Annotated in this window: 51 protein-coding genes and 1 tRNA gene (1 of these 52 running past the window's edge); 14 read left to right on the forward strand and 38 right to left on the reverse strand. The window is 46.6% G+C overall.

Going from position 1 to position 57,671, the window contains the following annotated elements; translation table 11 throughout:
- The coding region (locus tag C7120_RS12305) for a GNAT family N-acetyltransferase (RefSeq protein ID WP_146154269.1) at nucleotides 1-298 on the forward strand (298 nt) is incomplete at its 5' end.
- A 426-nt stretch (nucleotides 299-724) separates the two neighbouring features.
- Here C7120_RS12305 and C7120_RS12310 read toward each other — a convergent pair.
- From C7120_RS12310 to C7120_RS12345, 7 genes are all read right to left on the reverse strand, one after another.
- Nucleotides 725-1,144 (reverse strand): hypothetical protein, encoded by a 420-nt coding sequence (locus C7120_RS12310; RefSeq protein ID WP_146154270.1) that lies wholly within the window; start codon nucleotides 1,142-1,144, stop codon nucleotides 725-727.
- Between the two features lie 459 nt (nucleotides 1,145-1,603).
- Nucleotides 1,604-1,918 (reverse strand): hypothetical protein, encoded by a 315-nt coding sequence (locus C7120_RS14065; protein WP_233247109.1) that lies wholly within the window; start codon nucleotides 1,916-1,918, stop codon nucleotides 1,604-1,606.
- Nucleotides 1,919-2,086: 168 nt separating this feature from the next.
- Nucleotides 2,087-2,482, reverse strand: a complete 396-nt coding sequence (locus C7120_RS12320; protein WP_304590100.1) for an HU family DNA-binding protein — start codon at nucleotides 2,480-2,482, stop codon at nucleotides 2,087-2,089.
- Nucleotides 2,483-2,826: 344 nt separating this feature from the next.
- Nucleotides 2,827-3,096, reverse strand: coding sequence for a helix-hairpin-helix domain-containing protein (locus C7120_RS12330; RefSeq protein ID WP_107620284.1), 270 nt, complete (start codon nucleotides 3,094-3,096; stop codon nucleotides 2,827-2,829).
- A gap of 13 nt (nucleotides 3,097-3,109) precedes the next feature.
- A complete protein-coding gene (locus C7120_RS12335; RefSeq protein ID WP_013613459.1) occupies nucleotides 3,110-3,529 on the reverse strand; it encodes a VOC family protein in 420 nt (139 codons plus the stop codon).
- A gap of 89 nt (nucleotides 3,530-3,618) precedes the next feature.
- Nucleotides 3,619-3,912: a helix-turn-helix domain-containing protein gene (locus C7120_RS12340; RefSeq protein WP_107620283.1), complete on the reverse strand. Its 294-nt coding sequence runs from the start codon at nucleotides 3,910-3,912 to the stop codon at nucleotides 3,619-3,621.
- A complete protein-coding gene (locus tag C7120_RS12345; protein ID WP_107621356.1) occupies nucleotides 3,909-4,199 on the reverse strand; it encodes a helix-turn-helix domain-containing protein in 291 nt (96 codons plus the stop codon). Before C7120_RS12345 ends, C7120_RS12340 begins: the two co-directional genes overlap by 4 nt.
- Nucleotides 4,200-4,676: 477 nt before the next feature.
- Between C7120_RS12345 and C7120_RS12350 the strand changes: the two genes are divergently transcribed.
- From C7120_RS12350 to C7120_RS12380, 6 genes are all read left to right on the forward strand, one after another.
- Nucleotides 4,677-6,116 (forward strand): VapE domain-containing protein, encoded by a 1,440-nt coding sequence (locus C7120_RS12350; protein WP_107620282.1) that lies wholly within the window; start codon nucleotides 4,677-4,679, stop codon nucleotides 6,114-6,116.
- A 194-nt stretch (nucleotides 6,117-6,310) separates the two neighbouring features.
- Complete coding sequence (locus C7120_RS12355) at nucleotides 6,311-7,276, forward strand: toprim domain-containing protein (protein ID WP_107620281.1); 966 nt, start codon at nucleotides 6,311-6,313, stop codon at nucleotides 7,274-7,276.
- Nucleotides 7,277-7,280: 4 nt separating this feature from the next.
- On the forward strand, nucleotides 7,281-7,742 hold the full coding sequence (locus C7120_RS12360) for a DUF3408 domain-containing protein (RefSeq protein WP_107620280.1): 462 nt from the start codon (nucleotides 7,281-7,283) through the stop codon (nucleotides 7,740-7,742).
- Between the two features lie 351 nt (nucleotides 7,743-8,093).
- Nucleotides 8,094-8,525, forward strand: a complete 432-nt coding sequence (locus C7120_RS12365; RefSeq protein ID WP_004384745.1) for a hypothetical protein — start codon at nucleotides 8,094-8,096, stop codon at nucleotides 8,523-8,525.
- Complete coding sequence (locus tag C7120_RS12370) at nucleotides 8,509-9,588, forward strand: relaxase/mobilization nuclease domain-containing protein (RefSeq protein WP_107620279.1); 1,080 nt, start codon at nucleotides 8,509-8,511, stop codon at nucleotides 9,586-9,588. Before C7120_RS12365 ends, C7120_RS12370 begins: the two co-directional genes overlap by 17 nt.
- 482 nt (nucleotides 9,589-10,070) lie before the next feature.
- On the forward strand, nucleotides 10,071-10,580 hold the full coding sequence (locus C7120_RS12380) for a Dps family protein (RefSeq protein ID WP_107621964.1): 510 nt from the start codon (nucleotides 10,071-10,073) through the stop codon (nucleotides 10,578-10,580).
- 70 nt (nucleotides 10,581-10,650) lie between these two features.
- Here the strand turns inward: C7120_RS12380 and C7120_RS12385 are convergent, their stop codons facing one another.
- Genes C7120_RS12385 through C7120_RS12400 form a run of 4 tightly spaced genes read right to left on the reverse strand, consistent with a single transcriptional unit; the run spans nucleotide 10,651 to nucleotide 16,310 of the window.
- Nucleotides 10,651-11,937: an alpha-L-fucosidase gene (locus C7120_RS12385; RefSeq protein WP_233247128.1), complete on the reverse strand. Its 1,287-nt coding sequence runs from the start codon at nucleotides 11,935-11,937 to the stop codon at nucleotides 10,651-10,653.
- Nucleotides 11,938-11,981: 44 nt separating this feature from the next.
- Nucleotides 11,982-12,833 (reverse strand): CPBP family intramembrane glutamic endopeptidase, encoded by an 852-nt coding sequence (locus C7120_RS12390; RefSeq protein WP_107621966.1) that lies wholly within the window; start codon nucleotides 12,831-12,833, stop codon nucleotides 11,982-11,984.
- Nucleotides 12,826-13,749, reverse strand: coding sequence for a bifunctional riboflavin kinase/FAD synthetase (locus tag C7120_RS12395; RefSeq protein ID WP_107621967.1), 924 nt, complete (start codon nucleotides 13,747-13,749; stop codon nucleotides 12,826-12,828). Before C7120_RS12395 ends, C7120_RS12390 begins: the two co-directional genes overlap by 8 nt.
- Nucleotides 13,746-16,310 carry a calcium-translocating P-type ATPase, PMCA-type gene (locus C7120_RS12400; protein WP_107621968.1) on the reverse strand — a complete coding sequence of 855 codons (2,565 nt, stop codon included), beginning with the start codon at nucleotides 16,308-16,310 and terminating at the stop codon, nucleotides 13,746-13,748. Before C7120_RS12400 ends, C7120_RS12395 begins: the two co-directional genes overlap by 4 nt.
- 132 nt (nucleotides 16,311-16,442) lie before the next feature.
- Here C7120_RS12400 and C7120_RS12405 point away from each other — a divergent pair, with 132 nt between their 5' ends.
- Nucleotides 16,443-17,519: a putative glycoside hydrolase gene (locus C7120_RS12405; protein WP_107621969.1), complete on the forward strand. Its 1,077-nt coding sequence runs from the start codon at nucleotides 16,443-16,445 to the stop codon at nucleotides 17,517-17,519.
- A 94-nt stretch (nucleotides 17,520-17,613) separates the two neighbouring features.
- A tRNA-Ile gene (locus tag C7120_RS12410) sits at nucleotides 17,614-17,687 on the forward strand.
- Between the two features lie 205 nt (nucleotides 17,688-17,892).
- Here the strand turns inward: C7120_RS12410 and C7120_RS12415 are convergent.
- From C7120_RS12415 to C7120_RS12465, 11 genes are all read right to left on the reverse strand, one after another.
- On the reverse strand, nucleotides 17,893-18,828 hold the full coding sequence (locus C7120_RS12415) for a hypothetical protein (RefSeq protein WP_107621970.1): 936 nt from the start codon (nucleotides 18,826-18,828) through the stop codon (nucleotides 17,893-17,895).
- Between the two features lie 13 nt (nucleotides 18,829-18,841).
- Nucleotides 18,842-20,749 carry a site-specific DNA-methyltransferase gene (locus C7120_RS12420; RefSeq protein WP_107621971.1) on the reverse strand — a complete coding sequence of 636 codons (1,908 nt, stop codon included), beginning with the start codon at nucleotides 20,747-20,749 and terminating at the stop codon, nucleotides 18,842-18,844.
- A 5-nt stretch (nucleotides 20,750-20,754) separates the two neighbouring features.
- A complete protein-coding gene (locus tag C7120_RS12425; RefSeq protein WP_107621972.1) occupies nucleotides 20,755-23,451 on the reverse strand; it encodes a DEAD/DEAH box helicase family protein in 2,697 nt (898 codons plus the stop codon).
- Between the two features lie 20 nt (nucleotides 23,452-23,471).
- Nucleotides 23,472-23,684 (reverse strand): helix-turn-helix transcriptional regulator, encoded by a 213-nt coding sequence (locus C7120_RS12430; RefSeq protein ID WP_107622201.1) that lies wholly within the window; start codon nucleotides 23,682-23,684, stop codon nucleotides 23,472-23,474.
- 120 nt (nucleotides 23,685-23,804) lie between these two features.
- Nucleotides 23,805-25,214, reverse strand: a complete 1,410-nt coding sequence (locus tag C7120_RS12435) for a recombinase (RefSeq protein ID WP_107621973.1) — start codon at nucleotides 25,212-25,214, stop codon at nucleotides 23,805-23,807.
- A 265-nt stretch (nucleotides 25,215-25,479) separates the two neighbouring features.
- Nucleotides 25,480-26,199, reverse strand: coding sequence for a DUF6371 domain-containing protein (locus tag C7120_RS12440; RefSeq protein WP_107621974.1), 720 nt, complete (start codon nucleotides 26,197-26,199; stop codon nucleotides 25,480-25,482).
- Between the two features lie 28 nt (nucleotides 26,200-26,227).
- Nucleotides 26,228-27,202, reverse strand: coding sequence for an AAA family ATPase (locus tag C7120_RS12445; protein WP_107621975.1), 975 nt, complete (start codon nucleotides 27,200-27,202; stop codon nucleotides 26,228-26,230).
- A 9-nt stretch (nucleotides 27,203-27,211) separates the two neighbouring features.
- Nucleotides 27,212-27,508 carry an AlpA family transcriptional regulator gene (locus tag C7120_RS12450; RefSeq protein ID WP_107581990.1) on the reverse strand — a complete coding sequence of 99 codons (297 nt, stop codon included), beginning with the start codon at nucleotides 27,506-27,508 and terminating at the stop codon, nucleotides 27,212-27,214.
- 278 nt (nucleotides 27,509-27,786) lie between these two features.
- Entirely contained in the window at nucleotides 27,787-28,683 is an 897-nt protein-coding gene (locus C7120_RS12455; RefSeq protein ID WP_107621976.1) for a hypothetical protein, read from the reverse strand.
- On the reverse strand, nucleotides 28,683-30,281 hold the full coding sequence (locus C7120_RS12460; RefSeq protein WP_107621977.1) for an RNA-binding domain-containing protein: 1,599 nt from the start codon (nucleotides 30,279-30,281) through the stop codon (nucleotides 28,683-28,685). The genes C7120_RS12455 and C7120_RS12460 overlap by 1 nt, the downstream gene beginning before the upstream one ends.
- A gap of 95 nt (nucleotides 30,282-30,376) precedes the next feature.
- Nucleotides 30,377-31,852: a site-specific integrase gene (locus C7120_RS12465; protein ID WP_107581987.1), complete on the reverse strand. Its 1,476-nt coding sequence runs from the start codon at nucleotides 31,850-31,852 to the stop codon at nucleotides 30,377-30,379.
- Nucleotides 31,853-32,503: 651 nt separating this feature from the next.
- On the opposite strand from C7120_RS12465, the gene C7120_RS12470 reads away from it, so the two are divergent.
- A complete protein-coding gene (locus tag C7120_RS12470) occupies nucleotides 32,504-32,956 on the forward strand; it encodes a peroxiredoxin (protein ID WP_107621978.1) in 453 nt (150 codons plus the stop codon).
- Nucleotides 32,957-33,718 (forward strand): YaaA family protein, encoded by a 762-nt coding sequence (locus tag C7120_RS12475; protein WP_107621979.1) that lies wholly within the window; start codon nucleotides 32,957-32,959, stop codon nucleotides 33,716-33,718.
- A 202-nt stretch (nucleotides 33,719-33,920) separates the two neighbouring features.
- Here the strand turns inward: C7120_RS12475 and C7120_RS12480 are convergent, their stop codons facing one another.
- From C7120_RS12480 to C7120_RS12535, 14 genes are all read right to left on the reverse strand, one after another.
- Nucleotides 33,921-34,688 carry a DUF1573 domain-containing protein gene (locus C7120_RS12480; protein WP_107621980.1) on the reverse strand — a complete coding sequence of 256 codons (768 nt, stop codon included), beginning with the start codon at nucleotides 34,686-34,688 and terminating at the stop codon, nucleotides 33,921-33,923.
- An 82-nt stretch (nucleotides 34,689-34,770) separates the two neighbouring features.
- Complete coding sequence (locus C7120_RS12485) at nucleotides 34,771-36,219, reverse strand: BT_3987 domain-containing protein (RefSeq protein ID WP_107621981.1); 1,449 nt, start codon at nucleotides 36,217-36,219, stop codon at nucleotides 34,771-34,773.
- Between the two features lie 33 nt (nucleotides 36,220-36,252).
- The gene (locus C7120_RS12490; protein ID WP_107621982.1) at nucleotides 36,253-37,464 is read right to left on the reverse strand and encodes a DUF1735 and LamG domain-containing protein; all 1,212 of its coding nucleotides are present in this window, start codon (nucleotides 37,462-37,464) and stop codon (nucleotides 36,253-36,255) included.
- A 33-nt stretch (nucleotides 37,465-37,497) separates the two neighbouring features.
- Nucleotides 37,498-38,568, reverse strand: a complete 1,071-nt coding sequence (locus C7120_RS12495) for a glycoside hydrolase family 18 (RefSeq protein WP_107621983.1) — start codon at nucleotides 38,566-38,568, stop codon at nucleotides 37,498-37,500.
- Between the two features lie 22 nt (nucleotides 38,569-38,590).
- Nucleotides 38,591-40,183, reverse strand: a complete 1,593-nt coding sequence (locus tag C7120_RS12500) for a SusD/RagB family nutrient-binding outer membrane lipoprotein (protein ID WP_107621984.1) — start codon at nucleotides 40,181-40,183, stop codon at nucleotides 38,591-38,593.
- A gap of 14 nt (nucleotides 40,184-40,197) precedes the next feature.
- The gene (locus C7120_RS14240) at nucleotides 40,198-42,126 is read right to left on the reverse strand and encodes a TonB-dependent receptor domain-containing protein (RefSeq protein WP_233247110.1); all 1,929 of its coding nucleotides are present in this window, start codon (nucleotides 42,124-42,126) and stop codon (nucleotides 40,198-40,200) included.
- Nucleotides 42,053-43,300, reverse strand: a complete 1,248-nt coding sequence (locus C7120_RS14245; protein WP_233247111.1) for a carboxypeptidase-like regulatory domain-containing protein — start codon at nucleotides 43,298-43,300, stop codon at nucleotides 42,053-42,055. The genes C7120_RS14240 and C7120_RS14245 overlap by 74 nt, the downstream gene beginning before the upstream one ends.
- A 549-nt stretch (nucleotides 43,301-43,849) precedes the next feature.
- On the reverse strand, nucleotides 43,850-44,866 hold the full coding sequence (locus C7120_RS12510) for a BT_3987 domain-containing protein (protein ID WP_233247112.1): 1,017 nt from the start codon (nucleotides 44,864-44,866) through the stop codon (nucleotides 43,850-43,852).
- A gap of 43 nt (nucleotides 44,867-44,909) precedes the next feature.
- Nucleotides 44,910-46,115 (reverse strand): DUF1735 and LamG domain-containing protein, encoded by a 1,206-nt coding sequence (locus C7120_RS12515; protein ID WP_107621986.1) that lies wholly within the window; start codon nucleotides 46,113-46,115, stop codon nucleotides 44,910-44,912.
- A 21-nt stretch (nucleotides 46,116-46,136) separates the two neighbouring features.
- A complete protein-coding gene (locus C7120_RS12520) occupies nucleotides 46,137-47,141 on the reverse strand; it encodes a glycoside hydrolase family 18 (RefSeq protein ID WP_107621987.1) in 1,005 nt (334 codons plus the stop codon).
- A gap of 31 nt (nucleotides 47,142-47,172) precedes the next feature.
- A complete protein-coding gene (locus C7120_RS12525; RefSeq protein WP_107621988.1) occupies nucleotides 47,173-48,765 on the reverse strand; it encodes a SusD/RagB family nutrient-binding outer membrane lipoprotein in 1,593 nt (530 codons plus the stop codon).
- A 13-nt stretch (nucleotides 48,766-48,778) separates the two neighbouring features.
- Nucleotides 48,779-49,033, reverse strand: a complete 255-nt coding sequence (locus C7120_RS14250) for a hypothetical protein (RefSeq protein ID WP_233247113.1) — start codon at nucleotides 49,031-49,033, stop codon at nucleotides 48,779-48,781.
- Entirely contained in the window at nucleotides 49,011-52,166 is a 3,156-nt protein-coding gene (locus C7120_RS12530) for a SusC/RagA family TonB-linked outer membrane protein (protein ID WP_233247114.1), read from the reverse strand. Before C7120_RS12530 ends, C7120_RS14250 begins: the two co-directional genes overlap by 23 nt.
- A gap of 112 nt (nucleotides 52,167-52,278) precedes the next feature.
- Complete coding sequence (locus tag C7120_RS12535; protein ID WP_107621989.1) at nucleotides 52,279-53,247, reverse strand: FecR family protein; 969 nt, start codon at nucleotides 53,245-53,247, stop codon at nucleotides 52,279-52,281.
- Nucleotides 53,248-53,505: 258 nt separating this feature from the next.
- Between C7120_RS12535 and C7120_RS12540 the strand changes: the two genes are divergently transcribed.
- The 3 genes from C7120_RS12540 (at nucleotide 53,506) to C7120_RS12550 (ending at nucleotide 56,242) form a co-directional block, all read left to right on the forward strand.
- Nucleotides 53,506-54,630 (forward strand): PCMD domain-containing protein, encoded by a 1,125-nt coding sequence (locus C7120_RS12540; protein ID WP_107621990.1) that lies wholly within the window; start codon nucleotides 53,506-53,508, stop codon nucleotides 54,628-54,630.
- A gap of 4 nt (nucleotides 54,631-54,634) precedes the next feature.
- Nucleotides 54,635-55,423 (forward strand): porin family protein, encoded by a 789-nt coding sequence (locus tag C7120_RS12545; RefSeq protein ID WP_107622203.1) that lies wholly within the window; start codon nucleotides 54,635-54,637, stop codon nucleotides 55,421-55,423.
- Nucleotides 55,424-55,624: 201 nt separating this feature from the next.
- A complete protein-coding gene (locus tag C7120_RS12550; RefSeq protein WP_107621991.1) occupies nucleotides 55,625-56,242 on the forward strand; it encodes an RNA polymerase sigma-70 factor in 618 nt (205 codons plus the stop codon).
- A gap of 130 nt (nucleotides 56,243-56,372) precedes the next feature.
- Here the strand turns inward: C7120_RS12550 and C7120_RS12555 are convergent, their stop codons facing one another.
- Nucleotides 56,373-56,990, reverse strand: a complete 618-nt coding sequence (locus tag C7120_RS12555; protein ID WP_107621992.1) for a porin family protein — start codon at nucleotides 56,988-56,990, stop codon at nucleotides 56,373-56,375.
- Between the two features lie 329 nt (nucleotides 56,991-57,319).
- Nucleotides 57,320-57,671, reverse strand: partial view of a glycoside hydrolase family 3 N-terminal domain-containing protein gene (locus C7120_RS12560; protein ID WP_107621993.1) — the end only. It continues 1,979 nt past the right edge of the window; 352 of the gene's 2,331 nt are visible here — the last part of the coding sequence; the start codon falls outside the window, past its right edge; the stop codon is at nucleotides 57,320-57,322.

Genomic DNA, 57,671 nt, shown 5'->3' on the forward strand with positions numbered 1-57,671 from the left:
TTCGATATTCAACCAAGGGGAATTTATCGGAATGATACAAGAAGTACGAATTGGTAAGGATAACATACACATAGGTAGATTTGTAATAGATCCCCGAAAAACAGGATTGGGCTTTGGGACTGAGGCCCTAAAAAGATTTGTAGATTTCATTCTTGAGGATGATAATATTAAAAGTATTTCCCTAACGGTCTTTGATTTCAACCAAAAAGCAAAGAGAATTTATGAGAAACTTGGGTTTGAAATCAATGAAGTAATTGAGACTCCAAGGCTGAAATACATTATGAAGAGATACAGGTAATTCCGAGTTTATCTAACTCAATACAACAGAGCAGTTTTAAAAAACTGCAAATCAATTTATCCGATAAAGAATGGCACTTGAAAGAGAGGCATCTCTGTCCAAGTGCCACATATCAGAGAGCCTTTACCTTATCCCATAGTCTTGAAGGATTCTGATACCAATACCTAAGTCGCTTCTGTTACCGGAAATCATGCTCCCACACCAATCCATTTGATTGAAGGCTCTTATTGGTAGGAGTTCTTTCTACTTATTTATTTCATTGTATAATTCTTTTGTTCTAGATTCATCAACTAGTAATTCAGAAAGATTTTAGTGTCGCTAGTGATTTCTGGTTTGTTTAGAAGAATATTGCCAAGTGTTCTAAGTCTACTAAGTTGCCCGAATGACATATTCTTGATTTCAAGATTGAGTTTGTCTTTATTGTTTTTACAAACTCTTCTGCTGACTTGTTGTCAAATTTTTCAAACATCCTTGAAATTCTTGGTGCTGCCGCATCAGAATAAACGAAGTTCTGCTGAAACTATAACTTGCACCTTTATATCCTACATATGTCAGAGTTAAAGCTGCTACTAATCTTTCAACATATTCGTCTGGGATAACAGAACCAAACGATTCAAGTTCTCTTACAGACAAGGCTTCTTGTGCCCAGTTATCTAAGTTCTTTTCTAGATTTTGTATATGGGGGGCATAGATTAACTTTCTGGTTGCCGTAGACAAGTATCTTAAGCCGTCAATTAAGCTAAATAAATCAACCCCCTTCTTATTCTTCATTGCATCACCTTCAAGGTACATTTTATCAAAACGTTGTCCTATTTGTTGTCGTATTTCTTTGGCGTTACTTTCCACAAAATAGGAAAACTTAATTCAATGTTAAACGAAAACGCGTTGAGATTGTATCCCAATGTAGTATGTAAACAATTTGTTACACATTTCTTTCTTATAAACTTCTGGTAAATCAATGAAAGCTTGTTCAACAGCTAATTCATGCTTGTCATAAGTATCCGTATCCATTTTAACGATATAATCGTTTACGTTGATTATTGGAATCGGAAACTCTTGTGATAACACATATTGTTGCAATCTGCAATCATGTTTAGACCTTAAAAAGGTTTGGATCGAACTGTCTGGATGTCCGTCAAATATATTACGGGTTTCTCTTGCTTGATGTATGACTTTTTTTGCTTCCCAACTAAGAACACCTATTTATACGCACCTTCTATTAAATCATAATCAGTAATGTTATTTTGGAAGTCTTCGTAAGTCTTTGCAGATTTATTCATTTCCTTATTAAACAAGTCCAAACTTCTATGTATTATTTTTTCTTCTTAGATCATCACTTACTGCATTCCAATAGCATCCAATAGCACTTCTTAATCCACCAGCCTTCAAAACTAGTCTTGCTTCTTCAATATATTTATTCCCTATAAGTTCTTCTCTTACATTAGTTAGTTCTCTTTGTAAGTATTCAACTTTTTCAGCAGGAAGAATTATTTCTGTCGTTGTTTTTTTTACTATATTTACCATGTTCTTCTTTTTTTGTATAATAATCACTCTTTTCTTTATAGCCTTAGCTAATATCAAATTTCCTAATTCCCTTAGAAGTACGAAGTACATTCTCAAAATTCTCTTATAAGACAATTTTTGCCTTTTGCTAAGTATTGATTATCAGCGAGTTGCAAAATTGTATTTTTAAACCTTGAAAACGGTGTTCCCGACACATATGGAAAATATCCTTTTCGTATGCCGGAAACACGTTTTTCGTTAAGGCATTACGATGCTGCCATCATGCTATTTTGCGTTTACGATATCTTCCTGCGGGGCGAAGTCGAGACTTCGGATGTCGAAAGAATCACGCATGGCCGTACTCTTGGTAAACTGCACGTTCACCTGCTTTATGAGTTTCGCGCCCTTTGCCTTGGCTTCGACGGCCGTTGCTGCGCCCTCCGCCTTGATAGTGAGACGGAACGAACCGATGTCGCCCAGTCGCACGGTGTTGCCATTCTCCAAGGCCTCGATAACTTCGTATTGTAAGGCGTCCAACACAGCCTTCACGTCAGCACTCGACACGGTGGAGCGTTTCTCTATCCGCTTTACGATTTGCGCCAACGTTACCGGCGTGGTCGGTGCAGCCTGCGGATAAAACTCCACTTCTTCTTTCTTCAGCGGATTCTTCTTCGCTTGAATTACCTACTTTATCATATCGCTTAGAATTAAAGGGTTAGTAATGCCACAAAGATACTAAATTTTACGATGAAGCCAGCAGAATATCTGAACATTCTGCTAAGAGAATGCCGATTATTCCCTAATTTCACTTATAATCCTTGTCCTGCACACGTTAATTTCTATCTGTGCTTACTTGCGCTTTCAAAAAAAGTGTATTATTATTTTCTGGTGTTAATCGTGCCCCTATACCGTTGTTGCCAACATTCGGGCTTGATAGGCTTCGTGCTTTAACAATTCAAGACAAATTTAAAACACAGATCCTTTGATACGATCAAGACCATGTCAATCTTAGGAGTACGATCGGCTCAGTCTTTCCAGAACCACCAGTTCAGCTTTTCCTTTTCCCTATGCTCTGGCGGTGTCTGCGCGAAGTAAACGGCACATCTGAAAGCATACAGTACGCAACGGTCCTGCACCACTCCAGCATAGTCGTTGGACAAAGCAAAGAGTATTTCGGGGGCTTTGCCTTTCAAGTCTGCAACGGAGGTTATCCCGATATTCCACAAATCGGTTGCAAGCGATTTCCCTATTCCGGGAATCACCGTCAGTTCCTTAATTGTCTGCTCTTTGGTCATTGCACTTGACAAACTACAAGACAAGATTTCCGTCTCTGTCAATCTGCCAAAAAGGGTTGTAGGCTACCTCGAACACATAGCCGTCCAAATCCTTGAAATAGCCGCTGTATCCTCCCCAATACACTTTCTGTGCAGGTTTCACAATGGTTGCTCCGAGCCGTTGTGCTTCCTGCATCACGGCATTGACTTCCTCTTCCGATATGGCGTTATAACTGATTGTCATGCCCGAAAAGGCAGTCTGTTGATGGTATAACGTCGTATCTTTTTCCAATTCTTGCAGTGGGTATATCCCCAAGACTATCCCACCCAAAGGGAACAAGGCGTAAGTTTCCTGGCTCTGTTCCGACTTCTTCCAGCCCAATCCCTCATAGAAAGCCAATGCCTTTTGAAAGTCCTTTACTCCCAATGTAATCAAAGTGAATTTCTGTCTCATAAGTTGTATATTATTGAATTTGCCACAAAGTTACTCATTCTTAACGAGAAAGACGAATAAGTCAGCAGGAAACGTCCCTTGCGAAGGCTTTATCTTCGATAGTTCTTTTGCAATAGTTGGTTTATGTCGGAGAGTCGGTAGAGTATCTTCCCTGCAAACTGCGTGTAGGGAATGATTCTCCTGTCGCGGTAGTCCTGTAAAGTGCGGGGACTGATATACAGACGCTCGCACACTTCCTTGCCCGTGAGGAAAAGTTCGCCAGCAAAGAGTGGCTTGTGCGTCTGCGCCACTTCCACAATCCGTTTGCCTACACCTCTCAAGGCCGAGACGACCAGCTGCATCTCGTCCGTCTCCATGTTCAAGTCTCTTGCTGTTTCCATCATATCATTTTGTTTTTAGGTTTGTTCGACTTCATAAGAAGCAGTGCTTCCACATCCTCGCACTTGTAATAGCACTTGTGTCCGATTTGCGTAAACGGCAGCACGCCCGTATCACGATAATGCTGCAAGGTGCGTTTGCTGATATTCAGCAGCTGGCACACATCACCGTTGTGCAGCCAGTCCGTTTGCTTGCTTTTCTCTCCGAATGCCTTGTGGCAGCATTCCGCAAGGCTCAAGATTTCATCTCGAAGCTTTGCCCAATTGGTTTCCGTAATGACGTAATAGTTCATAATCATATTTTGTTATTGTTTGTTGTTTCAGTTCTTTCCTGTTTCTGCTGGCAAAGGTAATGGCGTACGTACGCCTCTCAAAGCCGTGGGGAACAGCAGGGAAGTATCGGGAACAATCGGGAAAAGAGCAATCCGTTTCATCGGTTCACATTTGCGTTTTCCTGCCCCGTCTTTTTTCTTTCATTGCAAAGACAATCCAAGCGAGTGCAGAGGAAAGTTCACTTATCCTTTGTCGAGCGCAGTTTGTCTTATGCAAAATTAATATTGGATATTTCTTATTCCATCACATTTCATTCAAGTGGCAGCTTGTGGCGCTATAACAAGGACAAAAGAGACAGATTGATGTTCTTGCCACTGCACAACTGAGGCTAATAAGGTAATCAAAGCAAAAGAGTACATCTGAGAGCAAACAACGACATCCGTATTTCAGCTAACCGATCTTTCCTATCATCTGTTTTTTGCTTAATGAGACGATAAATGCTCTTCTTGCCTGCCTATTCCCCTAAGAATTTTGCAGCAGACGAGCGCAACATTATGCAAGAAGGCTCTGAATGCTTGGAAGTTACACATTCTCACCCTAACTTCACTCTTGGAAACCAATTCAAGGGAATAATGAAAAAGAACACAGATGCAGGCAATACAGACAGCAGGAGAAATCCTCATCGAAGGGGTAGTTCATCCAAGAACGTAGAGATAGAAAACTACCTCTCCACACACTACGATTTTAGATACAATACAGTATTGGGTAGAACCGAATACCGAAGTAGGAACAGCGGCATATTTACAAAAGTCGGTCGTTATGAAATCAATACGCTTCGCAGGGAACTTGATTGCGATAAAAACATAGCGACTTCTGCCGAGAACCTTTATTCCATCATTGAAAGCAGCTTTTCTCCCCGTATCAATCCTGTGCAGGAGTATTTAAAAGGGTTACCATTGATAGATATAGGTGATGGTTGTAGCAATGGTGGTAGTTACAGTGGTAGTAGTGTTCTTACTTTCTTTTCACCAAAAGCAATTCCCGATTTGGCAAGCTGTGTTGTTGTCCGTAATTCTAACAAATGGTTGCCGTATCTTACCAAATGGCTTGTGGCGGTGGTCGGCAACGCAATCGACGACCGCGAGTGCCGTAACCATACCTGCCTCGTGTTGACAGGCGAGCAGGGAAAGTTCAAGACCACGTTCCTTGACCTGCTCTGTCCGCCGGCACTATATGGTTATAGTTACACAGGAAAGATATATCCGCAGGAGAAAGATACACTTACCTATATCGGGCAGAACCTTATCGTAAATATAGATGACCAGCTCAAAGCCCTCAATAAGCGGGACGAGAATGAGCTGAAAAACCTTATCACCTGTCCGATGGTCAAGTACCGTATGCCGTATGACAAATATGTTGAGGAGCATCCCCACTTGGCAAGCTTTGTGGCATCAGTGAACGGCAACGACTTTCTTACCGACCCGACAGGCAGCAGACGGTTTCTTCCTTTTGAAGTTCTTTCCATAGACATAGAGAAAGCCAAGCGTATTTCAATGGATAATGTCTATGCTGAAGCCAAAGCCCTGTTAAAGTCAGGTTTCCGCTATTGGTTTGACGATGATGAGATAGCCGAGCTATATAGGGAGAGTGAAGACTTTCAAGTACAGACTGCAGAAATGGAACTTTTGTTACGTTGTTTTGAAAAGCCAACGGAGGCTAATCCTCATAGCTCTTATATGACCACCACCGAGATAATCACCTACTTGGGACTTTATACGCACCATCCCTTATCCTTGAAGCACATGGGTGAGGCTCTAAGAAAGGCAGGCTTTGAAAAAGTAAGTAAGCGACGGGAGGGCGGTAGCCCTATCTATGTGTATAAGGTAAGGAAAATACTCCCATGTCCTTTGCTCAATAGTTGTAGTAGCCAAATGTAGTAGGCACATGTAGTAGGTTTGTAGTATGGCCTGATACTACAAAATAATATTGATTATCAATCACTTAATCACAAAATAGTATGTAGTAAGAAGAAAGATGAAAAAGTTTGGAGAGGAAAACTTTGGAAACGGTAAAACCATAAAACAGACAAGCATAAATAATTATCATTCAATCCATTAAAACATCAAAAACAATGAAAGAAGAAGATTTATCAGCTATCAAGCGATATTCCATCGTGGAATATCTCGAAAGTAAAGGCATCAAGCCTGTCCGCAAGACACCGACCTATGCCATGTACCACTCACCGCTCAGGGAGGAAACACATCCGAGTTTCAAGGTGGACACGGAAAAGAACCTTTGGATAGACTATGCCGAAGGCAGGGGTGGAAGCATCATCGACCTTTGCATGCGTTTGGAGGGCTGCACGCTCTCGGAAGCCATCTGCCGTTTGGGACAGAACGCTCCCGATAATACAACGCACAGCTACAGTTTTACAAATAGAGGAATATCCATCAGTCCAAATCAAAGAGAAAATGTAACGGCAAGCGGTACAAGGAGACAGATATGCCTATCAGACACCTTGTCGCCGCACTTACAGGAGTATTTCAAAAAGGAACGCTGTATTAATTTGGAAAAGGCAACACCCTTTCTCAAATGTATCAGTTACGAGGTAAGAGGAAGAAGATATGAAGCCATCGGCTTTGCCAACTCTTCGGGTGGCTATGAACTTCGGGACAACAATACGTTCAAGGGAACGGCCCCGAAGGGCATCACTCCGATATTTGAGGACATGGAACAGCCCGTTTGTCTGTTCGAGGGTTTTATGGACTTTCTCTCTTTTCTTTCAATGAAAGAGAAAGTAACCAACCAATGCCTTGTGATGAACTCTGTAAGCAATGTGGCCAGAAGTATTCGCTACCTAAACGAGAGAAGTATAACCTCCATTCGTGCTTTTCTTGATAATGACGATGCTGGGCGAAAGGCAGTGCAGGAATTTGTAAACACAGGTTTTAAGGTAGAAGATATGGCAGTGTATTATAGAGACTTCAAAGACCTCAACGATTTTCACGCCAGCCGTGTCCGTGAGCAACAGAAAAAGTTGGAGAAAACTCCAAATACAAGCAACAAAATAAAACAAGTCAAACTTAAAATAAGATAGAGTGATGAAAAAGGAAAGAAGAAATATGGAAGAAATAGATCGTTTCATAGGAAAAACTTTTGGTATGAGCCAAGCTGAAAATTCAAGTGAACAAACTGTCGCTGAATTCCGGGCAGAGGGAATGAAAAATATTCAAGAGCAAAAACAACAAGAAACAAAACATACCATAGAGCATGCCACGCCATCCGAGCCTGTACTGCATACAGAGCATGCAACTATTCAACGACGCATCAGTGCCAAGATGAGAAAGGAGACATTCGAAGCATACAAGCAAGCGTTCCTTGTTCCGACAAAGCTAAGTGAGAGAAAAGCGGTCTATCTGAGCAGGGAGACACAGGAACGTGCGGACTTCATTGTACGCAGATTAGGCGATAGGGGCAGCAACCTTTCAAGTTTCGTAGAAAACATTATCCGCCAACATCTAGAGGAATATGATGAGGACATAGAGAAATGGAGAAGACTGTAAGCCGTAAGAAAAAGGTCGAGGGTTTTCAGAAAAAGGAACGTCCCTTTCACTCAAAATCCTCGACCGTTTTAGGGTAGTACCAACAATAGATTTTTACTGAACACATTGAATGGTGGGAATGCCACGAACACAGTTAATCTTCTGAATGCATAGCATTCATTTTTGGACGACAAAACGCTTTATGCGTAAACGTTTCGTTAGCTGACATTGCAAGACGTCAGTTTGTACCCACAAACTGCGCTTGCTCCCCTCGTTTAATTGTCGGGGAGATTAGACCGTAATCACTCCGTTCTCATCGGTCAGTGTTCAGAAATTAAGCAAGATTGAAAACAAAGAAAAGAGGACTTTTATATGAACAGATATGATAGCAGAACTGCCAAATGGCAGCAACGAGGTAAAGAAGAAGCGAGGATGAACAAGACGGAGTTCATCAAGGTAAGATGCACCTTAGAGGAAAAGCAGCGCATCAAGTCAAAGGCGGAAAGCACAAGACGGAAGTTCTCAGACTACTGCCGTGAAATACTCCTTAATGGAGAAGTGGTTGCCATTCCTAAGATGACGGACAATGAGAGAGAAGCCATTGCCATTCTCCAGCATACGGGCAGGTTCTATGGGCAGATTTCCAACCTTATTAAAGTCAAGGATGAGAGATGGGTACATATCACACAGAACCTTTCGCTATGTGCCAAAGAAGCATTTAAGCGATTTTACGACCCGCATTTTCGTGTGGACGACGAAATATATAAGGTCTTAAATATGTCGAGAGATGATAGGAAAATGTAAGGCGATAGCGCATGGCAGCACGGCTTTGGATTATATTTTCAGAGAGGGAAAGCTCGGTAATCGGCTTGCCTTCCACAATCTTTGCAGCAGAGAACCGAAAGCAATCTATGAGGAAATGAAAGTGGTCAGCGATTATAACAGTCGTTGCAGAAACAAGTTCCTCCGCATTGAAATCGGTATAGCACCTCAGGATGAGAAGAAACTACCCGTATCTGAACTCATGCGGATAGCCCATCTGTTTGCCAAACAAATGGGACTTAACAACCACCAATGGGTAGCAGTAACGCACAAGGACACCGATAACAGGCATATCCATATCATTGCCAACCGCATCAGCCTGTATGGGGAGGTCTATGACACCACTTTTGTAAGCAACAGGGCAGCAAGAGTGGCGGAGGAAATAAGTCGCTCGAAAGGCTTGACCATTGCAAAGGAAGTAAAGGCTGAAAGGATGCATCAGAAAGCAAAATCCAATCCTACGAGAGAGCAAACGAAGCAGCAGGTACAAAAGATTTGCTACACCTTGCTTGAAAAGTATAAAGGAACAGGCATCACAGGGCATTCAATGTTTCTTTACGACCTAAATAAGAACGACATCGCCATAGAGCGCATGAAGAACAAGCAGGGCAAAGTATATGGTTTGAAGTTCTCCTTCAATGGACAAAGCTTCAAGGCTTCCGAAATCGGCAGGGAGTTCGGCTACCGTTCTTTGCAAAAGAACTTTGAAGCAGGCAATAAAGCCGAAACAAAGGAGATAATGACAAAAGCTCAAATAATGGCGCACAAGCAGGAAAAGAGCAAACCCCAACCGGATACAGCCTATCAACTTGTTCCTCCCAGCCGTTCGTACACACCGCCTACAAAAGCAAACGAAACTTCACCTATTGCACAAGCCGTAGGAAATGTAGCAAGCACTGTCTTGAATGCTGCTGAAGAAATAATTTCGGGAGCAGGTGGACTTATCAATCCACAGACACATGGCGATGATTATGCTGAGACGGTATGGCAACGAAAACTCAGAAACCAAGCCAAGAAAAAGAAGAAACGAGGAAGAGGAATATAACCATTCTCCTCATTTTTCAATCTTTCCAAACAACAGATGACGCAAAAGAGTGAAAATCTTATCAAAAACGCTTGTTATTCAAAGCAAATGATTATCTTTGCAAATAGAATAACAAGCGTTCTTTGTTGATGTAGAAATATGCGATAGAAAGTACTTCGCTCGTTTCCAAATCGTTACCTGTTTAGTTTTTACAGCGAGGTAACTTCTTCTTTCTCAATTAGATACGTTTTAGAAATCATCTTAGCTTGTAATCCCATTACAAACGGCTTGTAATCTTGTCGGGGAAAGCTTGCGGATTTACTCCCGTCATTTTTTTAGATGGCATATAATAGTGAAAATCAGCCGATTTGCATGTGCTAATAGGAAAAATAAATGTCGCTATAGGTTTTATCTGTTGCATCTTTCCGAAAAAGAAACTATCTTTGTACCAAGAAAAGAAGAATAAGACTATCAACAAAAATTAAAAAGAAAGGAAAGGAAAAATGAGAACATTAGATTTTTTAGGTTTAGACGAGAGTAAGGTGAAGGGCGTTGTCGGAGGTTTATCGCAGTTGTTGGCTGATTTTCAGGTGTATTACACCAATCTGCGCGGCTTCCATTGGAATGTGCGGGGCAAGAGTTTCTTCGTCATGCACGCCAAGTATGAGGAGCTTTACAACGACGCGGCCGAGAAGATAGATGAGCTGGCAGAGCGCATCCTGCAGCTGGGAGCCGTGCCAGAGAGTAAGTTCAGCGAGTATCTGAAGCAGTCCGACATCCGGGAGCAGGCTCCCGTGGAGCGTGGGCGTGAGGCTCGCGAGGCCCTGCTGGGATGGCTCAAGGTGCTTATTGCCAAGGAGCGCGAGGTATTGAGTCTGGCCTCTGAGTCTGGCGATGAGGTTACGGTTTCGCTCATGAGCGACTACCTCAAGGGCCAGGAGAAGATGCTCTGGATGCTTGTGGCTTACGGCACCCGCCACGACCATGATGGTTGCAAGTGCGAGGAAAAGTAAGCAGCGTGGCTTCTCTGCTTAGATCCCAAGAAAAGATCGGCCTGCGGAATCTTCCGCGGGCCGATTTCTTTTAGTTTGCCGTAACCACCTGTCCCGCTCCCTTGTAGATTCTGGCCGGACCGTCGAGCAACAGGGCAATGACCGTTATCTGTGGGTCGAGCACCTCGTCGGGCACATCTATGTAGAGGTTTCCCGGTGTGGAACTCCAGTAGGCATGGTTGTAGAGTTGGTAGTTGAGTGTTTGTCCGCTACCCACCACCCATGCCCGGTGCACCTTGTTGAGCAGTCCTTTCACCTCTATCTTGCCATTAGGCTTATAGGGGAGATACAGGTAGAGCACATCGCCGGCCTTGTTGAGCGTGGTATATCCTTGGAAACATTCTGCCCCGATGCCTGCCCGAGTGTCGTAGACGGCCTCCCGGTGCTTCCTGATCCATCGTCCGAACTCCTTAAGAACATCGACTTCCTGCTGAGGAATGGTGCCGTCTTCGCGGGGTCCGAAGTCGAGTAAGAGGTTGCCGCCCATGGAAAGACAATCGACGAAGGTGCGTAGGAGCATGTAAGGCGACTTGAATTCGAGGTCGGTGGGCTGGTAGCCCCACGAGTCGTTGATGGTCATGCAGAGTTCCCAATATTTGTCTTTGGGGCGAGAAACGGGAATTCCCACCTCAGGGGTGGCATAGTCGCCGTAGCCTTGTATGCGTGAGTTTACCACCACATTGGGGTTCTTGGCGCGCAGCATCTTGATAATATCGGCAGAGTGCCATGCCTCGGCCGTCTGTTCCCAGTCGCCGTCGAACCAGTAAAGGTCGGGGTTAAACTGGTTGCTCAGCTCTGATAATTGGGCAAAATTGAACTTCACGAACTTGTTCCATCTTGCCGGGTCGTCCTTATACCGCTGTTCAGTCTTGGTCTTGTTGGGATAGTTCTCGTTCGACCAGTCGACCAGTGAATAGTAGAGTCCTAATTTCAGGCCAGCCTTGCGCACCTCTTTTGCGAAAGGTGTGATGAGGTCGCGCCTTGCGGGCGTGCTCTTCTTGGTGCTCAGCGAGCCGGCTTTCGTGTCCCAGAGGGCAACCCCATCGTGGTGTTTGGTCGTTATCACCGTATACTGGGCGCCACTTTCCTTGATAAGATCCACCCATGCCTTGGGGTCGTAGCGGCTTGCCGTGAAGCCCTCGCACTGTTTCATGTATTCGCCGTAGGGCAGATAGTTGTTGTAGAACGACCAGCTTTCCGAAACTCCCTTGACGGCATAGATGCCCCAATGGATGAAGATACCCAGCTTGGCTTTGCCAAACCAGTCCATACGCGACTCGTAGGTGGCAGAGTCGGGAGTGAAGGGCTGTGCCTGCATTTGCAGGCAGCCCGCTAATGCTAAAAAGGTGAAGATAATGTGTTTCATATTTGTTTTTTGAGTTTAACGAAGAGTTGTAGCAGTGAAGGGATGAAGATACAGAGTGAGAAAAACACTCCTCCTGCCATCAGGCGGTCGTCGCCGTGAAAAAGGTCGATGAGCTTGCCATCGGCCATCTGGGGCATTAACTTTATCATGAGGAAGGAAACAGTGTTGTTCATCCAGTGGAACACGATGCCGGGCAGGATGCTGTTGGTGCGATAATACATCCAACCCAGCAGCAGTCCCATAAAGAAGGCATGGAAGCCTTGCAGGAAATTGAGGTGTACGAGGGCGAAGATGAGGGCGCTGAAGATGATCGGCCACCAGTGCATTTTGTTGCTGAAACTCTTCATCAGGGATCGCAGGATGGCTCCGCGGAATACCATTTCCTCGCAGATGGGTGCCAGGATTCCCACGATAAGGTAGCCGAAAGGACTTTTCATCAGCGTGATGAGGTTGTGAAAGTCTGATTCGTCGACATGAAATATGGGAAAGTAGAATTCCAGTTTCTCCACGACCCATTCCGAGGGCAGTATGGTTCCGATGGTGAGGAAGACAACCCAGAAGAGCACGCCCCAAGGTCGTGTGCGGATATATTCCCGTGAGAACGGGGCCCATTTACGCCACAGGAAAATACCGATGGTGATTACGGCGCTCAGTGCTGTCGAGAGAATGAGTACTGAAGTGTTCCATTGCTCCTTGACGGCGGCGGTCTCCCCCCAGGTGTGTGCCAGCGGTATGCCTGTAGCAGTGTTGACGGCGAACTTGATAATATACATCGTCGCCATCTGTATGAATATGAAAGCGATGAGATAGAAAATGGCGTCTACCCACGCCTTGGTGGTATTACTCATTGTCGGAAAGTTTTTCGAATCGTTGTTCAATCTGTTGTTTGTCCTTCTCAAGTTGTGCCTTAAGCGCGCTGGGGGTGTCGAACTTCCGCTCCTCTCGTATGCGCTGCACGAAGCTTACCTGTAGAATCTGACCGTAGATGTTCCCTCGAAAGTCAAGGATATGGGTTTCCAGGGTGGTCTCGGTGCCACCGAAAGTGGGGCGGGTACCTATGTTCATCATGCCCCTGTGCCAGACTGTACTTTGTTTCAGCTGTGCCCGCACGGCGTAGACACCGGGTGCGGGAACAAGCTGGGCATGGTTGGCGAGGTTGAGATTGGCCGTGGGGAAGCCTAACTTGCGGCCCTCCTGATGGCCGCCTGTTACTTTTCCCATAAGGGTGTAAGGATAGCCCAGGAAGCGGTTGGCTTTCCCGATGTCTCCTCGGTTTATCATACGGCGGATGGCCGACGAGCTCACCTTTTCCCCGTCGATGGTAAAGGCTTCGTTGTGGATGACTTCGATGCCGAGTTCCTGCCCGTAGCGCGCATAGTCGTCAAAGCCCTCACTGCGGTTATGGCCGAATCGATTGTCGTAGCCTATGACGAGTTTGCGCACATGGAACTTGTCCTGCAGGATTTGTTTCATGAACTCCCGTGCGCTGAGTTGCGACATCTCCTTGTTGAAGTGGAGGATTTCAAGGTGATCGATTCCCGTTTCCAAGAGTAGTGTCCGCTTGGATTCAAGCGTGCAGAGCAGGTCGGGTTGGAAATTGCTTTGCAGCACTCGGCGGGGATGCTCGTCAAAGGTGATAACCATGGAAGCCATTCCCGACCTCTCGGCCTCTGCCTTGACATGGTCTATCAGGAACCTGTGCCCGCGGTGAACGCCGTCGAAGAAGCCTATCGTGGCTACGCATGGTTGCGGCAGGGTGTTCATCGGGTATCCTCCTTCCTTGTTTTCTTGCTGGTAAAAAGCCGGTATAGTTCGCCAATCCACATGACTGCGGAAGTGGCTGCGATAATGATGATCCACTCTCCAAGGGAGAGCGGCACGGTGCGGAACATCTTGCCTCCAAAGGTTACGATGAGCCATTGTCCGGCAATGATGAGTAGCATGACGAACAGCATGCCGCGGTCGCCCTGCAGATTGTGGAAGACCGAATGACGGCTTCCTAAGGTCTTGGCGTTAAGGAGGTTCCAGAACTGCAGCATCACAAAGGTGGTGAAGAAGAGCGTGAGTTCGTGGATGTCGACACTGTCGCTACCGTTGCGCTCGCACCACATCAGGAAAAGCAGCAGGACGGCAAAGAAGCCAAGTCCCACAAAGACGATGGCTCGTGCCATGGACTTCGTGATGATGAAGTCGCTCTGTTTGCGGGGTTTCTCTTTCATCACCTCCCGCGAAGGTGGCAAGGAGGCCAATGCCATGGCGGCGAAGGTGTCCATGATGAGGTTTACCCATAACATCTGCGTAACTGTAAGAGGCAACTCGGTGCCGATGATGGAACCGACCAAGACGAGAAGCAGGGCCGTGAGGTTCACCACCAGCTGGAAGAAAAGAAACCGCTGGATATTCTTATAGAGCGAGCGCCCCCACATCACGGCATTGGCAATCGACGCAAAGGAGTCGTCGAGCAGGGTCATATCGGAGGCTTCTTTGGCTATGCTGGTACCTGAACCTAACGAGAGTCCCACATGGGCGTAATGGAGTGCCGGGGCATCGTTGGTTCCGTCGCCTGTTACCGCCACGACTTCGCCCCGCTTCTGGAGCATTTCTACCAGCCGTTGCTTGTCGGTGGGGCGTGCCCGCGACATCACCTTTATATAGAGGGAGCGGTCAAGGGCTTCCTCATCGGAGAGGTTTGCCCATTCCGGACCCATGATATAGGCCTTGTCGGAGTCGGTTTCAGGATTTACAATGCCTACCTGACGCCCTATTTCGGCAGCCGTGGCAGCGGTATCGCCCGTTACGATCTTGATCTCGATTCCTGCGTTCTGGCAGTTTTTCACAGCCTTCGGCACTTCCTCGCGGACAGGGTCGTTGATGGCAGCTATGGCTTGCAGCTTTCCGTCTATGCTGAGGGCCAGCGTCCTCATTGCAGTTTTTTGGAAGGCTTCTAACTGTCGGATTACCTGCTTTTTGTCGTCCTCGGCCATGTTGGAAGCAGCTAAAACCATCTCGGGAGCACCCTTGACGAAGGTAACTTCTTTGCCGTCGAGCATGACGGTGGTGCTCATATACTTCCTTTCTGTTGAGAATGGTTCTTGGCGGAGGATGGGATGTTCGTGTCGGAGCCTCTCGTAGTCGAAGCCTTGCTGTCGTAACCACAGTAACAGCGCGGCCTCCGTGGGATTGCCGATTCCGTTGTCGCCGTCAAGTTCAGCCGTTGAGTTTACGGCAATGGCCTGTGCCAGGAGATGGTTGTCGCCGTATTCTATGACTTCTGCCACTCTCATCTTGTTCTGTGTGAGCGTTCCCGTCTTGTCGGTGCAGATTACGGTTACAGCTCCCATGGTTTCGCAGGCATGGAGTTTGCGTACCAGATTGTTGGACTTGAGCATGCGGCGCATGTTGAGCGCGAGGGCAAGAGTTACGGCCATGGGTAGCCCTTCGGGTACTGCCATGACGATGACCGTTACGGCCATCATGAAGTATCCGAGCACTTCTTCTGCCATGAGCATATAGTCATCGCCGTGCCATAGGGCTGCGTTGGTGAGAATGTCGTGTATGAGGAAGATGAAAAAGGCTGCTACTGCCACGCCCGAGCCAATTTTGGAGATGAGCGATGCGAGCTTATCGAGTTGGATGCTCAGAGGGGTCTTGGTGTGAGTGGTCTCTGTGGATTTGGTGGCCACTTTACCAATCTCTGTCCTGTCGCCCACGGAGCTAACCCTGATCACACCCCTCCCGTTCATGACCAAAGTGGAACGAAGAACCATATTAGGCGGATAAGTGGCCTCTCTGGTTGTTGATTCCGGTGTTGCGAACTTGTCGGCAATAGGTTCTCCCGTAAGTGAAGACTCGTCGATCTGTAGATTCACGGACTCCAGAAGAAGCCCGTCGGCCGGCACTTCGTCACCCGTCTCTATCAGAACGATGTCGCCCACCACCACCTCTTTTTGTGGAATTTCCGTCACTTTGCCTTCTCGTCTCACCTTCACAGACTGTTCTTCGCTCATGGCAGCGAGAATGTCGAACTTTCTGGAGGCATCGCGCTCAAAGTAGAAGGCGATGGTAGTGGCAAGGAAAATGGCTATGAAAATACCGATAACCTCGATGAAATCGTTCTTGATGAAAGCCAGGACGAGCGAGATGGCTGCCGCCACGAGCAATATCTGGATGATGGGGTCGCGATACTTATCGAGATAGAGTTTCCATAACGATGCATGACGGGGCGGCGTGAGCAGATTCTTGCCGTATATCCTGCGGCTCTCATCTGCCTCTTGCCAGCTAAGTCCGGTCTGCGGGTCGGCCTTGAAAAACTGTTCCTCTTCCATGCAGGATGTTCTGATTGTTTTTTGCAAAGTTACTCAAAATCGCATGAAAAGTCCGGCATTCAATATTATTTAACTTAAAAGCCTTTTGGGGTTTACGGGTTTTGGCGTATATTTGCAAAAAACCGAAAAGTGATGATGAAGAAGTTTTTGGCACTGATAGTATTTCTTATGGTTGCCCATACGGTTGCAGCCAAGACACCGGTTTATATATGGCAAGAGTGGAAACCGGCAAAAACGCTGAAGGAAAACTTTCGCGAATGGAAACGCCATGGCGTGGTGGGCGTGTGCGTGAATGCAGGTATGGACAAGGAAAAAATTGCCGAGGCAGCCAAGGTTGCCAAAAAGCAGGGCCTGGAATACCATGCCTGGATTCCGACAATGCTGCAGGGCGGCCTGGATCCTTCTTGGTATACGGTTAACCGTCTGGGACAGTCGGCTTATGACCACCCTGCCTATGTGCCATATTATAAGACGCTCGATCCTCGTAATCCGAAAGTCCGGCAATATCTTATAGACAAGTTTTCGGAGATAGCCCGGATTCCCGAGGTAGACTATATACAGCTCGACTATATACGCTATGCTGATGTGATTCTCTCCAGAGGCTTGTGGGATAAGTATGGGCTCATCATGAATGGAGAATATGCCGAGGCGGATTATTGCTATTGCGACGACTGTGTGGAGGCTTTCAAGAAAAAGGCGGGAATTGATATTCGTAAGGTTACAGATCCCTCTAAGATCAAAGAGTGGGCGCAGTTTCGCTGTGATGCTGTTACAGACTTGGTAAATGCCATCATTGAAGCCGTCCACAAGGAGGGGAAAAAGGTAAGCGCGGATGTATTTCCGGGTCCTTACAGCCATGCCGTATGGATGGTTCGCCAGGAATGGAATAAGTGGAATCTCGACGCGGTATTTCCCATGAACTATAATGATTTCTACATGGAGCCAGCCTCATGGGTTGGAAAGGTGACGGAAGAAGAAGTGAAGGCTGTGGCAGATTGCCAGACCCCGATATATAGCGGGTTGTTCATCTGCCATGACTGGCAGAATAAAGCCAGCGTCGTAGACCCGGAAAACTCGGGCTTGCTGCCGTCGGAGATAGGCGAGGCAGTGAATGGCGCCATGAAAGCAGGGGCCAAAGGGGTTTGTCTGTTCACTCCCTTTAGCATGACAGCGGAGCATTGGAAAGCCTTTGACGAGGCTATTAGGTAGGTCAGTTTTTACTTTTTTGAAGAAAAAATTTGGGAATTCGCCTTAAAGGTTGTATCTTTGCACTCTGAAAGTGAGCGCCATTGTGTGCACACGAGGACTTGTAGCTCAGTTGGTTAGAGCAACAGACTCATAATCTGGAGGTCCCTGGTTCAAGCCCAGGCTGGTCCACGCTGAAAATCAAGCACTTACGAATTTATCGCAAGTGCTTTTTCTTTTAAAGATGACCTTTAGGTGACCTTTTTGAAAACAAAGTAAGATGATGAAACCTTGTGCTATATTGAATAATCATATTTGATTTCATTTATTATTCTTCAAATGCTTTTAGCAGGCTTAAAGGGTTATACCGCTATATTATTGTGACACTTTCGTAATCTTAAAGGGGAAGTATTGATAGAGCCTTAGTTAGCAAAGAAGACAGCTGATCTGCAATAACACTTACGCCTACTTCATACGACAAACCCTTCATAGCCTGAAGACATCTTTTTACTATCTTAATCTTTGTTTTCGGCTTCTGGATTTCTTCATCTGCTTCTTTGATAATATCTCTAAGATCTGGTGAATCAACCTGTTCTACAATATGTTTTATATTATCTATTATAGCTTTTAATTCATGCTTTATATTATCATTTAGTATAACATCGCCATTAGCTATATTTGTAATTTGGTGCGCCTCCACATTACCATCACCTGTGTTGACTATAGCTGCATTGTATGTAGTGTTGTGTGTGATATTTGTCAGGGAAGCATCTTTCCTCATAATCGAAGAGAAGTCAATTTCTTCATTATTGTCAATTTTTAGAAAGTAGTCTATCAACATCGATTTTATAACAACAAGAATATTTTTTACAGAAGCAATAGTTGCGAACTGATATGCACATTGAATTTGTCCCGTGATACAATGCCCCATATGGTAGTACCATATTGAGACGGGCAAGGGCACATGGATTGTATTTGTCATTTCTGCATCTTTTATCAATTCTTCGATTTCAGAAATAGGTTGCTGTAAAGCTATATGCGAAACTCTTTCTCTTATTTTTTCATCTTTAATCATTTCTACAGGATATTCGAAGCCTAAGACTTCTTGAAAACCTCTATGAACATCAACCTTTACTCCACAATCGATAATCCTATACAATGGCGGTCTGTCTTTGTATCCTTTTAGTTCATTAGAAACCCATTCTAACAATTCTTTATCAGAGTTCTTTACCGCGAATATTTTGGTTTTTAGCATTATGCCAGATAATGATGCATCATTCATGATGTCTGACAGTATTTTCTGAGCTATATCTGAAATGTTGTAGTACTCCATGATAAAATGGTATTTAGAAAGCAAAGAACTTTGAGTCCATTGCCTTTTTCAGGTTATACTTCTTGGTGGTGTCTAGGGCTCGCTCGATGCAGATAAACTTCTTGTCCGTATGGGCAAGGAAGTATTCAACTGTAGCATCGTCCAGCTTGCCATCTACGGTGATATATGCCTTATGCGTGACATCGGTGGCCATATACACATGGTTTGCCTCAAACTGCGGTTGCGGTTCGAGTTTATAGGTGAGTTGGAATCCTTGTTTGATCAGGATCTCAGTAATCAGTTCTTCAGCATTAAACTGAATGGTGAGCTGCTGCTCCTTTTGCCGGATATACTCTTGCAGGAGTTGCAAGTTCTCCTCATCGGTTTTCTCTGGGTCGGGTGCAAAGTCGACACGTGGGAAGCTGGACTTGCCAAGCGTAAACACCTTGAAGCCTAACTGGTCGAGTTGATCTTGGTCTTCGGGCGCTATAATCTTGCCCTTAAAAGAATCTTGCACCTTTTCTACCACGGCCTTATTCCGGGCAATGGTTATCTCGCTGATGGTTTTATACCCAGCCCTGCGTGCGTTACTCTTCTCATCTGTTATTTCGGGTATCTGAACAAGAATATATTTCCTGTGTCCTCCGTCCATTATGTTCTGATTGACGACTGCATGGCCAGTGGTGCCTGAACCTGCGAAGAAATCAAGGACTATACAATCCTTGTCGGGTTCGCCATTGATAATGTAAGAAATTGCTTTCTGCACCAGATGAGGTGGTTTTGGGAAAGGAAAAACACCTCTTCCTATCAAAGCTTCCAACTCGGCACTTGCTTGGTCTGTGGTCCCTACATCATCCCGCTTCCAAAAGTTTGATGGTACCATTCCACCCTCCATTTCTGAAAGAAACTTTTTCAATCGAGGATATGAGTTGTTACCATTCTGTCCCCAATAAAGTTTATTTTCCTGTACATGCTGAAGGTATTTGTCATATTCATATTTCCATGCGTTGGTTGGATGCTCAATCTCTGCTCCAGTGAAAGGATTCTTTATTTTGTAACAAAGATTGGGCCGTTCATCACGGGACGCAGGATTAACATAAGAAACACTCGTCCACGGCCCTCTTTCGTCATTATCTGGATTTGTATATATTTCGTCAGACTTATCGTTTCTCGGCTCTTTGATATTTATAAGGGCATCTGACTTCCGATAACAAAGAATGTGCTCTGTCATCGTTCCAAATAATTTTGAGTTATTGCTCCTTGTGTATCTCTTTTCCCAAATAATGTTTGTAAGAAGATTTTCCTCCCCAAATATCTCATCGCATATCTTACGCAAATGGTGTATCTCATGGTCGTCCATAGAAATAAAAATAATTCCATCTGGCCTGAGCAATGTTCTTGCCACAAGCAGACGAGGATATATCATGTCGAGCCAGTTGCTATGAAAACGCCCCGCACTCACGGTGTTTGTATCGAGGGCAACGCCATCCTTCCTTACTCCCGTACTCTCCCAATAGCCTTCCTTACCCTCTTTGAAGTCATCTTTGTAAAGGAAATCCTCCCCCGTATTATATGGTGGGTCAATATAGATACACTTAACTTTCTCACGATACCCCCGCTGGAGTATCTTGAGCACTTCGAGGTTCTCACCCTCAATGATAATGTTTTCAGTCTTGTCGGCATTGACGCTGCGAGTGGGGTCGTAGTGCAGGGTAGCTCGCGTAGGTGTGAAAGCATTACGCTTGGCTGTTGACTTGCCGAACCATCGGAATTCATATCGTTCGGTATCGCTTGCATCTTCTGCGCCCGTGGCTTTCTTTACCTCATTGATGTCAAGCATACCCTCTTGGGTAAACCAGTCGGGGAACAGCTTTCGGAGCGTTTGCAGACGCTCGTCGTTAAGGTCGGGGGTGATGGTGATATGGTCTTTGTATGTTTCCATTGTCGTTATTTTGTTTCAAGTTCTGTTTGCTTGGTAAATGTCTCAAAATCTTTGATGGGTGCCTTGAACTGTACATCTACACCAAGTGCATCAAAATGGCGAATGGCACATTTGATACGCGCTATCTCGTGGAGTGTGAGTGCCTTTTGGTTGTTGATGTCGTTGGTGCCCTTGATTTCTACCACAAAGTAGTATTCCTTTTCATTGGCTTCTGTGAGCCTTTTGCGTTTTAGAACTACGCCAAAGTCGGGCTCGTAGTTGCCTATGGGAGTGGGGATTTTATACCATGTGGGAAACTTCAGGAAGCACACCACATTCTTGTCTTCCTCATCGGCATCTCGTGCAAAATCGCGTTCGAGCAGGCTGTCATAAAGTGTCTTGTCCCACAGACCGTGATTTGGTGTAGAGACATACTCGGTGCAGTCGTCGCGATAGAAGTTGGTGAATCTTTCAATATCGTATCTCTCATCCGATGGCGTATATTCCACACACCGCACCAATTCGTCCAACTGCATGGCACATATCTGCACCACTGCACGCTCAATAAATACGGGCGGATTTTTCACATACTCCTGCTTATTGTCGATACCGTTGAATATCCTCATCACCGACCGATAGCACAGTCCTGTTTTTTCGCTCACGTCCTCAATAAAATCGGTAGGTGTGAAGTGTCCTTTCAGATACTTGTATTCCGATCCATTGTATTCTCTCTGTGAGAAGTCGCTGATGTCTTGAACTCGATAGCTTGCCACCTCGGCCACATAATCTTCAATTTCTATGGTGTTGACGGCCTCGATGCACCGATTGACCAATGTATCTTCGTCGAAGTGAACCCGGTAGGTGGTAAGCCGCGATATACGTTTCCAAAACTCTTGGAAAGCATGCTGCACACTATCCTTTCCATTGAGTTTGAAGGCAACACGATGTATAGGCTTACCCTTATGTGTAGGCTTCATCTTAGGTCCAGCATCGGGTGAACCATAATCCTCGGCAATCTCCGCCTGGTAGCTCCGGGCAAAGGTCTCGTAGGTTTCGTTGGGCACGATGGTAAGCTGATTGATTAGGTCATCCTCAGGTGTGTCATCTTTATCATAGACACGTTGTCCCTCTTGATTGACACAGATACGTAGTCCACGGCCTATCTCTTGCCGCTTCTTGTTCTCCGAAAAGCTCTCGTTGAGCGTGGCAATACCGAAGATGTTAGGATTGTCCCAACCAACACCGAGTGCCGAGTGGGAGAAAACAAATTCGATGGGACTGTCGAACGATAATAGAAATTCCTTGCGATGGAGTATCTGATCGTAAATTTCCTTGTTACCTTTCATCGAAGCCTCACTGTCGGTATATTCGCCCTGCGAGGTCTTGGCAAAATAATAACCCTGTACGGCCTCGGCCTGTTCCTCCGTGGGTTGCTTGCCTTTATGGTATTCGGGATAGAGCTGCTTGTATTTCTCCTCGAAAAGTTGCTTGATAATAGGGTGTTCCACACTCATATAGTTGGCTACCCTGTCAATGAATATTAGCGAGAGGTTCTTGATGCCCTGCGGTTTCAGACGGGTTGTATTCTCGAAGTGCCTCCGTATGAGCCATTCCAACTGTAAGCCCCAAACCTGCTCCTTGTTGGCAGATGTCTGTTTTTCTTCAATGGATGTCCCATTGGTAAAGACCACCATCCAGCGATGATTGCTCATCTGCTTATAGATACGGCTGATAGTGAAGTCTGCATAAGAATCATTGCCTGACTTAGCAGCCAGGTCGTCTCCTTTCTTCAGGAATCCCGACTCTTTAAATTCAAATCGTCCTTTTGTTTTATTGAGTTTCCAAAACTTCAACTTCACTTTCGGTTCGGACTTTGCTTCTTGAACGGCAGAGAGTTCAATCTTCATCGTTGCTTCATCGTTCTTCTCGGCTACTGTAAGCACTTCTATCTTCTTGACCAATCCCAATCTATAGCTTTCGGCAGGAGTCAGCCGATAGATGGTGTTCCATTTCACTTTATGGGTAGCAGAATAACGTATTTTGAACAAAGGCTGCAACTTTGACAGCCAAGCCACGGAATTCTCGGTGTCCATACCCTCCTGTGGTTCGTCCATAAAGATAATAGGATGCGTTTGTCCTAATGACTCAATATGAGGTGAATTATTGAACAGCCCCTCCTGTTCCTTGCGGTTCAGAATGTTGTCCTCAGTATTAAACGAAGCCATGGTGAGAATCATAATCTGGGGATAGTCCTGCGTGATAAAATCACGTAGTTTGCTTAATCGCGAACTGTCATATACAAAAGTATTAGGCGTAAAGCCATACTTGTCGGCCAGCTGGTCTTTGAAATTCTCAAAAGTATCGATTACTCCCTGACGGATAGGTATGGAGGGGACAATAACAACAAACTTGGTGAGCCCATACTCTTTATAGAGTGCGTATGCCGTTTGTAGATAGGTCAAGGTCTTACCCGTACCCGTCTCCATCTCTATACATACATCGTTGGTTTCCTTAAAATGAATGTCAGTTTCGTCAATGCCATTCTCCTTTGCTATTTTGTGTATATTGCCCCAAATCTGCTGAGGATACAAAGAGCAGACATTGGTATAGATGTCTTCCTTTTGGGCATTATTAGAGGAGTACTTCTCCATACCATCGAAAATGCCCACAACACTTTTGATGGCTATGAGTTGATGCTCTGGGGATTCTAATTGAAATTTCATAATTCACTTCCTTTCGGCAATTACATGTCGGCTTCTATCAGGTCTTTAATGTCCACTTCAAGCAGTTTGGCTATCTCTACGAGTTGTGATACCGAGGGCTGCACCTTGTTGGTGCTCCATCGCGACACCGTCATATCGGTAACGCCTAACTGTTCTGCCAACCAACGATTGGTGATTTGCTTTTCTGCAAGCACGACCCTAATTCTGTTGGGATGAAATATTTCTTTTGCCATAGCCGAATTTATCATTATGTGTTCAAAGATAAACATTATTTGCGACACCAAAAAGAAAACACATATATTTTCTTAATTGATAACAAAAAAAATCAATATAATTCCATTTTAACTTTCAATCTATCTTCTGAACCTCGGTTTGATTCTCATCTCCTCTTGTAGCATCTGCTTTTCCTTATAATAGTCAAAGTTATCAACCACATTCTCGATTTCCGCCTTTCCTTTCTGATGCTCGAATAAGTTGAGAAAGGGACGGGTGAGGAGAGCCAGAATCGTGGCACCATTACGCCTGTCGCTTGACTCTTTAGAAAGATATTCGTTGATGGCTGTAGCCTGAGGGAAGGTAAAGTGCTGCAATTTAGTGTCATGGGCAAAGTCGATAACGGCATTAATGGCATTTTGGCAAATGATAGTGAATCCTCGTAGGAAATCTGTTAGCCCAGCCTTCATTGTAGCGATAATGTTATCACGTTGCAGCAACTCTTGCTTGAGGTCAACCTCCCGATTCTTCGATTTGGTAAGCAATCCTTTGTAGATACGCTCTTGTTTATTACATTCAGCAAGCCAGAAATCAGCACGATTCCGCTCCTTAGTTATCTCCTCTTTATAGGTAATGGTTAAGGTTTCTACTTGCTGAGCAACCACTTGTGGAATTGCAGCAACTTGTTTTTTCATTTCTTCATTTTCCGCCTCCAATTGTGCATACTTGCCCTTTCCTGCAAGGTTGGCCAAGCCCGACAGGATGGCGCTGCCATTCTCCCGATTGGCTTTTTCCTGCTTGTCGTGGATTTCCCTATCCAACTTTTCACAGGCGAGAACTTTCTGCTCGTTCTCCTTTGCCAGCTTCTCCGCTTGTTTCTTGCTTTCATCCAACTCACGCTTCTGTTTGGCCACGATATAGTCATTCCGTTCCAGATGCAGCTTGCCCGTCTCCAACTTGGAAACGCCGCGCTCCATTCCCAATGCCTCGGCCGCCATGTCCTGAACGAGGCTGATGTCCTCATTGTCCAGCTTGTAGGACTTACCTGTCTCGTGGTTCATCCAGTCCCAGATGACATGGGCGTGATAGTTAGGCTTCCATGTAGATGTGTCATTCGGATCAAGACAATGCCCCTCGTCACGATGGAGGTGTATCTGTATGGCCGTAATGCCGAAACGCTGCCGACAAAGATCGGCGAAATGTTGCAACTGCTCCATGGTGGTGTCTGCCTTGCACACCACGACGCCCTCACGCAAGGGAGTACAGCCAGCTATCTTGGTTACCTTGCCCGTCTTCTTGTTGATTCGCTCCCGTTCCTTGGTCTGCATGGCCCTGCCCGTCTTTTCCTTCACCATTCTGCCAATGGCATCGTAATACTGCCGCAAGGTCATATCGCCTTGCAGTTCCGATGTCCACGATTGGTTCTCAGGTATCAGGTCTTTCCTGATATAAAGCTTCTCTGCATTGATGTGGTCGAGATATGCCTTTGTCCGTTGGTTGTGTGCCTCACTTTGCCCGATATTGCAGGGCTTGATGTGTACCGATGTCATTTGTGTCATAACAAAAGGGAATTAAATGATTGTTGGTTTTTCTTTTCATAAGGTTCTTAGGGAGGCTCCCTAAGCGGAGAGTCCAGAGAGAGGGTCACGCTCTGGTCAGGGGTCTTGGGGGCAGATGCCACCGAGTGGAGGGTGCAGGGGGAGAGTCATCCCCGCTGGTTCTCCAAGGCTGGCCTTGGGCCCACAACTACGAAAGCGCAGCGGGTAGTTATAGTGAGCTATAACAAGGGCAGAGCCCTGTTCTTCCCCCCCGAGTTCAAGGACTGCCACGACCTCTGATTCTGTCAATCAGGTATCGGTTAATGTCCCGATGGACAAAGCCACGGTCCACCTTGAACCTTGCCCCGAACTGCTCTTCCCAATAATCACAGCTTATATCATCAGGGAAAAGGACCACCCGCTTGCCAGCCAGTTTACTCATCATGTTATTGGTGAGATTGTAGCCTTCTCCAACCGCCAACCAGTCAACGGCCGATTCCGCCAGCGTACCCAGCAAGGCTGTCTTTTCCTCCTGCACAATGGCGACAGGCTTGTTTGAAAGCAGATGCTCGCCAAAGAAGACCTCATCGTCCGTGTAATAGTCGAAGCAGTACCAGCTATAAAGATGTTCCACCAAGGGCTCTCTTTGCAGGATTGCCCCACTGTCCGTATCAAAGTACTGCACACTTCCTCCTACGACCTTGTTGTTCCGATTTATCCGAGGCAACACCGTGCCACAGTGTCCGTTCACCAGTTTGGTGACGGCACCCAAATGAAATCCCATCATCAAGCGATCAATGCCCGACAACAGTTTGGAATCATAACCAGCCATCTTATCCAGATAATCCGTAAGGGAAGAATAATGGCATCCTATACCCAGTTTAGGAATGTCTATCAATATCCGATCATTGGGCGCAGCCTTGGCCGCCGATATTCTCTTCAAATCCTGATTTTCCATATTTTCCATGTGTTTTATGCAGTTTATGCACTTATGCATATTGCATAAAGTGAATAAAGTGCATAAATCAGCTGTTCAGAAGCCTTGATACCTTACTCTGGGTGATACCGCATTCCCTGGCTATGTCCTGCTGCTTCATGCCCTGTGAGGACAATTCCTTGACTTTCGCTTTCAGTTCCTCACGCCCGCTGGCACTTGCCGTTTCCAGATGGACGGCTTCCGTGTCATAGCCTCGGAAAGTAAAGCACAGATTGCCATCGCCGTTCTTGGTCCGCTCGTATAAAGCCACATTATCCGCATCGAGTACCACTTCACCATTGCGCCACTTGCACTGCTTCACATAGACCATAGACTTGTCACGGCTTGACTGCCCCAGTCCCACGGCATCGTCTATGAGCTGATTGAGTTTGGCGGAACCCTGTATGGCCGATAGGGAAAGAGGCACGGAGCCGGAGAACATTTTGGGTACATGGTTGAGGATGACCAGCGTCCAGTTATATTTCCGTTTCAAGGCATTTAAAGAAGCCATGAGCGAACCGGCGTCGGAGCTCTTGTCGAGCGACTGGCTGAGGGCGGTGATGTTATCGATGAACACCACCTCCGCCATATTCGTCACGGCTGCCGCCTCTATCCCCTTCAGCACATCGCCAGCTGGAGCTTCCATGTCCATCTCCGCACGGAAGAAGGTGGGAGGAAAATTCGGAGACTCGTAGCGGAGGGCCAGCTGTCGCAGTGTCATCTCGAAGTCAGCGTACAGCACCCGCTTCCCCCTTGCCGCAATATCCCTTGCCACCTGCATGGCGAAGATGGTCTTGCCGATGCCCGACTGTCCGAAGATGATGCAAAGGTCACCTTCGAGGACAATATTGGGATATAGGACGACGACAGGAGGCAGCGACTTGCCCCTCCTTACGCAGTCATTCATGGAAGACACATGGAAACCACCTGCGTCAACGGCTCCCTGTTCCTGCAACTCATGAAAGGAAGACAGGATGTAGTCTGTTTCAGGCGGTTTGGGAATCGTCTTGATCAGTTTATCCATAGCGTTGCTCTATTGATTGCTCGTATTGGCTGGGAGCCCATTGGAAATCAAGGCGTCCACTTCCTGCTTGGAATACAGGTTGCGCCTGCCAATCTTATGCACATGTATCTCCCCACGCTTCTCCATCCGCCAGAGTGTGGTATAGGTGATATGCAGGCGTGCGCACAGCTCGTCGCGGGTTAAATACTCGGTGGATTCTACCAGAGCTGTTTCTTTCAGCAGATTCTTGCCCACCATTGTCTCTAATACTTCTGCAATGACCTCTTTGAGGTCTTCCTTTTGCAGCATAATGAAATTACCTTTCATATCATGAAATTTAAAAATGATGCTGCAAATGTCGTAAGTGGGAAAGTGGCTACAAGTGGCACCTAAATATTTTTATGATTACAGGTAAAATTTGATAGTAAGACATTGATAATCAATGATTTGGTTTTAAAAATATTTTAGTAGAATTCTGTTGATTTATCAAAGGTGGGAATAAGTGGGCGTGTTTGGGAATCACATGGTATCGTATGAAACGCACAAATAGCGTATTTCCGAAGTGGAGATACGCTATTTGAGTATAGGATAGATATAGAAAATTGTCATGTACGACTATATTTCCTGAAAATATGCCCAATCTGTTCCATCTTTTTATGGTACGCTTCCGTCACGCTATCGCTCCCTTTGTACTTCTTGTTAATATTTTCAACTTTATAGCCACATTCTTTGGCTATATCTTTGAGCCAAGTGGCACGAATATCCTCGGGCAACAAGAGAGATAGATCATGCAGAATTTTATACATGAGCATTTTCTTCTGCGAACATGCGGCGAGGTGACTTGTATGCAATTTGCGGGTAATGATACTTTTGAACTCATCTGCTGAGGTTAAATCTTTGAATATTTCTCCGTTGAATCTCTTATAAAGTTCTTCTAACAAGCCATCAGGGAAATGATAATCATCTTCTGCTTTAGGTACAATTGGTGATAGTTTGTTCGCTTTTTCTTTTGGCTGGTCTTTATGTTCCATTACCATTTGTCCATTACAACTTTCTTTCTCAGCAACATAAAATAATGTACCCTCACGCCGCCCAAGGTTAATTGTATATCTGCGGAACATATCTAAGTCCCATTCACCACGCTCCAAATCGTCTGACGAATTCAATTTTACACTCCACTGAGCAAAGTTCGTATGCTCAAAGGGATGGTCAAGGTCATATCTGCGACAGTAATTATAGGCAGATGTGAAACCATTCACGTACCAGCGACTTACTTGTGAGCTTAGTAAGTCAGCTTCTTTGTTTCCTGTGGATTCAGAGTGCCTATCAAAGATGAGCTGTAATAGAGCCAGTGCATTGGTGGTAATCATGGCTTGCCTCGGTTCCTTATCCCATGTGGCAACATAGAGAGAATATCCATCAACAGTTTTGGAACTGAATTCTTGGTAATCACCCTTAAACCATGGAAGGATTTTCTCCTGAAAGAAATCGTATAGTGTCATTATATTGCTTTATAGGTTCGGTTCTTATTACTTCCACACGCTTCAATTCGCCCTTGCTCAACCAAGGTACTGAGATAATAACGAGATTGCGATGACTTCAATCCAAATACTTGCATTATATCTGAAGTCTTAACTTCTCCATTCTTCGCAATATAATTCAATATCACCTGTATTTTATCGCCGGTGTTATCGCCAGTTTCTGATTTTATCGCCGGTTCATTAGGCGTTTTATCGCCGGAACTTGTCTTTACCGCCGGTTTATCGCCAGTTTCTGCGTTTATCGCCGTATTGTCATGGTCTTTACCGCCAGCTAACTCATTTCCCATCATATCATCGGAAGCCTTTTCAAACAACACTTCCGAAAGATTTTTGCAATGTAGTCTCAAAATGGTTCGGTCTGGGTTGTGCGTGTCTTCCCACGTCGGCTGTTCACCGTATGCCGATTTCCAGCCATCGATGATAGTTGGGATGCCACTACCAGCACGTTCTCCAAGGTCGATGAGGGCGAACATCTTAAAGAGAATTGCATTGCGAGGGTCGGAAACGCCACCACTCATGGCCTCTTTCATACCTATTCGGAAATCACCCGGGTTCTCGAAGGTGTAACCATCAGGATATTTCTTGATGACCACCCCACGTCTGCCATAATAGTCGGCATTAACCAACGTGTTCAATAATGCTTCGCGCACGGCCTTATGAAGTGGGGTGTCATCCACTCGCATCATTCCCTCCAACTTGAAAGGACGAGGAAGGTCGTGGCTAAGTTTGTTAGCAACGGCAAAGAAGAAATCGAATACGTTGCCACTCCATTCGCCCGTTGAAGAAGCCAGTCTGTCCACCCAACGGATGCTCGGATCTCGATGGTCTTGATAGTCGAGGAAATATTGAGGATATTCTGAGAGAATCTCGTTTTCATACCCAAACATCAATAATCCTGCCGTTGTAGGATAAAACTTACCTTCATCAGCATCGTAACCAATGGCTCCTATTTTACCAAGAAATTCTTCATCATCCAGTTTTGACCAAACGTGATTGATGTGAGAAATATTGAAAATATTCCGATAGCTATGCACTGTGTCCATGCAGAACACTTTCATATCGCGGTGTTTGAGCAATTTACGATCTTGGGTCAGTTGATAAGCATCCCGATACATGGCCGATACCTCCTCGTGAGAGCAATGGTAATCGCCTTCACCGTTGCGCCGGTATGAGCCAGACATCGGGTCTTGACCGACATAGACAGGACGAAGGTATCGGTCTGCACGAGGTACACGAATAGAGATTACTTTCTTGCCTTCGTAATCTTCTACCGTCACATCTTTTTCAACAAGAAGATTAACATTGATTTTCTGGCGGTTGTTGACCATATTCCAAAAATCCTTCAGCATCTGGTCGGCATTCTGCACACCCGACACTTCAAAAGAGCCATCTTTCTTTTCATCAACACCAAGCAATATAATACCACCATCGGTATTAGCAAAAGAAGAATATGTCTCCCACATCGAGTTAGGGATGCCTCCCTTTGCCTTCTTAGCCTCCAGTCGATTTCCTTCCCTGTATGAACTGATTTCTTGTATATTATAAAGGTTCTCTTCCATCTTTTTTCTTCTTAATGCTTACAAATATATAGATTATCTAAAGAACTCGCAACTTTTAAAAGTCTTATTTCCACTTCCACTGATAATAAAATTATTTATAACGAAGCCAACAGTTGCTTACGCTCTTCATCGGTCATATTTTTAAGTAGGGCGAGAAGTGCCTCTTTGCCATCTTGTTTCTTATCATTCAGTAAATACCAGTTATATTCCAGCATTTTCCCCAATGGATAGGCTCCTATATAATTTGAAGTTATATCACCATTTCCACAATGTCCCATACTGTCACTGATATACTTATAAGGCACCGATCCCGAATTGTTTAGGTTAGTAGCAAAGCTATGCCTTGCCCATGTCGCAGTGGGGCACTGCTCCATGCCAAGAAGTTGTGCAATCTTTGCCATGTGTTCGCGAATATATCGGTTATATCTTTGAATTACCCACACTTCCTTTTCGGGGGTAATGAATTCGCTCATGATAGGAAAAACTCGCTTACCTTGTTCGGGCTTATTTCCGTATTTATCAATAATCTTTTGTAATTCGGGCGTGACAGGGAAAATAACTTCACTTGCACTTTCGTTCCTGTCCCTTGTCTTGTGGCGCAGGAAACGGAGCTGTTTGCCATGTGTAGCAAAGTACCAGCCATCATAGGTCAGGCGTAATGTATCAGCTAAGTTTTGACCATCGCCTAAATACATAAATAGGAACAGCCCTAAATCACGAAAGATGGCATACTTCTCCCTGGGCAGGAACAACTCCTTCCCATCAGCGTCTACTGCTTTATCAGCTTCCCAAAAGTTGTAGAGCTTGCGCATCGTAGCCACGTCAAGGAATTCATGCTTGCGACTGCATACTTTGTTATAGCCTGTATCTTTGAACATTTCCTTTGTATTGCCGTTAATTAGCCCTCGTTCTATGGCTATATTGACAATTGTGCGGAAAGTACGTAGGTCAATTGCTATGGTTGTAGCGCTCAACCCACCTTTCTTCATAGTTCTCACCCAACGTTGGACGAAGTTTTTATCAATATCTGTCAAGGCAACGCTTTCACCCATATCTTTTATAAAACGACTTTTTACGTCCCCACTACAACGAGCGGAACCAACCTTGCCTTCCTCCCGCTTTGTTTGTAGATATTTGTCCCAAATCGAATAAATAGTACAAGTATCGTCTCGTTTCCCTTGAAACCTATCTTTCAACCTTCGCAGAGAGAAGTTACCCTCAGCAATCAGTTGGTTTGTCATCAGTTCAACACCAGCTAATAGTTCTTTCAGATCATTGCGTTCTGTTTGCTGCACACGCCTTCCCGATTTCTCATAATCGCATAGGCCCACCCAATCGGACATGGTGTATTTAACTCCCAATCTGAGAAACACCTTTTGGCTGTCATAACTTACACGCACGGCAACAGGAAGCTCTTGGCTGTAATCTTCAGCCGCTTTACGAATGTCAAGCGTCAGAGACCCGAACACACTACCGTTTGACGAAGTGAATTTTGCAAGACACTTATCTCCTCTTGAACCTGCCTTTGACGCAATTTTCTTGCTTTTAGTGACCTTAATAACCGTCTCCATGCTTGAAATATCCTTTGTTTACTGTGGTTTTAGTACGAAATAGGGTGACCTTCAGGTGACCTTACGACGTGCAAACTGCTGCAAATTTAAGGAATTTCGTGAAAAGTACAAAATGTGTAACTGCTTTATTTACTGCATTTTAATATTATTTGTTATTTCATGAAATACAGGTCAATCAGACTCATAATCTGGAGGTCCCTGGTTCAAGCCCTACCTGGTCCACATTGAAAGTCAAAGAGTTGCAATAAGTAACTCTTTTTTTATTTGCCTTTCATAAACGAGAGACCTCAAGCAGATGAAACTGTAGAATTTCATAGGATCATATTGGATTTCCTACTGACCCATAATTCTATGGCGACTGCATGGATCGAATGATTTTTGTTCTTCTCCAGTTTTATATTCATCGTGTATTACATCTTCTCTTACTCTTGTAGGATATTCCTTGTCCACAATCCGCTTGATAATATTTCTATTGGAATTCCTATAATGAAGATACACGGCAGGAACAGAGAAGTCGAGGCGGAACAAGGCGTCGTCTGGCCATGGATTAGCTGATTTCCTAATTGGATAAATTTCTGGAACGCGGCATGGCGGTTTGGAAAAAATCTCTTATCTTTGTCGGGAGATAGCAAACATCAAAACAGACAGAATATGAAACAAGTGGGAGACAGACTGCCGGAAATCCTCGGCAGGGATCAGGACGGTAATGAGATTAAGTTGAGCGATTTCGCGGGGCACAAGCTCGTGCTTTATATTTACCCCAAGGACTCGACTCCGGGATGCACGAATGAGTCCTGCAATCTGCGCGACAACTATCATCGCTTCCTCGCGAAGGGCTATGCCATTGTCGGGGCAAGCGTGCAGGACGAGAAGTCGCACAGGAAATTCATCGAGAAATACCAACTGCCGTTCCCGCTGATAGCAGATACGGAGAAGCGGCTCGTTACCGAGCTTGGGGTCTACGGGGAGAAGAAGATGTACGGACGGACAACGATGGGCACATTCCGCACGACCTTTGTCGTCAATGAGGAAGGTATCATCGAGCGCATCCTGGGACCGAAGGACATCAAGGTGAAGGAACACGCTGAGCAGATTCTCGGATAGATGCAGATACTGCTGGCATGCGCAAAGACGATGAAAGATGCTGCCCGGGCGGCGGTTCCTTTCTCGTCGCCCCCGGCTTTTCAGGACGAGGCCCGGCACTTCGCCCTCGACATGTGCGGTCTTAGCCAGGAAGAAATCTCGCAACAGCTGCATTGCAATGCCAGGATAGCCGCTCAGAACAATGCGCGTTACATGAGTTTCTTCAATGAAAAAGAGCTGCTCCCGGCCGTTCTGAGCTATTATGGACAGGCTTATAAGTATTTGGAAGCCGACCGTTTCACGCAAGACGATTTCCTCTTTGCTCAGAATCACCTGTGGATAACCTCTTTTTTATATGGTCTTCTGCGCCCCCTCGATGATATTCATCCTTATCGTCTGGAAGGTAAGGTGCGGTTGCCATGGGCACAAGGCATGGATATGTTCGGGTTCTGGAAGTCGCGCCTGACAGATTTTCTCATCGATGCCGTGCAGGCCGACGACGGCATTCTGCTGCATCTGGCGACGGAGGAATTCCAGCATCTCTTCGACTGGAAGAGAGTGGAGAAGAGCGTTCGCGTGGTTCAGCCGCAGTTTATGGTTCGTAAGGCCGACGGTCTGAAAACTGTCGTGGTATATGCCAAGACCTGTCGGGGAGCCATGGCGCGCTATGTGATAACTCATCGTCTGGAGAAGCCGGAACCCCTCAACGGCTTTCAGTTCGAGGGTTTTGAGTATCGTGGAGAATATGGAGATGCCGATAAGCCCTACTTCGTGATAGAGTAGGAAGCCGTTTCCTGCCTGACGAATTCGCCGATTTTGTCCCACGAATTCGCCGATTTTGTCTGACGATTTCGCCGAAGTTGTCGGATGGGAGAAGTTGTTTGATTTTTCTGTTTGTCGTAAATAAGCATATCAATAAAATCAACCGATGAGTCTGCTTATGCGTTCCCATCGGTTGGTTTCTTGCTTTTTATCGTCTCCGGACTTAGTTCAGGAGCCGGAACTTGTTGTTTCCTGCGTTCCATCTCACCTTGAGTGGCTTGCACTCCTTGCCGTTGACAACGGGAACAATCCTGATAGAGCGTGTAACCGTGTGCTTGCGGAAGTAGTTGTAGCTGACACGGATCGAAGTACGCTCCTTGGCCTTCAGGGTGATTTTCTCCGGCATCTTGAGCACCGTGTTGTTGGGGCTGCGCCTGAATTCTATGGTCATTAGCTTGTCGGTATTATTGGCAAGCTTGAGCTCATAGGAATGACTTTGGCCCGGATTGAGGTCGGGAAACGGTAAAATCTGCTGACTCATATAGAGTCCTTCACCATAATCATAAGGATGGTCTTCCTTCACAGGATGTAGGAATGGGATGACATTGGCCTTTATCCATACGCGAGTATATTCCTTGCCACCATTGAGCAGGAGAACCACCTGCTTCACGAAGTTGCCTGACTTGTGGTCCGGATCAAAGTCCACCTGTATCTTGGCGGTCTCGCCAGGGCGTATGCCTTTCTTGGTATATTTTGGTACTACACAGCCACACCAAGTATTGACATCGCTGATAGCTACTATCTTCTTGGTGTTGTTGATGAAGGTGAATGTAGTGCTTACCTTTCCGTCTTTCTCGAGAATCCTGCCGAAGTCGTGCGTTTTCTCATTGGGAGTGAATTCTTTCAGGAAGTTGGGTTCACCGTTATTGCTCTGAGCGAAAACCAAAGAGAACTGTAATAGGCAGATGAAAAGAAGTATATACCGTTTCATAAAAGGATGTTTTGATTTTTAAAAGAACGCCCACCCTTTTGAAGGACGGGCGCTCAGTATCATGAAGTTCTCTGTCTGGCGATTACTCATAGAACCTTGGAGTAACGGAGCAATAGCTTGCACCCCAGCTGTAGTTCAAATAAGACCAACCCCAGAAGTTTGTATTCAATTTACATTTCACGCGAACATAGCGTGTTGGAACAGCACCATAGAGTACATAAGCATAAACAGCAGGCCAGCCGCCTGTATTCACACTCTTGTGCTCTGAAGTGTTTCCGATAGTTACCCAGGTAGAGCCGTCAGCACTGAATTCAACTACAGAGCTGCTTATAGCTTGACCATTGATCGCAAAGCCAGTAAGGTTGTGTGTGCCACCCAGATCGATCTCGAAGCTTGTGTTATCCTCTTTCTGCTTGAATGGCCAATATCCATTATCCTTCAGGCTGCTGAAGTTATCAACGCTCAAGCCCGCACCTGATGCAGAAACTGCTGACCAGCCAGAGTTATCGAGCTCTGAACCAGAGAAAGAGGTCGCGTTGTCATTGATCAAAGTCTCGTTTACATTGATCACGATATAGGCATTGCTCAACGGAGCAGTCTGGCTGTTAGAGTAAGTAGCCGTCAGGCGAATGGGAATTACATATTCTCCTAAGGGCAGATCCTGGGATGCGTTGTTTGGGTCGCTTATAGTAAGAGGTGTAGAAGAAGTCTTCTGGCCCTTGGAAATCTTGCCGGGAGTAACCTGCAACTGCTTCAGGATGTTCTCTGGGACAGCATTATAAGCCTTCTTGTTCTCTGTGTTGTAAGCAGTAATTAAACCATTGTCGAATTCAGCTTTTACCGTTACCTCCGCATCCTTATTGTCATACATGCTGAAGTCCCACTTAGCGTTGATCTGGCCGAACACACCGGCAGGAGTCTTGGCGATAGAGACATTCTTTACATTACTGTCAGAAATCGTGATGAAGTCCTTTGCCGCATTCTTGATGATAACATAAGCTGTGCCATAATCCTCATTTACGGCAGCCTCGTAAGGAGATGTGCCCCTGTTCTCGCTGAGCACCTTCAGGCGTACAGGAACGAGATAAGACTCTTCGGTAAGAAGTGCGCAAGCCTCCTCGGGAAGAGTTACTGTCATGGTGGTATCCGCGAGGTTGGAACCTGGGCGGATAGCCACATTGTTAATTTGCAAGGCATTTGCTGCCTGCTGGGGAAGAGCCTTAAGAGTGGTATTGTGCTTCGTGTTGTAACCTTCCACCAATGAGAGGTCGGCCTCACCGCCCAATACGATGGTAGCATCTGTTCCGTATTGGGCCTTTACGCTGAAAGTGCCATCCACTGTGCCATAGACACCGATAGGAGTATTATAGATGGTAGTGGTCTTCTCTGTTGCGGTATTTGTGTCGAAGAAAACGAGGTTCTTGTTGCTTCCAAACACATCGAAAGTCTCCTTGTCATTACCACAGCTTGTGAGAGCGACTGTCCCTAAGGACAGCGCTCCGCTAAGCAATAATATATTCTTTAATTTCATCGTATTCAAAATTTATATTTATAGTTTTGAATTTTAGTATGGACACTTGTGATTGTGAACCCATGCAGGTGCGCCACTGCGAGCTACAGCGTTATAGCCATGTCCTGTCCAGTCGCGGATTGAACCGTCTGGCAAGACATCGCTCTGACCCTGAAAGCGCCAGTAAGCAATCAGACCCTCAGACTGTGGATCTACATAGCAGATGTTGTTGAGCAACTGAGCTGGGGTACGAGCCACATTCCATACACGGAACTCAGATACGCGACCATTGAGGTAACGACCGCCGGCAGAGTAACCGATAGCGAATGGACCATTGTTGTCTCCATAGGAAGTGCCGTAATCGTAACTCCAAACAAGCGAGATATCACCTGTCGCGTCTACCGGACTACCATCCATCTCTACACCGTCAAGATACATGCGGATCTTGGCACCGTCGTATACACAAGCGAAGTGGCACCACTTACCGGTTGGGAAGTGGGTCTGGAAGGTTGTAGCGTGAGCTGTACCCTTATCAGGCTGGTCCCAGCGTGGAGCGCCGGTCTTACCACCTGCCAACTGTAATTGGTCAGGATCACAAGATACATCACCGAAACGCAGCAGGAAGTTCTCTTCACATCCCATCAGGGAAGAGATGTATGGGTTGCTGTGCTGGAACTGGTTGACATATACCTTACACTCCATCGTGAGCTGAGAGAGGTGCCCCAACTTCTCGTTGTTACGGAAGCCTGGTACCAAGAATGCCTTACCGTTGATATCAGCCACATCCACAGTGATGATAGGCACGAATACGATATAGGCCACGGAACCAGCCTTAAGTAAGTTGCCGTCGCTCTTTACGCGAATAGGCAAGCAATAGCTCTTACCCTCCTCAAACTTAGTTGGATCTGCAATCATCAACTTAGCCAGAGAAGAAACATGCTGACCTGACTGGATGGTTACATTGGGATTTGCAATACTGTAAGCGTCAGTAGGAGGAGCTACATAGTCAGAGTTGTTCGTTGCGTTGTAAGCATCCAACAGCTCGGGAGCTGCCTCGAAAGTAGCGTTTATGGGAGCATCCACGATACCTGTGCATGAAAGGGTAAGGTCAACACTATCGTTACCTTCAAAACCCTTACGGATGGTATTCTTTTCCATTGTTCCTGAGATGTATACCACATCACTATAGTCGGCGTTACCCTTCATTTCGCAGGATGCCATGACCACGGCCATCAAGCCAAGAACCATATATTTCAATTTATTCATTATCTTTTCTCTTTTTAAAAACAAGATTGAATGTTATTTCTTCACATGCATGGCAGGATTTTGAATCTGAATGCCGTGACGCATATTAGCGTAGTTGTTTACGCCGAAACCGGAGTTGGTATAGTCGCGGTGCATGAAGAATGCGCCGAATCCGCCCTTGCGCCCCGTAGCGGGCTGGTAGCGGGCATAGTTGAGCAACTGTCCACATTCCGTAGCCTGCCAGTTGTCCCCCACATTCTCTGTGTAAACCACTTTCTCTGTAGGGCAGCTGCCAAATGGTTTACGACCTGCGCTACCACCATAAGTCTGGTTTACATACCAGTTAGTGTAAGGAAGAGTGGCAGCACTTGGAGTAACGCTGAAGTAGTCGATACACAGCAATTTAGTAGGATCACCCTTGATGGTCTTAGTCTCCCAGTAAGACTCTTTCACAAGAGTATCTTTACCTTCTGTGGTCTTCTTGGTTACCCAACGGGTGCGAGCGAGTTTGGCATCATAAGTGTTGGATTCGTTGGCTTGAGGGCCTACAAACTTACCGAGAAACTCTACGAAATAGTCGAAGTTGCTACCGCTCAAGGGGTCGCCCTCTGGCTCATAGTCTAGGTCAAGACCATCGAGATTGTTCTCGAATACCTGTGCGAGCAGGTAACCGCCAAACTCACGCATAGCCTCTTGAGGATCGTTCTTGGCCACCCAGATTGAATCATAGAAATCAGCGAAACCGCGGATGCGGACAATGGTAACAGCAACAAACTTAGTGCCCTTTTCCTTTTGGACGAATCGCATCTCTGGCTCAACCTCAGGGAGATAATGAGCATCAACGAGAGTAGAATCAAGAGTTGGGATACCACCCCATAGAGAAACGATATCCATACTATCTGGAAGGCCTGTGAAGCGAGTAGCAGGTGAGAGCCTCTGTGTATAGTCAGAGAACCATCCCCAAGCAATGCTATGGTCGCTTTTCTTATAGTCGCGCAGGTTCTGGTAATACATTGGATCGTAAGTCGTAGGATTCTGTATTGCTACAGCTTCATCTTCTGTATCACAAGAAGCTATACAAGCACCGATGAACAATATTGGTAATATATATCTTAAAAATTTCATATCAGTCTTTCAATTTTAGGAATTAATGACTTTTCTTATCCCACCAGAGCTGGGTTTTAGCATTGTCAGCACCACCGAGCAGAGATACAGCTTGAGGCATGTTGCCAGCATTGTTCTGATATTCTGTTGTTGGGAAGCGCAGACGACGGATCTGAAGATTCTGCAGACTCAACCCACTAAGGTCGTTCATGGTCGGGAACAACTTCGGATAGCCCGTACGGCGATATTCACTCCATGCCTCCTGTCCGTCAGGATAGATGGCAATCCATTTCTGAGTGATAATGCGCTCGAGCTTCTCCTCAACACTTGCGCCGTCGTCCCACTTAATAGTGATGGTACCGCGAGCAGAAGTGTCGCCACCTTGACCACTTGCGTCCACGAAGTCTCCTGGCTTAGAGCTGCCGTCGTTGATATAAGATTCTGCACCGGAAGTACTGTGCTCAGCAAATGAAGTGCGGATACCCTCTTCATAGAGGTTCTTAGCGCTCTCTGACCCTAAGTTCCAGCGAACCTTAGCCTCTGCACGGAGGAAGAATCCCTCGGCAGCGCTCATCCAAAGCACAGGATCCTGCTCACCGAAGATGGCAGGAGAAGTGGAGTTGATGTAGGGCGTGTTGTTGATGTTGGTAAGACCAAGGCGTACACCATGGCAGCCACCATTACGCTCTGTGAAGTAAGTAGAGATACGAGGATCCTTATAACCATTCATGTAACTGTCGATAGAAGCACCCATATGCAAGTCCTGCCAGTCAGTGGTAACCTCATAGAATGGGTTCTTACCGGTAGATACGCCAATCTTGGCAGCATCTTCCTTCTGCGTCATGAAGTTGTCTACAGCGTTGATAGACTTCTGAGCCTCAGCCTTAGCGAGGGATTCGTTAGCGTAAGAAATGCGAAGAGCCAAACGGAGACGGAGTGTGTTGGCAAACTTCAGCCACTGAGCCACATTACCACCGTATACATTATCGAAGTTAGCGAGCAACTTAGCGGATGCATCTTGGTTGTGGAACTCCTGCAGAGTTTCGATAGCCTCATCCAACTCAGCGAAAAATGATTTATATACATCCTCCTGAGAATCGTAAGCCACATAAGTAGAACCAGAACCGAACTGAGAGTAAGGGATCGGGCCGTACATATCTGTCAGGCGGCTCATGCCGAACACCTTTACCACTGTAGCCAGTGCGAGGGCGTTCTTGTCGCCTCCTGTCTTTTCACTCTCCTTCTTGATGGTGTTCCAGTTTTGCATTACATCCTGATAAGCATATTTATATGCCTCATCCACCCATCCGTCAGGCAATACATAGTGAGAATAGTGAGTAGCACCTACGCCGTAAGCAGGTTTTAGGTTGGCAAAGTAACCACCAAACTGGCCACCAGCGAGGATGTCTACAATCTGGAATGAACCACCACGGTTATTGCCTACAGGCATCACACCATATTCCATGGTTGAAAATGGAGAGCCTACAGCCTGGTTGTCCACCTGACGCTGGGCCTCTGTAGCATCTGCCGGGTTGAGATTCCATTTGTCGAAATTGCCTGTACATGCAGTGAAGCCCATTGTGAGAGCCACGGCAGCAGCAGTGCTGAATATGTTTCTGAATTTATATGATTTCATATCGCTTTGTCTAATTAAAAGTCAACTTTTACAGAGAAACCGAGGTTACGGAGACTTGGTTGTATGAAGTAGTCGATACCAGAGTAAAAGGTACCTGTACTTGCTGATAACTCAGGATCGAACGGAGCCTTATTGTAGAACATGATCAAGTTACGGCCCACGAGGGATACATTCAAGCCTTGAATCCAGTTCACATATTTGTGAATTGGCACATCGTAACCGAGTGAAAGTTCAGCCAGACGAACATTGGTAGCTTTGTATACATACCAAGAACCTACAGAAGGACCTACGGTCTGATAGAAGTTCTGAGCCGGAATGCGGGCGCCGTTCACGAGCGCGCCGCCCAAATCGCGGGCATCGGAGGTAGCCTTTGACACGCCATAGGCATCCATGTAACCCTGTGTGAGACTGACAACGCGACCACCGAAGCGACCTGTCAGGAGCACGCCGAGATTCACTCCCTTATAGCTGAAGTTGTTGCGCCAGGAAAGGTTGTACTTAGCAGCTGTGTTACCAGCATACTGATAGTGTCCAGCGTCAACACCGGCAACCTGACGAGAGGTATAGTCCACCTTGATGAATCCGTGCTCGTCTGTCTGCAGAGTCGTTACATAGAGGTCGCCGATAGAACCACCCTCTGTGAGGCGTACCTTAACAGAACCGAGGTTAAGTACATCCAGAGCATCAAGAGATACGGTCTGACCATTCAGAGTGGTAGGACGAAGCAGCTGCTTGATCTTATTACGGTTCAGGGTATAGTTAACTGTAGAAGACCATTTCACGGCGCCGAGAGGCTGATTCAATGTCAGGCTTGCCTCGATACCCTTGTTCTCCACAAGACCGCCGTTGATAGCCACTGAGGTGTAACCGGAGGCAGCTGACAAAGATGGAGTGAAGTACTGGTTGGTGGTGTTGGTCTTATACACACTTACATTCAGATTGAGTTTGTTGCCCCAGAAGTGAGTCTCCAGACCTGCTTCCCATGACTTGGTGCGTTCTGGTTCCAGATTAGGGTTAGCCATTTGTGAAGATGTAGCGATTGATCCGTTCTTGTACTCGTAGGTGCCACCAGGAGCGAAAGCCACCGGAGCGTGCCCCACCTCAGAGTAAGAGCCACGGAGCTTTACGAATGAAACGGCCTTGCTCTTCAGCACGGGAAACATATCTGTGAGAATGAAGCTAAGACCTACTGAAGGATAGAAGAATCCCCTGTTCTTGAAACGGGTGTTACCCAGATAAGAATCCCAGTCATTGCGAGCGGTGGCATCTAGATAGATCATGCTCTTCCAACCCACCTGAGCGGTAGCGAATACGCTTTGTACCTGATGGTGTTGATTAGGAATCTGGTTGAACCAGTCATCGGTGATGCCCTTGCGGTTTACATTATTCAATACGAAACCGTGAGCGTAGTCTGTGCTGGCGTTAGAAGCCATGGTGTTCAACTGACCGCCTACATAGGTATAGTTGTAGTTCACATCCTTGACGGAAGTACCCAAGTTAGCGTTTACAGAGAATTCCCCGAAATACTTGTCCATGTTCAGGATGGCATCGGCGTAGAGCTGACGGGTGTCTTCCTGCCCGATATAGTATGCGCCATACTGACCTGCGAAGAAAGTATCGCCACCTGCGCTGTACTTCCTCTCTGCGGTGGTGTTGGTTTTATCCATCATTGCGCGGGCAGCCAGACTGAAGCCCTTGGCGAACTTGTAAGTTAGACCTGCAGAGAGGATGAAACGATCCTTATGGTTGATGAAGTCATCGCGGTTGATGATCCAATAGGGGTTCTGCATTGCCAATCCCTGGTTGCCGTAAGGCCAGTACATGGTTTTGAAACCACGGCTCTGGTTGAACTGCTCATAAGCATAGAACTTACGGATATCCTCGCCGGCCGGGAAGAGATATACAGGAACAATTGGATTGAAGTACTGGCCGGAAGAGATCATGTTCTGCTCGCGTATTACTATACATAGCGCTCAAGTCCAGATGCAGCTTGTCGTCCAGGAAGTCTGTAGAGTTGCGGATAGCAAGGTTGTAGCGCTTCACGCCGTTGTTCTCCACGATGCCCTGTGCGTCGTTGTAAGCAGCAGAAACGAAAGTCTGGTTCTTCTCTGATCCCACAGAGAAGGTCAGCGAGTTGGCCTCGTTCAGGCCTGTACGGAAGAAATCCATAGGGTCGTAGTTGCTTGCTTCGGCGAGTTTAGCGCCCCAGCTGAACATACTTCCTGTGGTAGAAGTGCCGTAAGTGTTCTGGAACTCTGGATACTGGAATGGGGTATAGAAAGAGGTATTGTTAGAATAGGTCAGGCGTGGCTTACCCACAAGCCCCTTCTTGGTGGTGATCATGATTACGCCGTTGGCAGCGTCCATGCCATACAATGCGGACGCGGCAGCACCTGACAATACAGAGATGCTCTCGATATCATCGGCATTGATCATTGACGCGCCGTCGCCACTCTGACCAGCGCCGGAGAAATAATCGTTAGGTTGGGCAGAAGTCAGTGAGGGCAATGGAATGCCGTCAATTACATAAAGGGCGTTGTTGTCATGGCTCAACGACTTCGCGCCACGCATCACAACCTTAACGCCGCCGCCGACACCGGCAGAACTTGAGTTGATTTCAACACCGGCCACCTTGCCTGCGAGTGAATTCATGAAGTTGGCGTCTTTTACGGTTGTAACATCCGAGCTATTGAGCTGCTGCACATTGTAAGAAAGAGCTTTTGCTTCTTTCTTGATACCGAGGGCCGTAACCACCACTTCATTCAGTACTTCTTCGTCCTGAGAGAGTTGTACCTTAAGGCCTGTCCCTGTCGCGGCCACCTCTTTTGGGGAGTAACCAACATAAGACACGACGAGCGTACTTCCCGCCGGAACTTTGAAAGAGAAGTTACCATTGATGTCGGTAACTGTCGCTAAATTAGTACCCTTGACAGTTACAGTCGCACCAATTACCGGTTCGCCTGCCTCATCAAGAACTGTACCACTAACTTGCTTATCGTTCGCCTGCTGAGTAGACATGACAGTAGAAGCTGTGTTATCAGCTGAAATTGTCAATGAAGCAACAAAGAAAGCTACGGAAAAGCACAGTTTTAGCAAACTGATTTGCTTTTTGTTCATAGAGATTGCACTTTATTAATTATAAGTTAGACATTGATAAATAATAATATTCACAGTTATTTGAGTTTGCCGAAAGCCCATTCGTCCCCTCTATGGGGAAGTTAATCGGCGGCATCTTGACAGTTTGTTTTGCATTTTTGATATAATCGGTTATAAATTTATTAATATTTTTTAGGGCATGCAAAGTTTTTAAAGAGATAAAGCTGGGTGAATCGGGAAGAAGTAAGTGCTTGGCACGATACTTCTCTATTCCGTCATCTTTAATTCAGCTCAATTGATGTTCTGGTATGTGCCGGCCGACTGTTATGCGCCATTTCCTTTTCTCAAGCCCTCGATGAGGTGAAGGGTCGGTAGTCCTCCGGAAAATTACCAGTAAGTGCTAACCTCGTTACCAACGGCTGGTAATATCGTTACAAACAGCTGGTAATGCTGTTACAAGCCGTTTGTAATCTCATAGGAGGTTGTCAGGTACATGGTCGGCATGGATAAGTTATCTGTAAAATCATCAAAACCAATATTGTTGTTAGAGTGTTCATCTGTACCTTTTTGCTATTGTACGGCAATGTTGAAGCCGCTCAATGAGCAGTATCTCTTGCCCCAACTGTAGCTCAGGTATTGCCAGTAATCGGAGTCTTGGTCAAGGTCGATGCTGATTTTTACATAGCGGGCCTGCATGGCAGCATAGAGCACATACCACTCGGCGTAGCTCCATCCTTCCTGAATGGAGAATGTCTTATGGTCGGCAGTATATCCCAAGGTCGTCCACGAGGCGTTGTCGGTACTGATTTCAACATTGGCTCCTTTCATCAATCCGCTCGATGCGAGGAATCCCGTTATGTTTTGTGTCTTGCCGAGGTCGATAACGCATTGTGCGGTTTCGGCCTTCTCCTTAAACGCGAAATAACGGCTCCAGCTGTTGGATGCGAAGAGATTCGTGAATGTACTTTCATCAAAGTTCTTGGACGAGACCAGTTTCCACTCATCTTGTGCCAAAGATAGGTTATAGGCTGATCCTGGCAAGGCTGTTGCGCCATCGTTGATGCTGCTTTCGGAATAGCGCAGGCACACATAGACTACTGCGGCATCGGAGCTGGGTTGCATGCCGCCGTCAGCCGATTTGATGACTATCGGGGCTAGGTAACCATTGGCATCGTTGAGATGGGCGGCCTCTGCCTTGTTGACCGTTACGCTGATGGTGTCGACGGATGCCATTTCTCCTCTCTTGATTGTCGCGGTGGTGGAACTCAATTCGAGGGCGCCCTCCGGCATCGGCAGATAGGTTGTTCCCTTAGACTTGTTATAGCTGTCCACCAGACTATTGTCGAAGCCAAGCGTAATCCTGGTATCTGAAGTTGCCGCTACCGTCGATTTAATGATGATCTGATTCGTCAGGCTCGTTACGATGCCTACGGGAGTGCTGACAATCATGCCGTCGGTAGTGGTCCTTGCCTTTGCGAAATAGGCACGCGTATACGGGTAGCTGTCTACATCGTAATCTTTGTCGCTACTACAGCTGGTCAAGGCAGTTCCGAAGAACAGCGCTCCTCCAAGCAATAATATGTTCATTAATTTCATCTTATTCAAAATTTATGGTTTTGTGGGTTTTGAATTAGAACGGACATTTCTGGTTCTCCAGCCAGTAAATGTTGCCCTTTGGATGGGCATTATGCCCATGGCCGGTCTCGTCGAGCACGCTGCCGTCGTCTTGAAGCTGCCCGTTGAAGCGCCAGTAGGCGAGCAATCCTTCCGTTGTGGGATCTACATAGCACATTCCTTCCTCGAGCTGAGACTGCGAGCGGGCAACATTCCAGAGCCGCACTTCGCTCAGGCAGCCTTTGAAGGTCCAGTGGTTGCCATAACTGCGTCCGATGGCGAAGGTGTCGTCCCACCCATGGCCTCCGTATGACATTGCCAGATTAATCTGGCCTCCTGTTGTGCTTTTCTCTATCTCGAGATTTCCGTTCAGATAGAATCTTACGGTGGAACCATCGTAGACAACAGCCACATGGTACCAGTTATCGTTCTCGAATGTCTCCTCGAAAGTCGACTCATAGTGTGGCTTGTTGTCGGGATGATAATTGGTGCCGATAGAAACTTTGGCAAAGTTCAATTTGTTGGAGGGAATGTTAGAGCCGTCGCCGAATCGAAGCAAGAGGCTTTCGTGGCTGCCCATGATGGGATTGATAAGGCTTTCCGCAATCTGAGAAGAGAGGTTGGACGGTCGCACCTTACATTCCAGTGTCATCTGGTTCATGGCGTATATCGGGCTTTCCGTGGCGTTTTTACCTGCGAATGTGGGAATCTCAAAAGAGGCCCCACCTCTCATCTGTACCACCTTGGAAGTGATGACCTTCGTGAACATGATGTAAGCAGTGCATGAAGACTGGAGAATTCCAAGGCCGCCATTCACGCTCTTGATGGTTACGGGCAGGCAGTAGGAAACCCCATCTTTGAGTTTATTGCCGTCGGCAGTAAGCTCTAAAGCGGATGAGACCGACTTTCCCGGAGAGATGGTAACGGTAGTGCCACCGACGGAGTAGGCGTCTGAGGCGGGTAGCTGATAGTTACGCTCCATGTTTTTGTTATAGGCATCAAGCAATTCTGGCGCCGGAGCTATTTCTATCTGCACGGGTTCAGTGGCCTTTGCGCTTGAAGAAACGGTGATGCCCATGCTGGAGGTGCCGTCAATGGCGAAGCGTATTGTATTTAAGCCCAGTGTCCCTGTAATGAAGACGGAGTCTCCGAAGTCTGGTGCTTCCTTGCAGCCCGAAAGGGCAAGGATGAGAGACAATGATAGAAACAGGTATTTTTTCATTTTGGGGTTTCCTTTCTTTTATTAATGAACTGCAGGATTCTGAATTTGAATACACTCGCGGAAGCGTTTGTAAGGCTCGGGATTATACTCATGAATGAAGTAGTCTCGTTGGCCATAGAAAGCGCCGAAGCCTCCCTTGTGGCCGGTGGCGGGTTCCCATCTTGCCTGATTATACAGCTGGGTGCCATCCGTATTCCAGTTGTCGCCCCAGTTTACGCAGAACACCTGTTTTTCGACAGGACAGCCGGAACGGGCATAGGGTGTGCTGACGCCATAGTTCTGAATAAACCAGTAGTCGCAGTATTCTTGTACGGATTCCTCAAAATTTCCGTCTACGCAGAGTAGCTTATCAACATCATTATGCTCAGTGCCAAACCGTTCTTGAATGACTTTTAAGCGTTCTTCCTTGGTCTGATAAGGGTTCGGCCCCATATATTCCCCTAACTTCTTGATGAAGCGTTGCATATTGGCTCCCGTCAGCATGTCGCCCTCGGGCTCATAGTCTGCATCGAAGCCGTCGAGATCGTTTTCAAAAATTTGGTCTACATAGTAGAGTGCATACATATCGATGGCCTTGTTTATCAGCGTATCACGCATAGGGTCGCCAGGTTCGTATTTGTAAGCTTTATTCAATACTTGTTTGAAGTCGTGGATGTCATCCTCTGCGCCGAGACGGACGATAGCCACATAGAGCATCTTGGTGCCTTTCACCTTCTGGGTAAAGCGCAGGTCTTCCCAAAGTTGAGTATTTTCTTTAGGAGGAATACCACCACCCCAGATGGAACAGATATCCAGACTGTCTGGCAGACCATTGAATCGTACGGCCATCGAGTTCTGTGCGCTCCATTGGGCAAACCACATGAAAGAAATGGCATGGTCGCTTTTCTTGTAATCGCGCAAGTTTTGGTAATAAAGGTCGCTGAAGGTTTTCGGATTTTGGATGGACTCAGTTTCCTGGTCGGTATCGCAGGCGGCCATGAAGGTTCCTAACAGGACAAAAGCGAATAGACATTTAATTGCTTTCATTTTATGCTGTATGTTTTTAGTTGTTGCGAATTTATCTCTTGACATCCCACCAGAGACGGGTGCCGGCAGTATCGCCACCTCCAAGCAGACTGGCTGCGGCATTGGTGTTCTCGCTGTTGTTGGAGTATTCCGTCGTTGGGAACTTCAACCGGCTGATCATCTCATTGCTTGAAACCTCTGACTGATAGTTATAAGACGATATACGGACCCATCCCGGATAGCCGCTACGCCGCATCTCGCTCCAAGCCTCCTGACCGTCAGGATAGAGGGCTATCCATTTCTGAATCATGATACGCTCAAGGTTTGTGTCCATACTCGCATGGGAATCCCAAGCGACGGGCAGCATGGAAAGCATGCCACTTACATCTGTAGATCGGTTGTTGGTCGGGTCTACATAGTTGCCTTTGGGCAGGTTTTCTGTATTGGTGATATATGAATCTGCACCAGAGACCTTAGCAGAAGCAAAAGATGTTCGAATGCCCGTTTCATAGTAGCTTTGTGCTGTTTCTGTACCGATATTCCATCGCAGTTTAGCTTCTGCCATGAGAAAATAAGCCTCCGCGGCATGCATCCAGTTCATATCTGAATTCTGAAGGAAGTTCGGTCGGGAAGTTACATCCTTATAACTGTCTTTGTTCGGCCTGGCCATGCCGTTTCTTGCGCCGCGATAGTCGCCGTTTTTGGCAGTAGGCTGAAAATAAGAGGAGATACGCGGGTCGCTATAGCCGTTCAGGTAGCAGTCCATGGTAGCGCTCATGTGCTCATCATCCCAGCTTGTGCCGATTTCCCAAAGAGGATGTCGGAAAGTAAGCGATGTGCTCTGGTGAAGGATGGCATCATCAGTAGCGACAGCCATCAGGCCATAGTCGTTGTTGATGGCTGCGGAGGCTTCGGTCTTTGCTTTGCTTTCGTCTACATTTGAGATGCGCATTGCAAGGCGCAATCTGAGTGTGTTGGCAAACTTAATCCATTTGGAAACATTACCGGAATATACATTGTCGTAGTCGGCGAGATAGGCGCTGGAATTGGTACTGGCATATTCAGTCAAGACTCTGATGGCTTCGCCAAGTTCTTCGAAGAATTTATAGTAAACATCTTTCTGGCTATCATAAGGGATCTTAACCGCCGTGCCGAACTTGCTATATGGAATGGGGCCATACATATCGGTGATGCGATGCATGCCGAAGACCTTGACAATGGTTGCCATGGCACGGGCAGGAGAAGTAGCGTCGGTAGCGTCATAGATGGATTTCCATGGCTGCATGATTTTCTCGTATGCATCGTTGAAAGGTGCATTATACCATCCTTGGTAGAGGGCATAATGGTCATTGTTATAAGTGGTATAGCCCCAAGTGGTGATAGTGGCAAAATAACTGGCGAAGAGGTCGCCCTCTAAAGCCTCGGTGATTTGATATTCACCGCCAAGGTCTTTGCCGACGATGAACACGCCTCTTTCCATCTGTGAGAAGTAGGCACCCGTGTTCAGGTTGTCTTGCTTCATTTCGTCTTCGGTTGCCTCATCTGGGTTTATATTCCACTTCTCGAAGTTACCTGTACAAGAGCATAACAGGCTTCCTATCAGCAGACCGTTGAAAATCATCATGTATTTTGAAATCTTTTTCATTTTTCTTCAATCATTAGAAATTTACTCTTGCAGAAAAACCAATGTTGCGCATGCTTGGCAACATGAAGTAGTCCATGCCTGCAAAACCAGTAGCCGTACTTGCCGTAAGTTCCGGATCGAAGGGAGCCTTGCAATAGAACATCAGTAGATTGCGGCCGGTGAAGGCAATATGTAGGCCTTTGACCCAAGGCACAACTTTTGCAATGGGGACATCATAGCTAAGAGAGAGTTCAGCAAGTCGTACATTAGTGGCACTGTATACATACATGGATCCTGCACCTGTACCTACCGGGGACATCATAGCTAAGAGAGAGTTCAGCAAGTCGTACATTAGTGGCACTGTATACATACATGGATCCTGCACCTGTACCTACCGTCTGATAATATTTCTGAACGGCAGGAATACGGGCTCCATTTATCATGACCCCACCGGCGTCGCGGTCATTGGCAGTGCGCTTGGAAACACCATAGGCATCCATCAGTCCCTGTGTGAGGGATACGACCTTCCCGCCTACACGGGCATTGATGAGAAAGCCGAGAGTGAGTCTTTTCCAGCTAAAGCTGTTGCGCCAGCCCATATTGTAGAGAGGCTGGGAATTTCCGGCATAGATATAGCCGTCGCCATAAGGTCCGGCATTCTTGTCTACCATGACCTCATTGGTTTGATAGTCAACATAGATAAAGCCTTTGGCATCGGTCGTGAGAGCTGTTACATAGAGATCGCCCATTGAACCGCCTTCCGTAATCATCGTTTTTACATTGCCCAGTCTTACAAGGTCGAGATGGTCTTGCGAAACAGTCAGGCCGTTGGCCAATCTGGTCGGAGCAAGGAGTTTAACCACTTTGTTGCGGTTGAGCGAATAGGTGAATGTGGTATTCCAGACTACAGGACCAAGGGGCTGGTTTAGGTTTAGGCTGATTTCGATACCCTTATTGTCTATTTGACCGCCATTGATATAGATAGAGTTATAACTTGATGAACTTGACAATGTGGGGTTGAAGAGTTGATTGTAGGTGGAAGTCTTGTAGAGAGATACATTCAATTCCAGTTTGTTGCCCCAGAAATGGGATTCCAAGCCTATTTCCCATGCCTTCGTGCGCTCTGGCTTGATATCGTTGTTGGGATATGTAGTAGAGGTCTGTGGCGTCCCAGATTCCAAAGGATAGGTCTGATAGGGAACATAGCGGCGAGGAGCATTACCAACCTCACTGTAAGAACCACGGAACTTCAGAAACGAGAGGAAGTAGCTTTTGATGGTCGGAAATAAATCTGTCATGATGGCAGTAAGCCCTACAGAGGGATAGGCCACAGCCTTGGAGTCGGTGCCTGCCAGAGCGGAAGCCCAGTCGATGCGTCCTGTTATATCCAGATAGAACTTACTTTTCCAGCCAAGTTGCGCGGTAGCGAAAAGCGATTGAATCTGGTCGTGGTAGCGATTTTCGTCTGGTTTCAAACTCGGTACATTCAAGTTGTCGTAGGAGAACTTGTTGGCTACGGAGTTCAGGTTGCCTCCGAGGGAGAAGTATTTGTAATTAACATCCTGGATGCTTGTGCCAGCGGTAGCAATGAATGAGAAGTCGCCGAAGTATTTGTCGATATTCAACATGATATCTCCGTAAAGTTGGCGGGTCGTTTCGTCGTTTTTCTCGTAGAACCCATACTTTTCCGCGAAGACACCGTCGGTAGAGGCACTGTACATTTTCTCGTATAGACCTGAGGTGTAGTCCATCTTTGCACGGGCACCAATCTTAACACCTTTGGTTATCTCGTATGTGAGACCGCCGCTTACCATGAAGCGATTCTTGTGATTAGTCAGATTGTCGCGATTTGTAATCCAATAAGGATTCTGCATGCCGAGAGCCTGGTTTCCCCAGGGCCAATACTGTGTCTTGAAGCCGCGGCTTTCGTCATACATCTCATAAAGCTGGTAGGTATCGAGGCTGTAACTTGGGGAAAGCAGGTAGACAGGAACTATCGGATTCATATATTGTCCTTCTGAAACCATGTTGTTCTCCTTTATATTCATATACATTGCACTCAGGTCAAGGTGCAGTTTGTCGTTGAACATGCTCGCATTGTTACGGATGGCGAAGTTGTAACGGTCGAAAGTGTTGTTAAGGACGACTCCCTCTGCATTCGTAGAACCTAGTGAGATGAAAGTCTGATTCTTGTCCGTTCCGGTAGAAAGGGTTACGGAATTGCCCACATTGTAGCCCGTCTTATAGAAGTCGAGCGGATCATAGCCACTTGTCTTGGCCAGTTTTGGTCCCCAGCTTTGGAATTCCCCTGAGACAGCTCCGTATGTATTTTGGAACTCTGGGGTGATGAATGGTGTGAAAAAGCTTGTGTTGTTGGCATAGGTGATATTGGTACGCCCTTCCTCGCCGCGCCTCGTTTTAATCATGATGACGCCGTTTTGCGCTTCGCTGCCATAGAGGGCAGAGGCCGCGGCTCCGGAAAGCACCGATATGCTCTCAATGTCCTCAGGGTTAATCATGGAGATGCCGTCGCCAGATTGTCCCTGTCCGGAGAAGTAGTCAGAAGGTTGTGTAGTCTGGAGTGAAGGCATCGGGATACCGTCGATGACATAGAGGGCATTGTTATTGTTGCTGATAGACTTGGCTCCTCGCATGACGACTTTGACACTGCCACCGATACCGGACGACGAAGAGTTGATTTGTACACCGGCGACTTTACCGGTCAAAGAGTTCATCAGGTTGGCGTCCTTGACGCCCGTGATCTCGCCTCCAACAATTTGTTGTACATTATACGACAGAGCCTTGGCTTCTTTCTGGATGCCAAGGGCAGTAACGACGACCTCGTTGAGTAGTTTCTCATCCTGGGCCATGTTGACCACGACACCATTCTGGGCATTTATCTCTTTTGTCGTGTAACCGACATAGGATACTTCGAGCCTGTTGCCTTCCAAGGCTGGAATGACAAAGTTGCCATCCATGTCGGTAACTGTAGCTTCGTTAGAGCCTTTCACCCTGACGGTGGCTCCTATTATCGGTTCCCCAGTATCGTCGAAGACCTGTCCCCTTATGGTTCTTTTAGGCCCAGCCGTGTTTTGCTGTTGGGGAGAGGGCTTGGTACTGGTTTTGTGTATGATGATCATCCTGTTGTCAATCTCATAGCTGAGGTTGTTTCCCAAAACCTGATTCAACACCTCGCGAACTGGAGTAGAGCGGAAGGTCGCAGTAACTTTCTGGTTTGCATTGACCTCATCCACTTTGTAGATGACAGACATCTTGGTTTGTCGTTCCACTTCTTTCAGGACATTCTTCAGGCTCTCATTGTTAAACTGCTTGGTAACAGTCTGGGCGTTTATCCCGAGTGATCCGAGAAACAGTGCAACGAAAAGAAAGGCTCTTAGCAATTTGCTTTGCTTTGCTTTCATTGTGTTTTACCGTTTGTTTAAGTTAGACATTTTATGATTAGTAGTTCTTAATCTCTGTGGCACAGACCTTGGTTTTCATTATCCTACCCTGTTGCGGTCAAGGCCATCCGGACTATTCTGTCATGTAGATATTCTTGCCGTTGCGCGTAATCTTCATGTTGGTGATGCGCTGGAGGGCATCGAGCACTTCGTCAATGGTTTCCTTGTTGCGGAGAGAGATGGAGAGTTTGGTAGTCTTCAGTTCGCTGGATAGGATATGGATTTTAACGGCATATTGCCTTGACAGAATCTTGACGAAATCTTCAAGGGTGATTTCGTCGAAGTCGGTCATGTTTCTTATCCATGCGTGTGCATCGTTGTTGAAGTTGGTTTTAGTAAGAGTGCCGGTAGCGGTGTTGAGAGTTACCATTTCTCCCGGCTGCATCATGAGTCGGTCTTCACCGGCATCAATCAATACGGCACCTTCCAACAGGGAGGTCTTGATAAACTGGTCGTCTTTGTAGGCGGAAACATCGAAGTGCGTACCTTTTACCACCACATCATATCCATGAGTCTTTACCACGAACTGGGCACCGTTTTTCTTCTTGGCCACCTCAAAATATCCTTCACCTTCTAATTCTACTTCACGGTTCTTGTTGTCGAACTGTGAGGTGTATTTGAGGGTAGATCCAGCGTTGAGCCATATCTTCGAGCCGTCAGGCAGGGTGAGTTGTGTCTTGCTTCCCATAGGGGCTGTGAGGGCAAACTCATGTCCCGGAAGATTGTCTACAAGTTGCCAGGTAGAAAAGGCGGTAATCATGACCAAGGCCGTTACGGCCGCCGCGATGGCAATGCGGTGCCGCAAGGTCAAAACCACAACCGACTTGGCCTTTGCTTCGATCGTGTTTGAAGCAAAGTGTAGCCAAGCCCGTTCGGTTTCTGCATGAGCAGTTTGTTGCTCTTCCCACTCCGTTTCCCAACGATGGAAGAGAGCACGCTGGTCATCGCCTTGTCCTATAAATTCGAACAGGACATTTTCTTCATCTCGGGTTATCTTACCTTCAAAATAGCGGGTGGCCAGCTGTTTCGCATTCTTAAGCATACATTATATTCATGTTAAACTATTGATAAAACAACCGAACAAAGGAATACCCACCTCTTCCTGAACTTTTTTTCTCTGTCATCTGGCGATAAAATAAAATCCCAGAAGAGGGAAGTGTAGTGAAAAGAGGAAAAAAATCCGGAAAAAGAAACGAATCTGCGAATTAATGCCTACCTTTGCAGAGGTTTCTTTAGACGAATTCTGGTGTCTCTTATGAAAAAGGGGGGATTACCACGAATTCCTTAAAGGTAGATATTTATGAAATTAAAAGGAATAGCTAAAACTGTATTATGGCTCGCATGCTGTGCTCTGCCATTTTCATCGTGCATCAAGGACGAGGCAAAGAATGCCGAGGCTGATATATTGATGTGTACCGTAAGTGGAGATCTGCTCATTCGTGAGCCTGTTATCACAAATACGGAAGTGAAGTTGTATGTCAATGGATGGGAAGACTTGACGAGCGTGGCACCTGCTTTCACGCTGACCGAGGGAGCTCGCATAGAGCCCGCCAGTGGTACGCCGAGAGATTTTACCACGCCACAGACCTACACGGTTACCTCTCAGGATGGTCAGTGGAAGAAAACCTATAAAGTTTCGTTCATCTCGGAAGACTTGGCCACGGAATATCATTTTGAGAACATCAGGTTCTATGAATATGCTAATGAGGACGATCCGTCAGCAGAACCTCGGAGGTTCTTTCATATCTTTTACGACCAGACTTTGGAAGGAAAAGAGATGGCTTGGGGAAGCGGCAACGCGGGATTCATGATTACTAACAGTGCCGCACCTGCTACTGATTATCCTACCAGTCAGGCAGAAGAAGGGTTCAAGGGCAAGTGTGCCAAGCTCGTTACACGCTCCACGGGTGGTTTCGGAATCATGATGAAGGCTCCCTTGGCAGCGGGCAATCTCTTTATCGGCGATTTCCAGATTAACATAATAGAGATGGCCAAGTCCACCCACTTTGGAGCACCGTTCCGGAAAGTGCCTCAGGGTATCGGCGGCTATTATAAATATAAGGCCGGCGCGACATATATAAATAAGAATAACACGGAAGTGCCCGGCAAGAAAGATATCTTCGATATTTACGCCGTGATGTATGAGGTAACTGACGATGTGCCCTACCTTGACGGAACCAACATCAAGACTCACGAAAATATCATTATGATGGCTCAGGTGGAAGACCGCAGGGAGACGGATGATTGGACTCATTTCTCCGCGAAGTTCAAGTTACTGGATGGCAAGGCGATTGATAAAGAAAAACTGCGCAACGGCAAATACAATCTCGCTATCGTCATGTCGTCAAGTGCCGAGGGAGCCTATTTCAATGGTGCTGTAGGCAGCACGCTGTATGTTGATGAAGTAAATCTGTATTATGAATAAAGTCATGATGAAGAAGATATATTCCAAAAGGCTCATGGCAATGGCCTTGAGTCTGTTTCCGGTTATGGTTATGGCGCAACAGGATAGAAACCAGACCCTGCGTAAGTCGGAAGAAAAAGGTTGGGAATATGAGGTGAAGGCTGGCGTGAATCTGGGTGGAGCCTCGCCTCTTCCGTTGCCTGAGGAGATTCGTGAGATTACCAGCTACAGTCCGAAGCTGAATGGGGTGCTTGAAGCTACCGTTACCAAATGGCTGGGGCACGACAGGAACTGGGGAGTTTCCACAGGTTTGCGCGTCGAGGAGAAGGGCATGATCACAGGGGCAAGAGTGAAAAACTATAGCACGGAGATACTGAACGACGGCAGCAAGGTGGCTGGTCGTTGGACGGGACATGTGAAGACGGATTATAACAGCACATTCCTTACTCTGCCTCTGATGGGAAATTATAAATTCAATGACAGCTGGAAGGTGCGGGCAGGCATGTATCTTTCCTATCGCATAGACGGCGAGTTTTCCGGAGTTGTAAGTGATGGCTATCTCCGTGAGGGCAATCCTACAGGCGAAAAGGCGGAGTTTACCGACGGAAAAACAGCTACCTACGATTTCAGTTCTGATCTCTGCCGTCTGCAATACGGCGCACAGATAGGATCTACTTGGAGAGCCTTCAGCCATTTCACGGTTAATGCCGACCTTACCTGGGCCTTCAACGATATTTTCAAGAGCAGTTTCAAGACTGTTACTTTCAATATGTATTCCATTTATCTTAACCTGGGCTTCGGATATAAGTTTTAGATTGTCGCGGGAGAGCAGGAGAAGAGTAGTCGAATAGTCGGTAAGAGGCTCGTCTCTTGTCGCTTCCCAATGCCCAAGAGGGGTGAAAGAAAGGAGGGGCCATGCGGCTCTTGCCGTGGGGAAAGATTCTTTTTTTCCGATTTTTCTTGCTTGGCTGTCAAAGTTTGTCTATCTTTGCTGCCATAAGATTTCCAGCATTCAATGCGTCATTACACAGACTCTCAAATCCTGATGGACGACATTCGCGGTGGCAGGAGTGAGGCCTTTGAGTATCTCTTCAAGACCTATTATCCGCGCCTGCGCAGCTATGCGTCGCATTTCATAGCTGATGTCGACGACACTGAAGATATCGTCCAGGACTGTTTTACCCGTCTGTGGGAGCGACGAGAGACGCTTACCTATATCTCCCTGTCGGCTCTTCTCTTCACGATGGTGCGCAATGGATGCCTGAATTACCTGAAGCACAGGGCGCTGGTGAATAGCTATGAGGTGGATTTTCTTGCCCGTGTGAGCGGCAATGAGCAACTGTATAACTATGACTTTCTCGACAAGGCCGACGCCCCGCTGCTCTATGAGGAGTTGCGCGGGCAGATAGAGAAGGTGATGGAAACGCTCACGCCCCGTTCTCGCCAAATCTTCACGATGAGCCGCTTCGAAGGTTTGAAGAACCGTGAGATTGCCGCCGAGCTCGGCATCTCTGTCAAAGTGGTGGAAAAACATATCACCAAAGCCCTCTCCGCATTCAGGACGCACTTCAGGAAAGGGGTTACCTCCGATGCTCAGTATCTGCTCTTAGTGTGGTTCTATTCCATGATGTAGTTGTCTGGAGGCTACGGTTTTTAGCAATGAAAAAAGCCTTCCATCCTGCGTGGGGCGGTGGATGGAAGGCTTCTGTGTGCTACCCCTCTGCTTTCAGGGAAGACAGAGGCGGCTCTTCTGTGTGCTTTCTTTAGAAGGCGTAGCCCACGGAGAGCGTGATGTTGCGGTTGTAATAGCTGGGGTCTTTGCCCTTTCGAATGTTTGTCAGCCCGTGCTCGTAGCCCAGTTTGAGGCGGTAATGGTCGGCAATCTGTATGCCCGCGCCGATGGCGAGGCCCGCGTCAAACCGCTTGTAGCCGTTTTTCTCGAATATCTTGGAAGTGGATTGGCCGGCATACTTGTTCTTTCCGAATAGCGCAAGACCGGCATACGGGCCGAATTCTACGAACAGTTTCGCCTGCTCGCCCAGGTCGAAGTTCTTGCCGGCGAATAGTGGAATCTGCAAATAAGTGATGTCTGTAGATGCTTTTCTATAAATCTTCTTATTATCTGGAGCGGTTTCTCCGATTGTCATTTTATTTCCTTTCTGTGTCCAGAGGAGGCTTCCGCCAACATACCAGCTACTCTGCTGGCTGAACTCATACTGTGCCGTTCCGCCCAGGTGATAGCCGAACCGTCTGCCTTCGCTGGCCGTTTTTCCGGCCGGACCGTTGAAGTTGGCACCTGCGCCGACGCTGAACTTCCAGTCCTGGGCCTGCATCGTCAGGCACTGGAACATCACTAAACCTAAAAAAAGAATCTTTTTCATAAGACCGTCATTGTTTTAGTAAGTTACAAATAATAAATTAATTTATTTGCAAATATAGGCCTTTTAGATGGATATGTCGATACTTGGTAAGAATGTTTTGCTTTTCTTAAAGAAGATTTCAATATGGGCGATTGATACGCGAGTTGCCTTTATGAATCAGGAGATTGGCTCCTGGGAAAAAAGAAGATGGTAAGAAGCATGACAAAATCGGCGAGATTGTCGCACAAAATCGCCGATTTCGTCGGACAATTTCGCCGATTTTGTCGGGAAGGAAGCCGCAAACAGGAAAAGCGGGAGCCGCACTTGTTTTTCCCGCAAATGGCCGCGGACTACTCCACGGTGAGTTTTCCCCGGAGCAGGATGTTGTCGGAGGAGTTGCCTACGAGCACCTCGAAGTCGCCCGGCTCCACCACCGGCTGATGGTCCTTGCCGATGATCTCGAGATCTTCGGGCGTAATGTCGAACTCCAGATGCTGCGTCTCACCTCTCTTTATATATACGCGCGCAAAGTGCTTGAGCTGTTTTATGGGCTGGACCACCGACGCCACCTCGTTGTGGAGATAGAGCTGTGCCACCTCTTCGCCGTCGCGGCTACCTGTGTTGGTAACATCGAACGATACGCAGAAGGTTTTTTCGCCCTGCTTGTGGATCTGCAGATTGCTGTAACTGAAGGTGGTATAG

This window comes from Prevotella sp. oral taxon 376 (genome assembly GCF_003043945.1).
In the GTDB taxonomy this organism is placed as follows: Bacteria; Bacteroidota; Bacteroidia; order Bacteroidales; family Bacteroidaceae; genus Prevotella.

Coding starts and splice junctions, on each gene's coding strand:
- C7120_RS12460 (WP_107621977.1), bottom strand. CDS start 30,281: ATGGAAGAGAACCTTTATAATATACAAGAAATCAGTTCATACAGGGAA.
- C7120_RS12515 (WP_107621986.1), bottom strand. CDS start 46,115: ATGAAAAAATACCTGTTTCTATCATTGTCTCTCATCCTTGCCCTTTCG.
- C7120_RS12350 (WP_107620282.1), top strand. CDS start 4,677: ATGCTCTTCTTGCCTGCCTATTCCCCTAAGAATTTTGCAGCAGACGAG.
- C7120_RS12370 (WP_107620279.1), top strand. CDS start 8,509: ATGATAGGAAAATGTAAGGCGATAGCGCATGGCAGCACGGCTTTGGAT.
- C7120_RS12330 (WP_107620284.1), bottom strand. CDS start 3,096: ATGACCAAAGAGCAGACAATTAAGGAACTGACGGTGATTCCCGGAATA.
- C7120_RS12415 (WP_107621970.1), bottom strand. CDS start 18,828: ATGGAGTACTACAACATTTCAGATATAGCTCAGAAAATACTGTCAGAC.
- C7120_RS12440 (WP_107621974.1), bottom strand. CDS start 26,199: ATGCATAAGTGCATAAACTGCATAAAACACATGGAAAATATGGAAAAT.
- C7120_RS12520 (WP_107621987.1), bottom strand. CDS start 47,141: ATGAAAGCAATTAAATGTCTATTCGCTTTTGTCCTGTTAGGAACCTTC.
- C7120_RS12490 (WP_107621982.1), bottom strand. CDS start 37,464: ATGAATAAATTGAAATATATGGTTCTTGGCTTGATGGCCGTGGTCATG.
- C7120_RS12535 (WP_107621989.1), bottom strand. CDS start 53,247: ATGCTTAAGAATGCGAAACAGCTGGCCACCCGCTATTTTGAAGGTAAG.
- C7120_RS12380 (WP_107621964.1), top strand. CDS start 10,071: ATGAGAACATTAGATTTTTTAGGTTTAGACGAGAGTAAGGTGAAGGGC.
- C7120_RS12425 (WP_107621972.1), bottom strand. CDS start 23,451: ATGAAATTTCAATTAGAATCCCCAGAGCATCAACTCATAGCCATCAAA.
- C7120_RS12545 (WP_107622203.1), top strand. CDS start 54,635: ATGATGAAGAAGATATATTCCAAAAGGCTCATGGCAATGGCCTTGAGT.
- C7120_RS12450 (WP_107581990.1), bottom strand. CDS start 27,508: ATGAAAGGTAATTTCATTATGCTGCAAAAGGAAGACCTCAAAGAGGTC.
- C7120_RS12540 (WP_107621990.1), top strand. CDS start 53,506: ATGAAATTAAAAGGAATAGCTAAAACTGTATTATGGCTCGCATGCTGT.
- C7120_RS12445 (WP_107621975.1), bottom strand. CDS start 27,202: ATGGATAAACTGATCAAGACGATTCCCAAACCGCCTGAAACAGACTAC.
- C7120_RS12530 (WP_233247114.1), bottom strand. CDS start 52,166: ATGAAAGCAAAGCAAAGCAAATTGCTAAGAGCCTTTCTTTTCGTTGCA.
- C7120_RS12400 (WP_107621968.1), bottom strand. CDS start 16,310: ATGGAAGAGGAACAGTTTTTCAAGGCCGACCCGCAGACCGGACTTAGC.
- C7120_RS12395 (WP_107621967.1), bottom strand. CDS start 13,749: ATGAACACCCTGCCGCAACCATGCGTAGCCACGATAGGCTTCTTCGAC.
- C7120_RS12495 (WP_107621983.1), bottom strand. CDS start 38,568: ATGAAATTTTTAAGATATATATTACCAATATTGTTCATCGGTGCTTGT.
- C7120_RS12430 (WP_107622201.1), bottom strand. CDS start 23,684: ATGGCAAAAGAAATATTTCATCCCAACAGAATTAGGGTCGTGCTTGCA.
- C7120_RS12340 (WP_107620283.1), bottom strand. CDS start 3,912: ATGATGGAAACAGCAAGAGACTTGAACATGGAGACGGACGAGATGCAG.
- C7120_RS12405 (WP_107621969.1), top strand. CDS start 16,443: ATGATGAAGAAGTTTTTGGCACTGATAGTATTTCTTATGGTTGCCCAT.
- C7120_RS12385 (WP_233247128.1), bottom strand. CDS start 11,937: ATGCAGGCACAGCCCTTCACTCCCGACTCTGCCACCTACGAGTCGCGT.
- C7120_RS12470 (WP_107621978.1), top strand. CDS start 32,504: ATGAAACAAGTGGGAGACAGACTGCCGGAAATCCTCGGCAGGGATCAG.
- C7120_RS12390 (WP_107621966.1), bottom strand. CDS start 12,833: ATGAGTAATACCACCAAGGCGTGGGTAGACGCCATTTTCTATCTCATC.
- C7120_RS12475 (WP_107621979.1), top strand. CDS start 32,957: ATGCAGATACTGCTGGCATGCGCAAAGACGATGAAAGATGCTGCCCGG.
- C7120_RS12355 (WP_107620281.1), top strand. CDS start 6,311: ATGAAAGAAGAAGATTTATCAGCTATCAAGCGATATTCCATCGTGGAA.
- C7120_RS12550 (WP_107621991.1), top strand. CDS start 55,625: ATGCGTCATTACACAGACTCTCAAATCCTGATGGACGACATTCGCGGT.
- C7120_RS12335 (WP_013613459.1), bottom strand. CDS start 3,529: ATGAGACAGAAATTCACTTTGATTACATTGGGAGTAAAGGACTTTCAA.
- C7120_RS12480 (WP_107621980.1), bottom strand. CDS start 34,688: ATGAAACGGTATATACTTCTTTTCATCTGCCTATTACAGTTCTCTTTG.
- C7120_RS12485 (WP_107621981.1), bottom strand. CDS start 36,219: ATGAAATTAAAGAATATATTATTGCTTAGCGGAGCGCTGTCCTTAGGG.
- C7120_RS12525 (WP_107621988.1), bottom strand. CDS start 48,765: ATGAAAAAGATTTCAAAATACATGATGATTTTCAACGGTCTGCTGATA.
- C7120_RS12435 (WP_107621973.1), bottom strand. CDS start 25,214: ATGACATCGGTACACATCAAGCCCTGCAATATCGGGCAAAGTGAGGCA.
- C7120_RS12420 (WP_107621971.1), bottom strand. CDS start 20,749: ATGGAAACATACAAAGACCATATCACCATCACCCCCGACCTTAACGAC.
- C7120_RS12360 (WP_107620280.1), top strand. CDS start 7,281: ATGAAAAAGGAAAGAAGAAATATGGAAGAAATAGATCGTTTCATAGGA.
- C7120_RS12510 (WP_233247112.1), bottom strand. CDS start 44,866: ATGAACATATTATTGCTTGGAGGAGCGCTGTTCTTCGGAACTGCCTTG.
- C7120_RS12365 (WP_004384745.1), top strand. CDS start 8,094: ATGAACAGATATGATAGCAGAACTGCCAAATGGCAGCAACGAGGTAAA.
- C7120_RS12500 (WP_107621984.1), bottom strand. CDS start 40,183: ATGAAATCATATAAATTCAGAAACATATTCAGCACTGCTGCTGCCGTG.
- C7120_RS14250 (WP_233247113.1), bottom strand. CDS start 49,033: ATGTATGTATACAGTGCCACTAATGTACGACTTGCTGAACTCTCTCTT.
- C7120_RS12345 (WP_107621356.1), bottom strand. CDS start 4,199: ATGAACTATTACGTCATTACGGAAACCAATTGGGCAAAGCTTCGAGAT.
- C7120_RS14240 (WP_233247110.1), bottom strand. CDS start 42,126: ATGATCTCTTCCGGCCAGTACTTCAATCCAATTGTTCCTGTATATCTC.
- C7120_RS12465 (WP_107581987.1), bottom strand. CDS start 31,852: ATGGAGACGGTTATTAAGGTCACTAAAAGCAAGAAAATTGCGTCAAAG.
- C7120_RS12555 (WP_107621992.1), bottom strand. CDS start 56,990: ATGAAAAAGATTCTTTTTTTAGGTTTAGTGATGTTCCAGTGCCTGACG.
- C7120_RS12455 (WP_107621976.1), bottom strand. CDS start 28,683: ATGACACTATACGATTTCTTTCAGGAGAAAATCCTTCCATGGTTTAAG.
- C7120_RS14245 (WP_233247111.1), bottom strand. CDS start 43,300: ATGAACAAAAAGCAAATCAGTTTGCTAAAACTGTGCTTTTCCGTAGCT.